Origin of the sequence: Candidatus Amarolinea aalborgensis (assembly GCF_900491745.1) — a bacterium.
In the GTDB taxonomy this organism is placed as follows: Bacteria; Chloroflexota; Anaerolineae; order SSC4; family Amarolineaceae; genus Amarolinea; species Amarolinea aalborgensis.
Genome location: NZ_UETR01000004.1, coordinates 115,343 through 172,242, shown reverse-complemented (window position 1 = coordinate 172,242; position 56,900 = coordinate 115,343). Strand labels below are relative to the sequence as shown.

The window sequence follows — 56,900 nt, the reverse complement described above, 5'->3', positions numbered from 1 at the left end:
AAGGCAAGCGGCGCGGCCAGAGTTGCACCAGCCGGCTGCACCGTGCGAGTGGTAGCTGGGCTGCCCGTATTCACCACCACCCCAGGAGGTGTCGCTGTGGATGTTTTACGGCCACCGATGGCCGCAACGCCAATCACCACCAACACGACGGCCGTCGCCGCAACGCCGATCAGCGCCCACCACGGCAAACCACGCTCCCGCCGTGTTGACGACACTACCGGTGCAGACAACGGTCGCGACACGTCGCCGGTGGGTGGAGCTGCTTGTAGACTCGATACCGGTGCGGCTCGATTGGGCAGATTCAGGGCCACCTCCAGTTCGTGGCATAGCGCCGCCACGCTCGCCGGCCGGTTCGTCGGCTGCGTCTCCAAACCGTGCACCAGAGCCCGTTCGAATGTCGGGCTCAAGCCGGGGTTGAACTCGCGCGGCGACCTCAGCGGCACGCCAGCCAATCCCCGCCGTACACTGTCTGGCGGAATCTCGCCCGTCAGCATGGCGTACAGCGTGGCTGTCAACGCATACACGTCCGAGCGTTGATCGGTATGACCCTGCCCATACTGCTCCCAGGGTGAGAAACCAGGCGTCACACCCAGCGCACCGCTGGCCGTGCTTTGCTGGATCGAGCCAACCTTGCTGAGACCGAAGTCAACCAGAAAAACGCGCCCGTCTGGTGTGATCTTGATGTTCTGCGGTTTGATGTCGCGGTGGATGATGGGTGGATTCTGGCTGTGCAGGTAGGTCAATGCATCACACACCTGCCGCAGCCAGGTCATGACCTCCGCCGGGGATTGGCGGCCACGAGAAGCCAGCAAGTCGGCCAGGTTTACTCCTTCGATGAAGGTCATCACGAGGTACTGCAAGCCCTCCTTCGTGATGAAATGATCGATCACCTTCGGTAGATTGCTGTGGTGCAGCCGGGCCAGAACCTGGGCCTCACGCACGAACTGGGCGCGTGCCTCCGGCGAGTTCAGGGAATTCTCCTTGAGTGCCACCCACATCGCCAGACGCTCATCTCGCGCACGGTAGACAGCCCCCATCCCACCCTGGCCGAGCAGGCTGTCCACACGGTAGCGATTCTCCAGGATCGTGCCAGGTTTCAGCGGCATCAAAGCATCTCCCACGATCGCGTGGAATGCGTTTCCCCGTTCTGAGAGTAGAATTCTTGACGGCGGCTCAGGAGCCACCACTGTAGAGCAGGTGTATTTGAACCTTCTTGCGCGGAGTTGAGGTTTCGATTCATGGAATCCCCCACAGTCGAAGCGTACCATCCCATGCGACCGATACCAAGAGGGATCCGTTGGGCGTAAACGCTAAGTCGGTGATTCCTTGCTCATGCCCGTTCACAACACGCAGAACACTGGCGTCAGCAGGCTGCCAAAGCCATATCCGACCATCCTGGACGCCAGCAGCCAAGATAGCACCGTCAGGCGAAAATGCCACGGCGTTGACCCGATCTCCGTGTCCTGCCAACGTTTGCGTCAAGATCCCTTCGTTTATGTCCCAAAGACGCACGGTTTGGTCGCTTGAGGCTGAAGCCAAAAATGTGCCCTCTGGCGAAAAAGCCACGTCATTCACCTGGCCTGTATGCCCTTCAAATGTGTGCCACAGACTACCATCGGGCGACCAGACATATGCCTTGCGGAAATCGCCGCCCGCAGCCAAGGCGCCTGACGCATTAAACGCCACTCCTCTGACACCGCCCCAATTCTCGACCAGAACGCGAAATGGAGTCCAGTCCTTAGTTTGCCAGAGAATGATTTCGCTCCGGCCGCGCCCTCCTCCATACTGTCCGGCCGATGCCAACAGGGAATAGTCAGGAGAAAATGCCAGGCTCATGACAATCGTTGTTTGCCTATTGAGTGTGCGCTTTAGTTGGCCGTCGTTTGTTCCCCAGAGTTGCATCGAAAGGTTCCACAAGCAGACCACCAGGGTTTGACCGTCGCGTGAATAGGCCAGGGCAGCGGTTCTGTCTGTGGTTGGAAGGGTGCGAATGATTTTGCCATCCGGCAACGACCAGATTCGGATGGCCGGGGCGTCCGTGTTGACCGATCCTGTGGCGAGCATGCGGCCGTCCGGCGAGATAGCGATGTGATCCAGATCCACAGAAGTCGGCCCCCGCAAAGTAACCAGGGGGGATATCTGGGCCACATTACTCGGACCCAACCGCGCAGGGCGTTTCGACGGCTGCGGTGTCACGGTAGGCAGCGCCAGCGTGGCTGTAGCAGATTGAGGTGTTGCCGTGGGGGCAGCCAACGTGGCAGTCATGGGTACGGGCGTCACCGTAGGTGGCACCGGCGTGGCAGCCGTGGGCGGGGATGTCGCGGTAGATGAGACCGGCGTGGTTAAGGACAGCGCCGCCGGGGTAGAGGGCGCTGGCAATACCGCCACAGCCTTATCTTCCCGGGTACGCAGGGCTGTGAACGCAACGATCAGCAGGACGGCTGCTACTGCGCCCACCGCGACCAACAGCCACCGGAAGTTCCGCTGACGTCGTATTGGCCCGTAAGCGGTGGATAAGACCGCAGCCTGGGGCGGCGAGAGCATTCGCCCGCACAGGTGGCAGAAACGGGCATCCATTCTTGTTTGCTCGGCCCCGCAGAAAGGACAAAAGAGACTCTGATCTGCCATCGCTTCTCCTTACAACGCCAGCCAGCGACTGTCGTCGTCCTCCAGCAGGTATACCCTGCCTTCCATCTCCAGCATCAATCCCTGTTGGAAATCCTGGAACAGGATGGGCAGTGCATATTCCGGTTCAGTGGCCCAGCCGATGCGCGCGCTGGTTCCGCCCAGCTTCGCAGGCCAGATGGCGCCGAAGCCGCGCACCGGGGTGTGGAGACCGGCAGGCGGCTGAAAACCTTCCGGCTCCGGTGCGCCTTCAATATAAATATCGCCGTAAACGGTCCAGTCGCCATCATCGTTCAGCACGTAGATCATATCATTGTTCTCGCGCCAGATCATACGGCCGCGCTCGAAGCGCTCGGTGGCCGCACTGCTCTGGGTAGCCTGGTTGAGCGGACACCCCAGCCGCGTTCGCTGCTGCTGCCATTGCGACCGGAACGCATCACCTGTCGCAATACGACACGCCTGCGCGGTCGGCGTTGCGGTCGTCCCCGGCTTCAAGGCGACACTAACGCCCAGGAGATTCAAGGCCGGATCTAGGTCGCCGACCGTCTCGGCGCTCAAGTCAACCACTTCAATGCTGACCAGCCGTCCGGCTTGCAGCCCAGACGGTATGGGAATCCGCAGCATGTCAATCACAGCCGTATTCTCATCGTCGCGGTTGGCCCCGCGCCAGGCCTCGGTCACGTTCGGGCTGCTCGTGCGACTGACAACCTCGCCGGACTGCTTCCACTCGCGCAGGTTCTGCCCGGCCACCAGATCCACCGCATGCACCTTGCCGTCGTCGAAGACCAAGCGCACCTTGCCGACGGTCCGACCAGCGAAACGGCTGTAGAGGTCGCCGCCGGTCAGAAGCAGGTAGACTGCCTCCGGCGCTTGCACTTTGACAGGCAGCGAGATACTCTTCGGGTTGTTGGGCAGCGGCGCAGCCTGGGTGGTGATGCTGCCGCCCTGGCCCAGACTGAAATGCACGCCGGAGAGAACGACATCGCCCAGCGGCGGCGCAACGTAACCGTCCGTGGTGCTGGCGTTGACAAACCCTTGCAGCGAGACAGGCAGGAACTGCCCTGCCAGCGACGCCGCTGTCGGGGTATCGCTCGGCCGTGAAGTTGCCGTGGGCATCGAGGTTGCGGTCGGCCGCAGCGTCACGGTAGGTAGAGGAGCGCGGGTCGCCGATGCAGTCGGCGTTGCGGTTGGCGCCAGGGAGACGATTCGGGTCAGGCCTGCGGTCGCGTCGCCAGGCACGGCTCGTACCGACGTAGGAGGAACGATCTCGGTCGCATCCGTCCGAATGCCCGCCAGGAAGTCATTTACCCGACTGCGCCCTGGCTCCCAGGCCAACAAGGCCAGCGCCGCGACTCCAGCAACGAGCAGCGGCATTAGCCACCATGCGCTCAGCCGCCGCGATTTCGTGGGTGCAACCACGACGGACGGGGGCTCACGCGTGGGCGCTGTCGGGATCGTCCGCCCGCAAATATGGCAAAAGCGCGCATTCGGTTTTAGCTGCTGCGCACCGCAGTGGGGACAGTAAGGTAATTGGTTAACCATGATGCCTCGGGCTTGACACGCGCCTCCAACAGCGCGATACTATGTTTAGGTAAAAAGCCGCCAGGCTTTCTCCCGCCCCGCGAAAAGTCGCCGAGTGTGGCGGCCTGCCCCCTTCTGAGCGAAGGATCGGGCTAGAGGGGCGGGTTATTGTCTGTCATCCTCGATACTCCCAAACTCTCCGGAGTTTCCCTTTCAGGTATTCGTAGGCCTCGGCGTCTGCCTTGGCGTCGCGCCGCAGGACCGCCCCGGCTATGAGATCGGCAACCTGGATCAACGGTTCGCTCCGGGAGCGCTTGACCAGGATGCGCTTGAAGCTGCGTGGTATGCTTCTGGCCGCCATGAACCGGCGTAGCTGCGTCCGCTGCGTGGCGGCTGAGCCGAATTCATCCAGAATCAAGGTAGCACCGTCGCGTTTTTCCTTGGGAATCAGCCGGATCAGCTCAGTCACGAAGTAAAGGTAGAAGTCCAGCCGACGCATGACCTTGAACGGATCAGACAGGGTGGTCTTATCTACCATGATGGCCCAGCTCTCGAAATCCGCATTGGACAGAGTTTCAAAGACGCGCCGGCGGAGCGGCGCCGACGACAGCGCGTGGAAGCTGAACTCGTACTCGGCAAGCAAGCCGGATCTCTGTCGCAGTTCGGCCAAGATCTGACGCAGTGCGTCAGGATCAGACGTTGCAACGACTGCCACGATGAAATAGCGAGAGGCGCCCTTGCCAAAGGCGAAGCTGACATCCCCCGCTTCATCACCGGCAAAGGTCAGAGTAAGCATGGCAGGGTCATCCTTGATGCCTCACGGTGAATCCTTAACAGCCTTGTCTACCGCCTCCATTACGGACGCCTGGTCTTCGCTCTTGGCGAACTTCACACCAACGTTGTACTCATTCAGAGTGGTAGCATACGCATCCCGCACTACCTGCGAGTCGGGCGGTACCGTGGCGATGATCCACCCTTTCGCATTGGCAGGGGTATCAGGGCTATCCACATACTCCTTCATTTGTTGCCCGTGTTTGCTCGCAGCCGCCCGCGCCTCGGTCGTGGTCCAATCCCGCATATAGCAGGTCTTATAGTCGATCAAAGCGTTTCCGACGGCGAGATCAATCTCGCCCTCAGCCAACGAGCTGTCAGGCTTCGTCACGCCAACACGGCGCTCAATGTAAGCAGCATCGCCGTACCTATCTTCCGCTGCGTATCCATAAGCCTCGTGTGCAAACGTGCCAAACTTGGCCGGTGTGTCTGTCTCTCCCTGCATTGCTTTCATTCCCACAGGGCTCAGCAGCTTCGCCCCGGCCGCCTCTTGTGCAGAATCCGCGACCTTCTGTACGTCTTGGGTGTCTGCTGTTTCCAATGTCATGTATGCTCCCAAACATAGTACCTACAAGATTGAGGAAGATTACGCCGGCATGACCGATCTCTCATCAGGCTACTACCCTCTCCACTTTGGATCATCAGCGCCGGGCCTGGCATTAACCTCTCTCCGGCCCGCCCGGCTGCCAACCTTCAGGCGTTCCCGCTGGACGGGTCTCCTTGTTAACTTCCAGGGTGTTGTGGTACAGCTTGACCTCTGGCTTTTCAGGACCTGTCTCCGCGCGGACGTCGGCGCCCAACTCTGTGGTGGCGACCGCGGGCTGGGAGTCAGCTGGGAGGCCAGGCTGCCCTGTCACATCTCCGCCCTGCATCGCCTTTATGCCCGCCAGGCTTAGCGGCTTGGTTGCGTCGGCCGCTTCCTGAATTGTGTCGTTTGCTTCTTGGACGTCTTGTACGTCCGCCATGTCGGATGGCATCGAACACCTCCGGTTAGTCTAGTTTGCGGCCTGCACCGCGGCGCCGGCAATCTTCTGCGCCTGGTCCGTCACGCCCTGGATGGCCTGGACAGCTTTCGCGCCGAGATAACGGCTCGGCGCGGGCTTCTCCGCGGCCGCATCTAGCACCGACCAGGTGTCTTTGACCGCAGCCGCCGCGAACCTGGCCGCGTCGAACGTTGCATCCATGGCTAGTTTTTCTATCGGCATGATTGTTCATCCACTCGCCGGTAACGTCTCAATTGCGCGCACGAATGACCGGCGCATGTGCTCGGTAAACGGAAAATCCACTTCGTGGGCCAGGTAGCAGTAGGCTGCTTCGCGCTGGCCCGACCGACCGGCCTGGGCTGCGGCTTCGCCGCAGACGGCCGCCACCCCTTGCCAGTTGTCCGGCCAATGTAGCGGTTCTGGCCGCTCGTCGAAAGCGGCGAGCGCGGCGTGAAACCGTTGCACCGTTTCTTTGCGCCGCGTCACCGGCTCGATCTGCTCTCGATGCTGGCACGGTTCCGCACAAAAACGGCAGCCGTCGAACGGCAGCAGCGCCCGCATTTGCTGGGCGTAGAAGCCTGCCATATGCTGGCGCACCTCGACGTCGGGCAGAAAGTCAGCAAAGCTCACGCTGTCCTTATACGGCGGCACGCTCATGAAGGTAGCTTTCTCAAACCCCGTCATGAAAGCTGCAGCCTGGCCAACGCGCAGTTTGCCCATGAACCGTTCCTGGGCTTCATCCATGATCATCGCCGCGGCCAACGCTTCGCGATCCTGACGCCCCGGCAGCATATGACCAATCTTGAGGTTGGTGTTACGCACCGCGTCGGGCGCCAGCTTCTCCGGGCTCTGCTCGGCGATCAACACACCTTGGCCATAGGCGCGCATCTCTACCAGGAAGTCGCTGATCATCCGCACAGCCTTGGCCCGCGTGTCGGCCGCAACCTCACTAACACCGGCCGACGCGACATTCTCCATGATGCGGTGCGCCTCTTCGATGAGCAGCAAATGCCGCAGCCCGGCTGCCTCCCCGGACCGCCGCGCTTGCATCTGGCGATACTCACGCAGCAGAATCAGCAGGAACATCATCGCCAGTCCTTTGGCGTCGTCGTTGAGCGAATCCAACTCCAACACGACGGGCTGGCCAAACAACAGATCGGGCGGGAGCGAGCGCCGGCAGTTGAACATGCGCCCCTTGCTGCCGCGCAGCAGACTGCCAATCCGCCCCTTGACTGCGGCCTGGATGTTGTCGTTCAGCTCACCCCGGTAACCGCGGTCTTTCACCGCCTGCGCCGCCGCGCGGTAGAACTCCGCCAGCGTAGGAAAAAGGCGCCGGTTCGGCCCTGAAGCCTCGAATTCAGGCCCAGTGTCAGTCAGCAACCAGCCTTTGGCTGTGTAGATTTCCTCCAGCGCCTCCTCGATAATTGACGGCAACACACCAAACTGGGGCATCGCCGCATTGATGGCGACGTTGAGCGCCTCCAGGTGCACCTCCAGCCGCACGCCGGGCAATAGCTCGAACGGGTTTAGTCGGAAGGGGGCAGTAGTCTCATCACCTAGCGTGAATACCAGTAAGTTCTCGAAGCCTGGTTGGCGTATCAATCCGCGGTACTCGGTCTTGGCCGGCTCGATGACCAGGAACGGGACATGACGCTCCTGTAGCTGGCGCAGGATGTAAAGGCAGGTGTTGGTCTTGCCGCTGCCCGGCAGACCCGCGATCAAGCCGTGGCGCGCCAGATCCTTAAGCCGAACAGTCACAGCGCCGCCGCGCTGGAAGCTGCCCAGGTGGACCTCGTCCGGATTCACCTGCAAGCCGCGACCGCCCGGCTCGAAATCGGGCATCGGCTCGCGCGCCTCGATGCCGGGTACCCCCCCGCGCACCGCGATCGGAAAGCGGAACAGGGCTGCCGCGCCGCGCGCGTCGGTCAGGTAGCGCAAACGCTGCAAAGCCGGGCTTTGCTTGGCCTGCGTGTGGCCCCACGACGTCAGGATCAAGTGGTTCAGGGTGCGCGCGGCGGACTGCGCCTCGGCCTCCGTACCCGGATAGACGACCTCGGCCGCGGAGATCAGCTCGTCGTCGGCCCGACTGGCCGCCGATCGAGCGGTGAACGCGGCCCCCAGTGTCTGGGCAATGCTCATCGCCGCAAAGCGGTCCGAGCTGGCGGCCTGGGCGACCATCACGAACGGTTGGTTCAGCCGGCGCGACTGGGCGGCATAGACGCGGGCGACGGCGGCGGCCTGTGGATCGGCCCAACGCCCGCTGTACTCGACGCTGTGTGCGCTGCGCTGCCAGTCGGCCGCAGTCTGCGCGGTCGCGGCTGCGGCCGCCAGCGTCCGGTACTCGGCATCGCTGAGGCGGGTCGGCTCCAGGTGCAGATTGATGACGCACGGCGCTCCCTGGCGCAGCAACGCCTCAAAGGGCTGGAGAAACGCGCCGGCCGGCTGCCAGTATGGGTAAACCACGTAGGCCTCGCCCTGCGCCCAGGAAAAGTTAACCACATCCTCCCGCTGCCGCACCTCCACGATGAAGGACGAGGCGAGCGGAGTTCGCAAGGCGGTCAGCTCAGGCAGGGTCGTCACCTCGCTTACCGGCAGGCCGAAGGTCTGCGCCAGCCGCGTCAGGTCGGCCGCCAGCTGTTCGGCGGCGGTCTGCGCGGCCTCGGGCCGCGCCAGGATGCGCGCCAAGAGTGCGATCTCTACGCCCGCACGCTCCGGCCGGTAGATGTAGCGCAAGCTAAAGGCCGCGCTCTGCCACTTCCAGAGATTGGCGATGAACTGCGCCTGGCGTTCGAACAGTTCCGCCAGCCGCTCGGCATCGCTCCCGCCGACCAACGTCTGATCGGCCAGAAAGTCGGGCAGATGGGGCAGACGCAGGCCGACGACGACTCGCTGCACGGGGATCGCGGCTCCGCTGGCGCCGGCGACCAGCCCATGGGCCGGCCATAGCGCGCGTTCCGGCGATTCGTGGGCCTGATCAGGGAAAGTTTGCAGCGCAACCATCGTCAGATCAACCGCCGGCGGAATCCATACTCGGCGGCCTGCGGCATCAGGCGCTGCTCGATGCCAACCGCGTCGAGCGCCTCGCGCACGGTCTGTTCCACCGACTTCTCCAAGGCCACGGTATCATCAATATCGAACTCGTTGGGGGGCACACGCAGCGCCGCTAGAATATCCTTGTCGGTGAGGTATTTGTAACCGCTGAAAAGCACCAGGATGCCCAGGGCCAACCAGTTCATAAGGTAGAACGGCCCCAAGCAGCAGGCGAGGAGCATCAAGCTGCCCAGGCTGTCGCCGAACCCGCCAAATAAGCTTGCACTAACCTGACCGGAAGCTTGGTTCAAGATGACAGGATACAGGACGGCAAACAGAGACATGGCGACCACGATCAGAATTCGCATCGTGCTGATCGGCCCTTTGAAATAGGTGACCTGCGAGACAAAAAGGTCCTTACCGAAGCGGGCGACGTAGAGCCCAGCAGTGGTGAGACCCCGGCGGATGAGGAAGTACGGCCGGGTGTCCACCAGCACCCCCTGGCGCACCAGCTTCACCGGCGCCACGCTGGCTTCGGGGATTTCGCGGCGTTCGAAGCGCGCGGCCACGATGTCATGCAACGCATCCGCCTGTGCACCTTGGTCGTTGATGAGCCAAGACACGTGGCGACCGCGCGTGCCGTAGCCGGCGAATGGCCCCCAAATGCTGACAGGGACGGTGGCTGGGCGATCACCCATGGGGTGATTTGGCGTTGCTAAAGGTCCGGTAGGTTGGGCGGTGCTCATGGCCGCAGGCGGCCGTGGGGGAGGTGCAACAACGTCATGCGAGTCATGCCAGTCGGTTAACGACGGCGCCGGTGTTGAAGGCGCCAGGGGTGCGACCAGTCGTTGCCCACATGTCATGCAAAAAGGCCCAGGACCGGGGTTTGTTTCACCACAATTTGCACACGTCATAAAGCCTCCTGTAACTGAGGATTCCTCTCAACGCATCGGCATTTCACTTCCACAGTTCATACAGAAACGAGTATTCGGCAGCGCGGGCGTCCCACAGGAAGGACAGAAGACTCTGTTCGAGTCACTGACAGCCACAGCAGACGTGCCCCGTCCATATACCGTGCGACGATAGAAGATATAGCCGGCTGCGCAGAGCAGGGCGAAGATGAGGGCAACCCAGACCAGCCACCCAGGAAAACTACTGGCCGGCGTCAGCACGGCAGTCATGGCGCCATAATGATTGCGCCAGATTACCGTACTGTGATCTATCAGGTTGCCATTTGTCTGCAAGATTTCACCTCCATGCAAGGTGACAGTAAAATCGGATAGGTCACCGGATTGGTTAGACATCTCGAAACGAAATGCCTTGCGCTTTTCAAAATCTACGGGCGCCACTTGGATGCCCGTAGAGTTGGCATGATCCTGACCGCTCCCCTTGAAATCAATGGTATAGACCAGTTCGTTGGCGTTCTTGGCGCGACCTTTGCGCCAAGATGCCTCTACACCGTCCGCACGCGTGTCGGCGACGAGTTGATCGAGCTGTTGCTCGATGACTGATGCCCCGCCGACCGCTGCTAGTCCCTGCGCCGAAACAGTGAGCGTGGTGGTCGCGTTGTAACGTCCGTCATTGAGAAGGGTGACGTCCACTTCGGCCTTTGCACATGCACTCAGCGCCAGGAGCAACGAGGTCAACAGCGCCAGGACTGTCAATTGGCGCCTGTAGAATGTCATTCTTTGCCTCATCGGTTACCTTCCTTAAACTCGTGTACCGCAATCAGGGCAAAAGACCGCTTCCAGCGGCAATTCCAGATGACAGGTTGGGCAAGGCTTCGTTATCGGCGGTTCAGCCTCGGCCGTCTGCCCAGTCTGGCCTGATTCAAGGGCCTCGGACGCTGGGCTGGCTTCTGGCGGGGCTTCAGTGTCAATACCAACGTCCAGAGATGCAGGAACGGAAAGGGTGCTGGACTGTCCGACCGTCGCTTTGACCACGCGCGTGCCACATTCTGCGCAGAAAGCAGCTTGCTCCGGCAGAGGTGCACCACAGCCAGCGCATCGTTTTGATGAGGCCGTTACAGCATGGCCGCAAGCCGCGCAAAAAGCTGCACCCGCTTTCATCTGCGCGCCGCAGGCCTGACAAACTACCGTGGCCGCGGCCGGTCGCACAACACGATTGCCACAGTGCGGACAGAACGCAGCCACTTCAGGAATTAGCTGCTTACAGGTTGGGCAGGGCAGCATGAGCTGCTGAGGATCGGTGAGTGGTAATCCTGGCGCCAATTGCTCTGCCCGAATCGCCGCGACGCGCCCCTCGTGTTGACGAATTTGAGCTTCCATGGCTTCGATCTTCAGGCAAATCGTGGTCAATTCAGGTTGTTCAAGATTACCGGCGCGATGAGCGGCCAGGGTTGCCGTTGCCAGCGCATCCAGGTGCACCCTGATGTCGCGCTGCAGTTGCGCAACCGCGGCCTGCTCACGACGAATGCGAATAAGTTTGTCCGCCTCCAGCGTAGCGCGATCCGCTTGCTGGCGCACAGATTTGATGAAACTCATAGCTCACATCTCCTGTTCATCATTGAAGGGTCAGTAGCTCATTCGGCATTCCCATTGATCAGCCGACTCGTGCTACACAGCATGGAGTAGATACACGAGCAAGGCGTTGTGAACGCCATGCCAACAGGGTATTTCGGACAGCATGTGCAAGGAGGTAGTGTCCTATGATAATACATTATCTACTTCCGCAGGTATGCGGTGCATCATATCCTGACCGCCCTTATGACTCCAATTCGACGCGAATTCCGCCAACCCAGCTGGCAGCTACGTTGTAGATGAGCGCGGCGATGACGGTGACGATGCTTTGAACAAAAGCGCCAACAACCACCAACAAGACGTAAAACACCAGCGTGGCGACCATGCCTCCGCCGAGAACGCTGAGGCCATCGCGGTCTCCAGCCAGGCTGCCAAGCAAGCTGCTGCCGAATAAGCCAGGCAACAGCACGAAGAGACAACCAAAGAATCCGAACAACAGGCAATAGATCACGAACGTGACCTTGAACACGGAGGCCGCAGAGACCTGACGGATAGTGGCGAGAGAGCCACGCGCGAGGCGTACGGGCAGCGGAGCCGCCGAGGGCTGCACGCCCACATACGCTGGCGTCTGCGTTACCGGCGCCGGCGGTGCTACAGGCGCCTGCACGGGTACGCTTGTCGGCAAACGATACCCACATGCCATGCAAAATGGCCCTGGACCTGGGGTTTGAGTGTTGCAGTTTGGACAGTTCATCATATACTCCTTTATGGCGTAGGTGAATTGCGGCCACATCCTGGAAGCAGATTGGCGCATCATGACAAACGGAAACAATGGGCAACATGTCACGTTGCCTATATTCTACATGATAAATACCCTCATATGTCTTCCATCTTTCTCTCAAAACTCTATCAACTTTGCATGATCCTCATAGATTGCGCGATTCATACAACCTGAATGCGCAGACCCGCGAGGGTGAATGCGCTGCTCCGCCAATCTGCAATCTGGAGCCATTCCTACTTGCCATGCGCCGTAGACCTGCTATAATTCATTCGCTGTTGACCACTGCGGTGGCGGCAAGCGGGGACGGATCGAAAACATCATATGTTACGATGTCGCTTGGATCGCACGACGACCGAGACGGCGAGGTGGACTGAGGCTGATTGAGCAACCTCTCGCGCGCCGGCGCGAGGGGTTTTTTTGTTTTGATACGCTGCGGGGGTGAAATACGATGATGGTACGCACGATGTTCAAGAGTAAGATTCATCGGGCCACGGTGACGGGCGCGAATGTTCAGTATATTGGCAGTATCACGATTGACGCCGAGCTGCTGGCTGCAGCCGATTTATATGAATACGAGAAGGTGCAGGTGGTGGACGTGGATAACGGTCAGCGCTTGGAGACCTATGTCATTGCCGGCGCGCCCGGCAGCGGCGAGGTCTGCTTGAACGGCGCCGCCGCGCGCCTGGTTTCTCCCGGCGACAAGGTGATCATCATGTCCTACGCGCAGGTGCAGGAGCCAATTCCCCAGCCCTGGACGCCGACAGTGGTCTTTGTAGATGCGAACAATCGCATCGTGCAGGTGACGGCCGAAGAGAAGGCTAATACGCGCTTCGCCGATTTTGTGCCAGAGTTGAGTCTGAACTGAACCATGCTGACCACAAGCGCAGCCGAATTCGACGAGACGCACCGCCCCGCGCTGGCGATCGCGGGCGCGGGCCGCGTCGGCAGCGCGCTGGCCCTGCTGCTCAGCCAACGCGGCTGGCCAATCCGCGGCGTCTGGAGCCGTTCGCCCGACTCGGCCGGCCGACTGGCGCAGCAGATCGGCGCGGCGGCTTGGAACGATCCGGCCTGCCTGGCGGAGGCGCAGTTGGTGCTGCTGACGGTGCCGGATGGCGCGATCGGCGATTGCGCGCAGGCGATTGCGCAGGCCGGCGGTTGGCGCGACGGGCAAGGCGTGGCGCATTGTTCGGGCGCGGTGGAAGTGGCTGCCCTGGCGCCGGCCCAGGCCGCGGGCGCGTGGATCGGCGGTTTCCATCCGCTGCAGGCGTTTGCCACGGTTGAAGCTGCGCGGGCGGTGCTGCCAGGCAGTTTTTTCGCCCTGGAAGGCGCAGGCCCGCTGCGCACCTGGCTGCCGGCGCTGGCGGAATCACTGAACGGAACCTGGCAGTGGCTCAAGCCAGGCGCGCGCCCGCTCTATCATGCGGGCGCAGTCTTTGCCAGCAACTATGTCGTGACGCTGTTCAGCGTGGGTGTGCGCCTGTTGACGCAGGCCGGCGGCTCGACTGAGCTCGCCGAAGTCCTGACCCCGGCGCAGGCCGCAGCCGCGCTCCTGCGCTTGACCGAGGGCGCCGTGCACAACCTGGCAGCCGTCGGTCTACCGGGCGCGCTGACCGGCCCCATCCGCCGCGGCGACGCCGCCACCATCACGCGCCACCTGGACGCGCTGACCGCGCAAGCCCCCGATCTGGCCGACTTATATCGCGCTCTGGCCTGCCAAACGCTGCCCCTGGCCCAGGCGCTCAACCTCGACCCACAGGCGCTGGACGCCGTGGCGCAGGCAGTGAAAAAGGAAACCTGACAAGGAGTTTGATATGCGCAAAACGATTCGCCATTTTCAGCAGATGAAGGACCGCGGCGAGCGGATCCCGATGGTGACGGCGTACGATTACACGAGCGCACGCCTGGCCGAGGCCGCAGGGCTGCCGATTCTCCTGGTCGGCGATTCGCTCGGCATGGTCATGCTCGGCTATGAATCCACCGTGCCGGTGACGCTAGAGGAGATGATCCATCACGCCAAAGCCGTGGTGCGCGGCACGCAGAACGCGCTGGTGGTGGTTGACATGCCGTTCATGACCTACCACGTCAACCCGGAGCAGGCCCTCGTCAACTGCGGCCGCGTGATGCAGCAAACAGGCGCGCAGGCCGTCAAGATCGAAGGCGGGGCGCGCATGGCCGAGACCGTGCGCCGCCTGACCGACAACGGCATTCCGGTGATGGGCCACATCGGCCTGACGCCGCAGTCGGTCAATCAGTTCGGCGGCTACCGGGTGCAGGGTCGCAGCCTGGAAACGGCGCGACAGCTGCTGGCCGACGCGCTTGCACTGGAAGAGGCGGGCGCGTTTGCCATTGTGCTCGAGCTGGTGCCGGCCGAACTGGCCGCGCTGGTCAGCAAGCGCGTCCATGTGCCCACGATTGGCATCGGCGCCGGCCCCGGCTGCGACGGCCAGGTGCAGGTGTGGCATGACATGCTGGGGTTGTTCGAAGATTTCGTGCCCAAGCACGCGCGTCGCTTTGGCGAGTTGGGGAAGGCCGCGCGTGAGGCGCTGAGCACGTATGCCGCTGAGGTGCAGGCCGGTAGTTTCCCCACGGAAGCGCACAGCGTCCACATGGAGGCAGCCACCTGGTCCGCGCTGATTACGGCCGCCGACGCCGCGCCCGCGGCCGCCGCTGACCCGGCTGACGCAGCCAGCGCTGACGCGATCGTCGCCGTCTATGGAGGCAATGGCAAGCGCAAATCATGATCCAGATCACCTCTATCGCTGACATGCACGCGGCGCGGCGCAGCCTGACCGGGTCGGTCGGCCTCGTGCCCACGATGGGCTATCTGCACGCCGGGCACATCGCTCTGGCGACGCGCGCCCGCGCCGAAAATGACCATGTCATCGCCACCATCTTTGTCAACCCAACCCAGTTTGGCCCCAATGAAGACCTGGCCGCCTATCCACGTGACCTACCGCGCGACCTGGCGCTGCTGGCGGAGGCCGGCTGCGACATCGTCTTCACGCCAACGCCCGAAGCTGTCTATCCGCCCGGCTTTCAGACCTACGTTACGGTGGAGGAGGTTGCGCTGCCGCTCGAAGGCGCGCGCCGGCCTGGGCATTTCCGCGGCGTCGCCACGGTGGTCGCCAAGCTGTTCAACCTGGCCCGCCCGACGCGCGCCTACTTTGGGCAGAAGGATGCGCAGCAGGCGCGCGTGATTCAAACGATGGCGCTCGATCTGAATTTCGACCTGGAGGTTGTGGTCTGCCCGACGGTGCGCGAGCCGGATGGCCTGGCCATGAGCAGTCGCAACGCCTATCTGACGCCGGAGCAGCGCCGCGCCGCGCCGGTGCTCCATCGGGCGCTGACCGCTGCGCAGCAGGCCTGGATGGACGGCACGCGCGACCCGGCGCAGCTGCGCCAGTGCATGCTCGACGTACTGGCGGCGGAGCCGTTGGCGGCGGTGGAGTACGTCAGCGCGGCCAACGCCCAGAGCCTGGCCGAACTGCATGAGCCGGCGCGTGAGGGCGTCCTGCTGTCCCTGGCGGTGCGCATCGGGCGCACACGGTTGATTGACAACCTGGTGTTGTGAACGCAGACGGGCAAACAGTGATCAGCGATTGAAATCGGGCCTAAGAGGCGTGCCGCCAGGCGCCCACCTGCCCTTCGACAAGCGTTCGACTGAGCTCACGCCGAAGGCTCAGGGCAAGCGTGGGCGCAGAACCGGTCGGCGTAGGCCGACATCGTGGCGGGACGCCCCTGCGCCCCGAATTCATTCGGCGGCAGCCAGTCGGCGTAGGCCGACATCGTGGCGGAACGCCCCTGCGCCCCGAATTCATTCGGCGGCAGCCGGTCGGCGACGGCCGACATCGTGGCGGGACGCCCCTGCGCCCCGAATTCATTCGGCGGCAGCCGGTCGGCGACGGCCGACATCGTGGCGGGACGCCCCTGCGCCCCGAATTCATTCGGCGGCAGCCGGTCGGCGCAGGCCGACATCGTGGCGGGACGCCCCTGCGCCCCGAATTCATTCGGCGGCAGCCGGTCGGCGTAGGCCGACATCGTGGCGGGACGCCCCTGCGCCCCGAATTCATTCGGCGGCAGCCGGTCGGCGCAGGCCGACATCGTGGCGGGACGCCCCTGCGCCCCGAATTCATTCGGCGGCAGCCGGTCGGCGACGGCCGACATCGTGGCGGAACGCCCCTGCGCCCCGAATTCATTCGGCGGCAGCGCTTGAACAGCAACGAGACGGAGAGGATCATGTTACTGGCCGTTGATATTGGCAATACGAACATTGTGTTGGGGCTGTACGAGGGCGAGACGCTCAAGACCCACTGGCGGTTGAATACGGTAAACGGCAAGACGGCCGACGAGTACGCGGTGACCGTGCTCAGCCTGATGGAGCGCGCCGGATTCGCCGTGCCGGGCAGCGTGACCGGCGCGATCATCGCCAGTGTGGTGCCTGCGGTCACGCAGCCGTTCGTTGAGTTGGGCGAAAACTACTTGCACAGCAAGGTGCTGGTGGTCGGCACAGGCGTGCGCACCGGGGTGCGCGTGCGCGTGGACAATCCGCGCGAGGTGGGCGCGGACCGAGTCGTCAACACGGCGGCCGCGCACAAGCTTTACGGCGGGCCAGCCTGCGTGGTAGATTTTGGCACGGCGACGACGTTCGACGCAGTCAGCGCGGAGGGCGACTACCTGGGCGGCGCGATTGCGCCGGGTCTGGCGATTGCGGCCGATGCGTTAGGTCAGCGCGCGGCGCAGCTCTTCCGCGTGGAGCTGACTGCGCCGCCCGATGTGATCGGCAAAAGCACGGTGCAGGCCATGCAGTCAGGGCTTTTCCTGGGCTATGTGGCCCTGGTGGAGGGGCTGGTCAATCGTTTCCGCGCCCGCCTGGGGCCAGACATGAAAGTCATCGCCACGGGCGGCCTGGGCGAGGTGATTGCCCGCCATACCGATGCGCTCGAAGTGGTGGACCCCTGGCTTACATTGGCGGGCTTGCGCTTGATCTGGGAATTGAACCAGGCAGCCTGAGCCAGGATTTTTTGGCTGCAGCGCAACCAGGGTTCTTCGATACAAACAAAAAGTCCACGTCGCCCCGCGGTGGGTGCGACGTGGACTTTTCTGATGAACAATTTACTGAAAAATCAGGCCGTTTGACGGGCCGCAGCAGCCTTGTTGTAGGCCAACATCAGGCGTGACTTGCGGCGGGCTGCATTGTTGCGATGGACAACGCCCTTCTGGGCCGCATGATCCAGGGCACTAACGGCCTTGCGCAGAGACTCCTGTGCGTCGGCTTCGCTGCTCCCAGCCAACTTTGCCCGTGCGCCCTTGAGATGGGTGCGCATGGACGTGATGACCAGACGGTTATGCTGATGTGCCCGCTCGTTGCGGCGAATGCGCTTAATCGCAGACTTATGGTTAGCCACGAACTCTCCTCCACAATCTTCTAGTTACCGTTTCATGATAGACGGCTAGTATAGCCGAACAGGCCGCTTCTGTCCAATTTAGGGGGCTTGAACGGTAAGCCCCCGCAGCGCATCGCGCATCGCATCCTCGATGTTGGGATAGGCAAGACCCGCTGAGGCCAGGCCAAAGATGGCGCCGGTGGCCGTGCGCAGGACATAATTGCTCTCGCGCCAGCCAAACAACTGCGTGAAGCCGTCCAGGGCAATCGGCGCCACGAAGATGAGATAGGTCTTGATCGTCAACCGCGGCAAGGTCATGCGGCGGTTGCGCAGGAGGCCAAACAGCCAGCCGCCGAGCAGCAACGAGCCGTAAATCGCCAGGTCGCGCTGACACAGGGCGATTTTGTAACCGTGCTGCACATCGCCGAGGTAGAGAGGGCGCTCAAAAATGCCCAGGCCAGGCAGAACGCCCGCCGCAGTCAGTTCAGACAGCGAGTAGACGTGCTGCGGGCCAAACAGAAAATAGGAGCGCTCCGGCAGTTCGTGGCACAACAGCCGATAAAGGCTGTAGATCATACGGCCCAGGCGCTCATGGCCGCTGTGCATGAGGATGGGCGCGCTGATGGGAATGGCCAGGTAGAGAATCAGGAATACGCTGAACAGCAGCAGCCAATGACGCGCAACCCAGGCGACTAACCTATTCACGGTCTGGGTGAAGCGGTCCGGCGGCGCGGGCACACGATCAGCCAATGGGCCAGGTGTTGACATCTCGCAGGACCTCCATCAATTCGTCCATATCAATCGGCGCAAAGAACGCACGCGTCGGTGTGGCGACGACTGGAATCAAGTAACGAAAACGCTGCCACAGCGCCGGATCTGTGGTGATGTCCACCTCCAGCACGTGTAGGCCCAGTTCATCTGCCAACGGGCGCAACACGTGCAGCAGTTGCTCGCACAGATGGCAGCCGTCTTTGGAATACAGAGTGATTGTGTGCATCACGCCAGCTATAAGATGGGCGCCAGGTTCTTCTCGATCAAAGAAGGGGTGAGGACGCCTAACCAGCGCGCGCTGATCTTGCCTTCACGGTCAATGAAGAACGAGCTGGGCATCACGCGCACCTGGTACGCGCGCGCGGCGAGGCCATCATCCATGACAATGGGCAGGGCCATGCCCAACTCCTCGGCAAACGGTTTGATCTTGTCCGCGCTCTCTTCCAGGTTCACGGCAATGACGATGAAACCGGCATCCTTGTGCTTCTCATACGCCGCCACAATGTCAGGCATTTCCAGGCGACAGGGGCCACACCAGGTGGCCCAAAAATTGATGAGAATGGGGTGTCCGCGCAGGTCGCTCAGGCGCACCTCGGCGCCATCCGCGTAGCGCAGGGCAAAATCAGGCGCCGGGGATTTAGCCGTCGGCTGCGCCCCGTCGTTATTGATGTTGGCGGGCATGGCGGCCGTCGCCAGCTCATCAGCCGGCTTGGCCGGCAGGCGCAGGGTCGCCCCGGCGCTCGACGCGGGCGTGGATGCAGATGGCGCGCCGACTTCGGCGAGCTCAGTCGAACCGCAGGCAGCCAGCGTCAGCAAGAGAAGGCCGCTCACCAGGAAACGCAGCCGATGTTGTCTGCTGGGTATCCGTGTGATCACGCCGCGCAAAACGCTTTGTTGCTTAGCCATTGCGGGTTGAAAACTCCGTCAACCAGGGGAGAAGTTCCTGCAAGCGTGCGCCCAGCACGCCAAGTTGATGAGTGAACAACAGGAAGCCGACATAGATCAAGAAAAGGCCGCTGATGAACGAGATGACGCCAAGATAGGGTCGAGCGCGACGCAGAACGCCGGTCATAGACTCCAGCAGGAGACCCGTCAGCAGGAAGGGAATGCCGAGACCCAGGGAATAGGCTGTCAGCACGACGGTGCCGCGGCCGACCGATTCGGCCGAGGAGGCCGCAAGCAAGATCGTGCCCAAGATCGGTCCGACGCACGGCGTCCAGCCAGCGGCAAAAAAGATGCCGACCAGAAAGGAGGAGAAGAAGCCCAAGGTCGGATTGGCCTGTACATGAACGCGCTTTTCGGTGTAAAGCAGGGAGTTGAACCACTTCAGAGCCGGCAGGGCCACCTGGCCCACGACGCTGTCACGCCACGTCGGTCGCGCCTGGATGGCGCGTTCGATCGCGGTGAAGAGGCCCATCATGTGCAGACCAAACAGAATGACGATGACGCCGCCGATCTTCTGAATGGTATACACTTCCTGGTTGAGCAGCTGCCCTACGGCGCTGGCCGTGGCGCCCAGGAGCACGAAAATACTGGTAAACCCAAGCACGAAGAAGACCGCGTGCAAGAAGGTCACGTAGTTATTGCGCTGCGTCGTGCCCGCGGTGGTGACCGCGGTGCCGCCGAGGTATCCGATATACGCTGGCACCAGGGGCAGCACGCAAGGCGACACAAATGAGATGAAGCCGGCTACAAAAGCCGGTATGACCCCGATATCCATGCCAGGCTCACTTCTCAGGTTCTTCGTTGAGTGCGCTGATCTCCTGATTCAGGGCTTGGTAGCGCCGGATCAGGCTCACAATGACGCCCACAACGATAGCCAGGGCGAAGGCATACCCTGCAACTAAGTATTGCATATCTTTTTCCTAACTGCAAATGGTCATGATTGCGCGGTGCGCTGTTCACGCAGCACAGCCACACGATCACGCATCTGCTCCAGGCGCACGCGATGAATCATGAGCGTGATGAAGAGCAGGGTGTACACCGCCATGCCCAGCATCATGACCAGGCGAATGCTGGGGCCCATAGCAAAACCGCCCTGGGCCGCAGCGTTTTCACCTCCAATCACCACCGGGTGAATCGTCCGCCACCAGCGGATGGAGAAATAGGTGAGCGGTACGCCGATGAAGGCAAAAATGCCGTACACCGAGGCAAAGCGCGCGCGCTGTTCAGGATTCTCCACGGCGCCGCGCAGCATCAGGTAGGCGATGTACAGGAGCCAGACGATAGCCGATGTGGTCAGCCGCGGATCCCAGGTCCAGTAGGTATTCCACGTTGGCTTGGCCCAGATCGAACCGGTGATGAGGGTGCCGGTGGCAAAGGCAATGCCCAGCTCCACACCCGACACGCCGATCGTGTCCCAAATTTTGCGCCGCGTAACCAGGTAAAGGATGCCAGCGATGAAGGTCGCCAGGAAAGCCAGGCCGGCGGCCGCGTTGTTGCCCATATGAATGTAGAAGATGCGCTGCGCGTCCTGTTCAGCGCCCTGCAAGTTGGCAGCCGGCGGCGCCCAAATAAGGGCCATATACAAAAAACCTAGCAGGGCCGCGCCGGTAATGGTATTGAGAATGGTGAGGGGAAGATTACGCTGTGCTGTCATCTGTTTTCTCCTCTCGGTCTTTATTCTTCGACGACGAAATCAAAGGTCATGAACGACGCCGCGATGTACATGATGTCAAACACGACAAGCAGCTGCACCCAGTTGCTCAGATCGGCCAGCGCGTCGCCATCCAGCAGGCCGCCCGTGGCGCGGACTCCAGCGATGAGCACCGGCACCATTACCGGTAAGAGCAGGATGGGCAGAAGCACTTCACGCGCCCGCGTGTTCACCGACAACGCGGCAAAAATAGTGCCGACGGCCGCAAAGCCGATCGTGCCCAGCAGAACGATGAGCAGGACCGCGGGCGTCAACAGGGGAACCGTGAAGAGCACCATGCACAGGGGAACAAGAAAGGCCTCCACCACGAGCATGAATACCAGGTTGGCGAGCATCTTGCCAAAATAGATCGCGCTGCGATCCACCGGGGTCAGCAACAGTCCTTCCAGACTACCTTTATCCTTTTCCAGGACAAAAGACCGATTCAACCCCAGGACGCCGGAGAAGCTGATTGCCACCCACAGGACGCCGGGCACGACCTGCCTGGCATTGTCCACACGTAGATCGAACGCAAACTGGAAAATGATCACCGACAGCAAAGCGAAGACGAACATCGCGCTGAAGATGTCCTTGGTGCGCAGTTCTGCGACGACATCTTTCCAAAAGACGGCAGCTACTTTTCTTAAATAGCGCATCGTCGTTCAGTCTGGTTGCGATTAGTCACGCAACCTCCGTATGAGTGCGATAAATCTGCTGAAAATCGGCCACAGTCAGGGCCTTCGATGGTCCATCATAACGAATCTTGCCGCCGTTCAGAATCAGCGCACGGCCTGCCCAGGACAGTCCGCGCTCCAGGTGGTGCGTGGTGAGCAGGATGGTGCGCCCGGCGTCGCCCACATCTTCCAGCACCTGGCGCAGCATATCGGCCGCGGCTTGGTCCAGTCCTGTGTCCGGCTCATCTAGCAGCAAGATCGGTGGGTTGTGCAGAATCGCGCGCGCGATCGCCAGGCGCTGCACCATGCCGCGCGAGAAGGTGCGCACCGGTTCGAGCCGTCGCAGCCACAGGCCGACGCGGCGCAAGACATCTTCCGCGCGTGCGCCCAGGTTGGGCACATCGTACATAGCGCCGTAGAAAGCCAGGTTCTCCCAGGCCGTCAGATTATCGTAGAGCAGCGGCGCGTGGCTGACAACGCCCAGGTAGCGCCGAATATCGTCGCCAGCCTTGCGCACATCCACGCCGCCCAGAAGGACCTGGCCGGTGGTAGCTTTGCTCAAGGTTGAGATGATGCGGACGAGCGTCGTCTTGCCCGCGCCATTCGGCCCGAACAAAGCCACCCGTTCGCCTTCCGCCAGGGTCAAGTCAATGCCCCGCAGAACCTGGTGCGGCCCAAACGCCTTGCGCACCTGGCGGACTTCGATCATGGGCGCGGCGTCGCTCATGCCGCGCCTGCCTCAGCCGCGTCTTGCAAATCGGCCAGGGCTTGCGCTACGGCCAACAGATCGGTCTTCAAGTGGCCGCGTCGGCTGCGGTAGTCGGCTTCGTTGACCTTGCCGGCCGCATAACTGTCGTCCAATTGGGCAATCGCCAGAATCAAGCCCTGGCGCCGACGCTGTAAGGCGTCGGGATCGGCCACGGCGAGCGCGGCGACCTCCTCAGGCTCATCGTCGTCGGCCTCGGCTTCCGCCGCCTGCCGGCGCTGCCGCACCGCGTAGAGGAGCACGCCGAGCAGCCCCAGCGCAGCCAGTCCCGCCACGCCAACGGCGAGCCAGGGCGAATTAGCCTGCACGGCCGCGGCCGTTTGCGGCGCGCGATTGAAGGGCAAATTGGTCATGGCCAGCTCAATCGTCTTGCCCGCCGGCACATCGCTGGCCGTGAAATTGAAATACGTGGCTTGATCCACCTGGCGCGGCGCGCCTTCCTGCAAATCAGGGCTTGTTACTTTGGCCCCGACGTCGGCCACCAGCACGTTCAGGCTGCGCAGCGCCACGGCCACGGGATGCTTGATATCGAGCGTCAAGGAGGAAAAGGGCATGACGTAGCGCAGCAGAGTCTGGCGCACGCCTTGCCCAGGGGGCAGCGGCAAGGTGTCCACGGCGCCGGTCGCCGTAGGCTGATAACGCCGGCCCAGGTCGCCATCATCGAAGGTCAAGTTCTGAAAACCGTTCGGGAGGTCGAATGGCAAAACGCTCCTGACCGTAGAGGTTGTCGCAGCCGATGGCGCGCCCACATAGACACGGTCGCTGTTGTTGCTCCAGATGTACAGCTCCGCAACCAGCATCTGCGACTGATCAAACTCGAAAAACCAATGCGCCCGCTCGATCGCTATGCTGCTGGCGTCGGTGGTTGGCTCGTAGACCGAGATAGGTCCGGTCCGTGACACCTGTTGCTGGGTCAAGGTGATCACGCCCGTGCTGTAGGGCACGTCCTTGAAAGACAAATTGGCAACGTACAGCCAGCTGGGGTCGGTGTCCAGCTTGTCAAAGCGATACAGCCCGGTGACAGAGGTTGTGGTGCTGATTTCGGTGATCAGGTTGAAGTCATCGAAAATGCTCAGGGTGACGGTCAGGCCGCCGGTGGGATCGCCCTGCGGTGTATCGTTGGTCACGACGCCAGAAATGAGACCGACGCCAGGTGTGTAGGCGTGGGCCGTCAGCGGCGGCAAGGTCCAGGTGCGCACAAACTCCAGCGCGGCCCAGCGGTCATCATCCTTCAGACTGGCGACGCTGCTGTGCGCTGGGTTCTTCAAGACTTCAAACCAGGCGCGCTGACTCTGGCTGGCCGTCGCCGCCAGGTCGGTCAGGTCGGGCAGCGCGCCGTCGGCCGCGGGGCCGTCGCCCTTACCCGTGTCGCCATGGCAGCTGGCGCAGTTTGCTTTGTAGACCGTTTCACCCTGCTGCAGCTCAGCCGCATCATGGTGCAGTGACCAGGTAAAAGCCAGCACATTCCAGATGTCCTGATCGCTGGTGCTCTGCCCGAAAGGCGGCATCAGGCGCTCGATGCGGCCATTCTTGACGACGGCGAAGAGATCAGCAGGCGCTTTTTCCCACATGACGGCAGCGTCCGCGAATTGGGTCGGTGGAAATTGCAGCTGCGCGGCGCGCGGGCCATTGCCCATGCCCGCGTCGCCGTGGCATGGGGCGCACTTTGCGGTGTAGATGGCAAGGCCTGCGCGGGCGTCCGCAATCACGGGGGGCGGCTGCTGAGTCTGCGGCATGGCAGAGGCGGGAGAGGAAAGCAAGAGAATCAGCGCCACGGTCAGAGGCGCGGCAAAGATCAATAAAGAGAGGGCTGCGGACGACGCGCGTGAGCGGTGGGGACAGCCTTGCGCTGCGTCTGTCGCCCTGGACTGGACGATGTTTCGATTCAACGTGTCACCACCGTCCGCTAACTGATCTTCTTGACTTCTTGCGGGGCTTCTTCATAGCGCGACGGACACTTGAGAAGCAGCGTGTCGGCTTCGAGCACGCCATCGGCGCGCAAACGGCCTTCCACAATCGCAATGGAGCCTTCACGCGTCATGTTGTCGGGCTGCACGCCGTGGAAATGAACGGCCAGCTTCTCGCCGGTGCCCTTCTGATCCAAAATCGTGAAGTTCAGGTTGAAGTCGGAGGCGCTCCAACTGACCGTATTGGTTTCGACCAAGCCGCTCACGCGCAGCTTACGGTCAATCAGCGCCGACTGCTGCGCTTTGACCTCGCTGACTTCTTTGTAGTAAGCGCCATCGCTGCCAATCATCGAAACGATAAGATAAAGGATCACGGCCGCGATGAGAGCGCCGCCGATGATGAACTTCATTTGTTTGTTCGCTGTGCGGGCGCCAGTCTGAATGCGTGGAATGGCGGCTGATTCGGCCATGGAAGATACCTCTTTCCGGTTAGTTTGTTACTGCGGGCCTATTATATCATTTGACCGTGAGACTGTCAACGACAAAAATCACTGGTTCGCGATGTATCATGGTGAACTGCATCAACCTTTGGTTTGCGGTATAATAAGGTCACGAGACAAATAGGAAATGATGATCATGGCAAACGATGTCTGAAATGAAACCCCGGCGACTCCTGTTCGGCAGGGCGCTGATGATGGCCGGCGCGTTGCTGTTGTCGCTCGTGATCGGCCTATGGCTGCAAGCCCGGCTCGACGCCCAGGAGCAGGCGCAGATGCGCATCTTGACCATCTCCAGCCCGGCGCCGTTGGCGCTGCCGCCGCTGACGGCATCCCCGGCCATGTCGGCGACCGCGGCATCGCCGAGGTTTGCCCCGCCCGTGCGCCTGCAGATTCCGCGGCTGGGCGTAGATCGCGCCGTGGTTCAACTGAACTACAAAGCCGATGCCAACGGCAACCTGGCATGGGACACGGACAGCCTGTTTGCCACGGCCAGCCGGCCCGACCTGGTCGGTCATCTCATCGGCTCGGCTAATCCCGGGGCTGGCGGCAACGTGGTGTTAAGCGGACACAACTATAACCGTGGGCGCGCCAACTGGCGCGGCGTTTTCGTGAACCTGGCCCGCCTGCAAATCGGCGACCCCATCACCGTCACCGTGGCTGGCGGGCAACAGTATGTCTACCACGTGCAGCAGGTGACTTCGGCGCCCTGGCGCAGCCAGAGCGATGCCGAATGGCAGCAGCACCAGGTGTTCCTGGGGTCAACCGACCATGAACAGCTCACCCTGGTGACCTGCGGCGGCGCCAACCTCTGGCCGTTCCCGGCTCGGGTGTATGTGGTGGCGGAGTAAGATTATTCATCGTTGCCCATCGGGAGGTGAAGGATGACTGAGGCGTTTTCGGGTATCTTAACGGCGTTTGGATTGTCTACGTCCGCCGGGTTGAATGCGTATGTGCCGCTGTTGATCGTGGCGCTGCTGGCGCGCTTCACCAATCTGATCACGCTCAGCGCACCCTGGGACACGCTGGAGAATCCGTGGATCATTGGGCTGCTGGTGGTGCTGCTGGCGATCGAAGTGCTGGCGGACAAGATCGTGGGTATTGATCACATCAATGATGCGATTCAAACCTTTGTGCGACCCGCGGCCGGCGCCATTCTGTTTGCGGCCAGCAGTCACGCCGTCAGCGAGGTTCACCCCGTACTGGCGCTGGCCTGCGGGTTGATCCTGGCCTTCGGCGTCCATGCGGTCAAGGCCACAGCGCGGCCGGTGGTGAGCGCCACCACTGCCGGGCTGGGCAATCCCATCGTCAGCACGGCCGAAGATGTGATCGCGGCCACCGTCTCGCTCACCGCCATCATTGTGCCCGTGGTCATGATCTTCATCGTGCTGATCATTGCCTGGCTCGTCTGGCGCCTTCTCAGCCGCCGCAACCCGTCCGCGCCCTAAGCGAAACCAACACCAAGACCCGCTGATCGCGGCACAGATTCACAATGCGCCATGTTCACGACCATGCTGCGATTTCAGCCCTAGACCGTGCGAGACGGGTTGGTTTGCCTCCAGTACGATTACGCCGCAAGGCGTTCTTCAACTCGTCTGCGTAAGACCACTAATTCATCACGATTGAATTCTTCCAATGCAGAAAGAAACAGAGAGAAAGGAATCTGGAGTCGCACCATTGGTTCTGATCTGAGTAAATTTTGACGCAACAACTCTGCTAATTGGAAAGCATCATTCCAAACATCCTCGGCGCTCATCATCGGTGCTTCCGGCTCATGTACTGTTTTTTGTTCCATCATTGCCTCGAACTTTGTCGTGCCATGTCGAAAACCTGTTGGATGAACGTCGCTCCATAATGGGTGCCCTTCTGACGACATTGCTCCAATCGTCTTCTCAACTCTTCTGCTGTAATCAAGCCAGCTTGCACAGCCAATAGTAGCACCCCAGGAAAACCCGAAAGTCTGATACCTAGCTGTTTCGCTACGGCGCGGGCAGCGAGTTCATCTAGCAGCAGAACGCCCGCCTGATATTCAGCGCGTAGAGCGAGTGTAATTGCTTGCGCTTCGCCCAAATGGTTTTCGACGACCGGATCGTTATTGGCAGGATGTTGGGCGACTTGTTCCGCAATGGTGTATGCACGTTGTTCTTCGTCTGCCGTCAGCGGAATAATCACCAAAGGCGAGGTCGCTGCTTGAACTTCAGTTTCCCAACCATGACGCATCAATTCAGCGAGACACACACTTGAAAGGTGAATCTCCGCAAAGATCTGGACAAACAGAGAGACTGTTCGATTGAAAAGCGGAGATTAGCGGCCCAGTATTGCACACAGCATAAGTGCCTGCCGCTGTCCTTAGTGATTGCTCCATATTTTGCTCATAACGGGTTGACATAGTGCACAAACCATGCTTCCAGAAGTTCAACACGGTGCGCCTGTCTCGATTTTACCACAAAAGACACAATTGCTCTACTTTGAGGATCTTACGACCCTACGGAATGCTGAATTTGACGAACTTCGTGGTCACTGACGCGGTTCGCACTAAGGTTCAGGAAACCGACGCTCGCAGGACAAACACTCACTCCACAGCCGCGGCGTACAAACAGAGATCCCACGCTGCTTCAAATCCGATTTTGATCGCTCCTTCAAAGCCCACCATAGCCAATTGCCGGGCTTCGCCCAACGCCCGCGGCCACGCGTCCGCCAGGGCGCTCGTGGAAAACAGTCCACCGGCCTGCTGCGCGGCAATCAAACCCTTGCTCAAGGGCTTCCACGCGGCCAGGATGACCTCTTGGGGCAATGCCGGCGCTGTGAGCACCAGGCCGACGCCGGCCAACGTCAGCTCGGCGGCCAGCTCGCGCAGCATGGCCGCATCATCGTAACTCGCGTCGCTGCGCCGATCACGGTTTTCATCCGACGGCGCCTGCAAGATGGCGACGCGCATGTCAGGAAAGCGGCTCAGCAATTCACTGAGGTCCACAAGGCGACGGCGCGGCGGCCCCTTGACCTGCGCGTAAGCCGCCTCGCCCGCCTGAATCTGCCAGCGCACACCCGTGGATGTCCGCAGCGGCCGCGCAATCACGTGGACCACGCTGGCTTGGGCTGCAAATTCATCCTGACTCTCCTCCGTCAGCGAGACGGTCTCCACAGCGATGCCGGCCTGGTGCGCGGCCGCCCACGCGCTTTGCGCCAGGGCCTGCTGCTCAAGCGAGTCGAACAAAACCAGGACGCGCAGCGGCGTCTCGGTCTCTGATCTCCGATCTCTGATCTTTGATCGGAAGACCGGCGATCGGAGGCCAGAGATTCGGGTGGGATTGGGGCGACGGGCGCGTCGCTCAGGGCGAGTCCGCTGCGCACGGCGCTGTCGAAGAAGCTGCGGGGCGATTGGTTGCCGGTCGGGAAGGCGCAGGCCGCAGCCAGCGGCGCGGTCCAGGCCGGCGGCAGGGCCAGCCACAGCAGCGCCTCATCGCTGATATCGCCCAGGCGCCGGGCGCGGATGGCGTCGAGCGAGGCGGGCGCAGCGCTCATTGGCCGCCGCCGAATGGTTTCGGGGCGTAGGGGGGTTCCACTGATCTGCGGTCGCGTCCAGTCTGAGCCGCTGCGTTTCGCCTAGATTCGTCCGAGCAGTAAGTCATCCTGCACCTCTTCCAAGATTTGCTGCGCACGCGCGTCTTCGATGGCCTGCAGAAATGAATCGTTGTTGAAAAGGCGTGAGGGTGCGCCGCCGACGGCGCTGCGGAGCCGTTCGAAGAAGGCTTTGATCGCGTCGGGGTCAGCCTGGCGGTTGACCACCAAGGGCAGGCGGTCAGGGTCGGGGTAGGGGCTGCGCCAGAAAAGAAATTGACTGTAGGCCAGACGGGCTTCGATGTCGGTGAACGACTTCAGTTCCTGACGCTGCACAAAAACTCGCCCTAGAAAACTGCGCAGTGCGCCGTCCGTCGCCTCGTTGGCGATGCCGGCTTTGGAGAAGGTCAGCACGACCGGCAGCGGTTCGGGGTCTTCGGCCAGGCCCAGGCCCCGGTTGTTGATGACGGTGTTGAGCAGTTCGCGCACGACCGGCTCATCGTAACGATGCAGATCGTCGAGCAGCAGCAGGACGCGGCGCTGAGGACTGTTGCCGGCGAGCCGCGCGGCCACGGCCAGCGCCGCCAGATCAAGACGTAAGGCTGTGGCGACCAGAGCCGGCGCATTGTAGGCCGGCGTGCTGAGCAGATTGAACTGGTCCTGGATGCGGCTGTTGGGTGTCCAGGCACAGAAATTCCTGCCCGTCGTGCAGCAGTTCCCAGGGCAGGGTGTGTAGCTCAGCCGCAGCGGCGGGCAAACTCAGGCGCACATCGAGCGGTGCGCCGGCTGCCAGCAGGCGCACCGTCTGCCAAACGGCGTCGCCGAGCAGAGCCGCAAACAGGGCGCGCCCCAGCGTTTGCTCATCGGTCGGGGCGGCGAGAGACAGGGCCACCCGGTCTACCAGGGTTTGCCAGGGGGTGGAGGCGACGGCCTGCACGAGGGCGGCGTGCGGCTCCGCGGCGGCTATGGCCTGAGCCTCGAACGCGGGCGGCAGCGGAAAAACGCCCAGACGCGGCAGCTCACGCGGCGCCAGGTTGACTGCGCCGGGCGCGTCGGGCAGGTCATAGGTCACGCGCCAGGTCGTGGCCGTGGGTGTGAGTTCAATGTGAAGGCGCGCATGACAACCCTCGGATTCCTGAACTTGTGCGGGTGATATTCTACCATAGAATGGTCGGCATGGTTCAGAATACCACGTGGATAGATTTACGTTAGGCGACATTGAGGCAGGCCGAGCAGAGTCAGGGGGTCTGACGGCAGCTCGATGCCGACGAGTTGAGCGGGGGAGTGCCCGGCACGCTTACCGCGTGCGAAGGTACGAGTATTGTGCGAAAGGTCGTAAATCCGCTAACGGCTGGTGACCTTTTGTGCGTTGAAATGCGGTCGCAGGCCATTATCGCATTCGGCGGTATTGCTACCACGCCACCGGAGGCCGAGAAGAGTTTGCGGCCATCCTCCCAGCTGCCCTAAACAGGTCATCGCCCAAGAGGCGTGCGGTGGCTCAAAGGCAGTCTGCCAATGGCATTGAGTTGTTGACGGTCGAGCAGAGCGCGGCGGCGACATTGTTCTTCCGACCTGCCAGATGCGACAGAGGCCAGCGACGGCTCTTGTCCCCAGTGCGCCTGGACAGCCGGCAAGGCAGCAAGCGGGGGAGGTAGGCGAACAAGCAAGGTCTGCGCCTCTAATGTCGTCCCTGGCGCGGAGCAAGCCTGGCCTCCCAGGTCGTGGAATTTGTTTTACCCAACACCTTCATGCGTTCCAACACCAGGGGCCACGAGAAGCGCACCGCTGCCAGATCGATCATGCCAAACAGGCTATCCACGACCCGCTTGCGCAGTGATATCGGTCATGAGCTCTATGGCCCGTTGGCTTGTTGGTCAGTTTTTCCCAGCCCATCAGCGCTGCGTCAGCGTTTGGTGGTGTGAGTCTGATGGAACGATCGCTCTCTTGCGGACAAACAGTTCATGCAGAACTCCATAAGCCCGACGCCCAGGCCGGCACGATGCGCCAGACATCACGCAAGACGCCACCAACTAACTGCTCTGGTTCGTCGGCGAGGCTTGCCCCAGCCCGCAAGCCAGCGCCACCATCCTGCTTCGTTTCGTCCTGTCGTCGGTGTAATTCTACAACACAGGCCCACTGCCTCAATTGTCTCTGCATATCCCGTTTGGTCAACGCATAGATGTACAACGACTCACTCACCACCAGCAAATCTGGCACCGCCCTGGCAGTAGATCCCATCCGCGGCCAATCCTTCACACCGGTTGCCAACTCGCATTACTTCGCTGCTCGCTGACCCAACCTACGCAATGTGGCATTGACGAACCCAAACCTGGTGTCAACTTCAGGTATGAGATACGTGCTCAGGCATGGGAGCCAGGGAGCAATGAATACCTGGCTTTCCAGCTGTTAGAGATCGACTTGGGCGCAGTCCTGAAACTGCAATCCAGTGCCGGTGTCACCAATTTGAGCGTTGTTCTCGGTGATCTTAAAAGCCAAGAAGAACATGCCCCCGGTGTCGCAGACGATCAAGGAGCTGCCTGACTTGCGGAATTCCTGGGTAAATGTAGACTTTGGGCACACCGGCAAAATAGGAAGGTTCATTGGCGCGACAGGAGGACGGCGGCAGCGACGCTATCTTTGACCAGTTACGTCAGACGGTTGCGACGGCGACGCATCTACCGGGATCATCGGAAGCGGCCGAACCGGATCTACGAGATGGCAGATGCAGCGCTGGGGCATTGCCGTATTTTCAGTGCAGTCGCCATCGTTTCTGGCCCATCAGCAGGAAATGCAACGGCGGCAGGGTCAGAACAATGCGCAGAGTTTGTTTGGCATCGATCAGTGCCGAGTGATCCGCAGGCTGCAATTCACGATCCGATTGCACCTGGAGCAGCTGGCAACGCCTTCTGGCAGGTGTTCGAGCAGTCAGGAAGGGCGACACCCGTAAGCCTATCAGGTTACTTCTGGTCGTTGGTTATGCGCCCAGACGGCACGCAATACTTTCACTCGCATTCACTGCCTGCAATGCACGACACGCGCCGTCAACGGGAGCACGCACTACTCCCACTCGCTGGCTGCGCTGCTGGATCGTGGCACCGGGGAGAAACTGCGATTGCGCTAACCTGAATTCGTGCAACCGCAAGATGTGGGTGCGAGAAACAAGACCGGTGATTGCGGCGGTTGAGCGTTGTTGAAACGTAACGCCTAATCACTTGCTGCCGGGTTCAATGATTTCGTTGGCGACGATCTCTACCAAACTGTTCTGTGAGCTGGTCATCGAGCAGGGCCAGCACTTCATTTTCACCTGCAAACCCGACTCACACCAAGCTTTGTGGTATCAAGAAGTCGCCTTGCTCAAGATTGGCGGTGTCACTGAAGTCCAGCAGCGGCGCTGGAAACGGTCAGTATCCTAATCTGCGTTATCGCCACGCCACACCGGGTGCCTCTACGCCGACACCAAGCCGCCTTTTACGTCAACTGGGTGCGGGAAGTGACGATAACTGATGAAGCCACAGGTGAACTCAGGTTCATAACGCCTGGGCAACTGATCATGCCTGACGGAGTCTATGCTGTACGACTTTGTGATCGCAGCGCACCCGCTGGAAGAGCGAGAATGAGAACAACAACGTGCTCAAGAACTTACCAATTGGAGCACACCTCGGCCACGGCCAGCACCTGGCGCTGGCGTTTGTCATGCCCAACCTGCTGGCGTTCCGTTTCACCGCCCTCGATCTGTGCGGGACGAGTAGTACCGCCGTGCGCACAGGAACTCGCCGCTCCGCCAGACCTTCTTTCTTACGATATGCAAGCTCTGACCTGCCACCTTCATTTCCGCCAGCTGGCGCTTCATCAGTTTACGTTTACCGGTCTCGACACCGATGCGCCCTCATCAGCGCTGACGCGAAGCCGCTAGAGGCCGCACCGCTTTCCTTCTGCTCAGTTTCATAGGCGGTCGCATCGCGCCTACATCGGGATAAATACATCGCACCTGCCTCATGCTTTTCCATGGTGGTTCTGCATCAACCAGACCCTGGTTTCGGGGTGGTGGTTTGAAGAGTGAGCGAAATAGCGTGACTTCGTGTAAGATAGAGTTTACCAAACAACCTATCATACTGGAGGTCACAGGTGATTTGCCCAGAATCATTGCTGCGACGACATGCGCGTCAAGTAATCTGCCCCAGTTATCAGTAAGTCAGGCCCGAAGTGCTGGCGGTGGAGTTTTGGGATCGGGTGACGGGCAGTTGCGGGCGTTGGCGACGTGGTGGCAACCTTTCTCGGTCTGCTGGAGCGGACACAGTGAAAGTACCACAAGTGGAGCAAATGGCTGTATGAATGGTGCCTTACGCCAAAGACAAGGCGGGAAGCAGCGGCAAGATCCATCCTCAGCACCTGCCAGTTGTTAAGCAGGTGATCATCCGTTTGCGGCAATGCAGTTGGCCTGGACCCTGGATGCCACGAGCCTGGGGATCGATTTGTGGTTCTGGCCGAGCGGTCTTACCGTGCAAGTGGGATTCCTGTGGCCTGGACGGTCTTGCTGGCTGATGCAAAGGCGCATGGCGTAAGGAATGGCGAGTTCGCTGCGCTTGTTGCGTCTTGCCGTGCCCCCAGAGGCCTATGATTGTTCCATGGATCGGGGCTTCAGCGCGGGCTGGTTCCATCGTCGGATTGTACGACTGCACTGGCATCCTCCTGCGCATCAACAATGGCCTGGAAGTTTCATTCTGCCTGTGCGCACTGGTACTCGGGTCTAAAGACTTGATTGGTAAATTAACAGCGGTGGCTGGTAGTTGCCGGGTCCTGCCACGCCTGGAAATGTACTGCCGTTTACCCAGGAGCGAAGCCAAATGATGACCCCACGAGCCCCTCACCGATCTCTCACTCGACCCAGTCGTCCGTTACCCATGGCCTGGCGCCCTGGTGCGGCGCCTGGTGCACCAGCGCGGCGGCTGGCAATGGCAGTTGTCTTACAGGCCCATCCTGAGCGTGCTGCACGCCTCTGGCCTCGCCCTGGCGGGTCGCCACCCTTGGATGGTCAGTTGCACCCTATTTCGAATGCCTGACCCGACGACCCAGACCCTGCCCGACCCCAGGCCTTGCTTGACCACAAACCTGTGCGTCGTATCCGCCTCCACCGCTTGGTCGCCTCTCTGGCTCTTGGTCGAGGCCATCGCACGCCGCTGCACTTCCACCTGCCACGACAACTTTACTGAAATCGTGGCTGCCCACTTTCACCGACACAGTTTCGTACTGGCACCTCTGTCCGAGGTGCCGCCATGAAAACCTACCCGGAAAGACCAGCCCCTGGCCCTGTGGCCGCCGTAATGTTACCGCTCTGCCTCCCAAGTACATCCCACTACCACCCAAACCGAGTCACCACTTTGGAATTTCTGCCTGACTGACATGCGTTTGTCTTGCCTAAAATGGGAGTTACCCACCCAGAGAAGGCGAGAGGGTCAGTCGCCGACCAGACCACCCTCGTCTTTCGTTATCTTGGCCCGATAGGGTGTCCAGCTGGATGGGCCACTCTGAACCAGTGTCACCGGCGGCCTGGCCTGGCTGAATAAAGCATGTATCACCTCGTGCGCCGCCAGGAAGTGGCGGTCACGTGCGGCGATAGCTGGCCCCGGGATGATCATGATCCACGAGGCGATCGAGGGCGCTGAGGCGATCAAAGGGTCTTGGTGTCCAGGCTATTTTACCGGAAAGTGCGATTGCTGGTTATCAGGATCATTCGTTCGTACCGTTCGAGGATGACGTCAAACATGTCCCTCCGGCGCTGGGGGGACGCATGGGCTTGAGGCCGAAATCGTCGATAATCAAGAGCGCAGCCGCAGATAGGTCTGCAGACGCCGGTCGTAGGTTCCATCAGCGGCCGGCGTTGAGATGAGCGAGCATCTTGTGGCGCTGACGAACAGAACGTCGTATTGCGGCGACACGCTTCGCGCCCCAACGTTTGGAGCCAGATGATCTCTTTACCTACCCGGTCGGCCCATGATCAGGGTGTTGCGGTGTCGCTGGATGTAGTACAGGTGGCGAGGCCAAGCACCTGCTGACGGTTGATCGTCGGGCTGGAAGCCAAAGCCGCTCCAGCGTCCTGTCGCTATGGAATGGCGCGGCGCAGCCGCAACTGGTTCGCTTCAGGTCCGCTGCTCCACTTCGTCCTGAAATGAGCCGGTTCAGGAATCTGACGGTGAGAGCTTGTCCGATGGCTCGCTGGTTGCAGTTCCAGCGTCAAGCGATGCCTGACAAACTGCAACCGCTTGAGATGGGTATTGAGTTGGTGCGTTAGTTCCATGATACCGTCTCCCAGGCCGGGCAAGTATTTCTGGCCGAGCGACCGAAGAAGCCGCGGCGTCAGTTCAACAAACTCAATGGGGAGGTGCCAAGTCCAGGCGCTTTTCCAGATCTGGCGGATGGTGCGAGTCGTGCACTCGAAGTGCAGCGCCCGCATACAGGCCTGTTCCAGCCGGGTGCGCCGAACTCTCGGCCGCGCAGATGCGCCACACCATGCGCAAGCGGTCGGCGGACGCTCGGCCAGGCAGCCGAGGTGGATGCTGATCTCGTCGGCGCTTTTTTGGTGGCTTCCACGGGTGTTGAGCAGACCGGCGGCCTTGCAGAGTCATGATGGTCCGGGTTCGTGAGCCGTCTGCCTGGCTTTACCGGTTGATGCGCCACGAGGTGTATTCGCTGAAGATCTGCACGGACCAGGTGACCGCCAATGCACCCAGACCTGTTGGCCGACCAAGCGAAACGGCGCTGAATAGTAGGCTTCTTCGAATACGACGTAGCAGTCGCAGTGCACCAGACTTGCTCTAAAACCGCCAGATCGTAGCGGGTGGCAGGTAGAGGTTGCAACCATCTTCGATCCCCGAAACGGTCCGTCGGTCGGCTTTCTGTCGTGCCAGCGAATCCGTTGACTGGTTATCTTCGACCCAGGCCAGCGCCTTGACATTGGCCCGGTCAGATCGGTAAGGTTTGACTGGCGAGGAAGTTGCGCTTCACGTAGCGAACGCCGCTTCCACTTCGGTTCTTGCGTTGGGCGTCCGGGGCCGATGGTAACTTCGAAACTCATAGTGTTCGCGGTTCCCGGTAGCTGCGCTGCACGACGATCTTTCCAAAGAAGCTGCACACCCGGCCTTGAGATTGTCCAACACGACTCATGGGCGCTGTCAAAGTAGGTAAACGCATTGATGTAGCTTCAGCCAAAACCGACGGTCTGGTCGAAGACCAGTTCGCGTACTGCGTCGGCCCAAGAGCGTCATGACGAACACCCAGTTTGCGCACTTCGCTTTGCGGGTCGCGATCGTCCCAGCATAGCCAAAGTCGACTCCACTTTGCCCGGCTTTCGTTTCTGATGCGGATCGTCACGTCAAGGCTCGGTTCCATATTGGCGCAATGAAGCGCCAGACGCTCGAACAGGGTGCCACGATATTGCGGCACCTTGCAGCCGTTGGAAGTCACTTGGATTTTAAACCCGTGTTCGCGCATTCCCGAATGACTTCCGAAAGGGGAACAATGGTCGAAGCCACTGTAGAGGTTCCGGGTATGGTTAGATTGTAAAAGAGCGTGTATCTCGTCTGTCGGGGAAGATTGCCAACAATCCCGCCTTTATCGGCCCATCGGCGATATTTCTGACCGTATGCCGGCCAACCGATAGCGCCTGGCCAGGCATGACGCGCTTTCGCCAGCGCAGCTGACGCAAGATTTCGCACATCTAACACGTCTGTTCTCTTCCACTTATCGTCATTCCTTTCTGCCCCGGCAATAGCTGCTTGCAAACAGAAGGAATTATCACCGTCTCAGAAGGAGAAACCGTTCGATTCGCCTTAGTGGCGCCGCATCACGCGAATGACCGGCGTCATTGGCCGTTAATCGGTGGCCCGCATATGCCTTGCGAACGCATAGTCCGTATCTCCAGTGAACACATGGTCTTCTATGCTCAGTAATCACTGGGCGCTCTATGCCCGCAACAGGCGGCACTTACCACGCGAATGACACTCGGCCTACAGCCCAGAATCTGCTCCAAACACGCCTGAATCCCACGTTCAGATACTGCGCTGCCCGCCAGCACCAACACACTGCGCTGCACGTGCTCTGGCGTGACGATCACCTCACGCACCCTAGCCACCGGCCCATGCGCTTTCGGCTTCAGAATCTCCGCCAACGCCGCACGTGCTTGTCGTTCTATGCGATGGATACTCTGGCGACTCAAACTATACTTGGCCGCCAGTTCCTGCCGTTTCCCATCGCGCCGCCCTTGCGATGCCAGACATTGCAGCGCAATTTGCGCACGTTCTTCTCCCGTGATATTGTCACGCCTGCAGCTCATGGTTCACCCCTTGTGCCCTATCCTGGTTTTTCCACCCGATAGTTTCGCACAATCGTGCCCCATGAGCTAGTTTGTTCTTGTTAATGTAAAGCTAATTTGAACCATGCCGAATGGTCAAATCTTCATCTTGCCCCCCGCCGTAGGGGTGCGCAGTCAGTAGGTCCGGCCTCCTGGCCGGACAACGTCGTCACAGAAAAGCGAACGCTGCGGCAGACAGCGTCGTCACGCCGGAGGCGTGACCTACCTGGGGAGCCAGCCTGCGCAAGGCGATGCCCGTCGCAGGGCTGCGGCAAGAGGACGACCTCAGAGGCGCACGACGCGCTCACAAGCCAACGCGGCGATGTCCACGCACCCCTGCGAGGGTTGGCAGCCGAAAAACCGCCCAACCTTGCGCAGGCCTGCCGCGTAAGGAGCCTGTGTCGGCGAGGACGATGTCGGCTTGCCCGCCGTAGGGGTGCGCAGTCAGTAGGTCCGGCCTCCTGGCCGGACAACGTCGTCACAGAAAAGCGAACGCTGCGGCAGACAGCGTCGTCACGCCGGAGGCGTGACCTACCTGGGGAGCCAGTCTGCGCAAGGGGATGCCCGTCGCAGGGCTGCGGCGGGGTGGCGCTCTGAGAGGCGCGCAACGCGGTCACAAGCCAACGCGGCGATGTCCACGCCCCCCCTGCGAGGGTTGGCAGCCGAAAAACCGCCCAACCTTGCGCAGGCCTGCCGAGTAAGGAGCCTGTGTCGGCGAGGACGATGTCGGCTTGCCCGCCGTAGGGGTGCGCAGCCAGTAGGTCCGGCCTCCTGGCCGGACAACGTCGTCACAGAAAAGCAAACGCTGCGGCAGACAGCGTCGTAACGCCGGATGTCGATGCGCGTAGGGTTATACCTATGAATGTTCTTTAAAATTTACCCCATTACTTTTTCGGGAGTAGTTGCGAACGGTACATTTCTGTTCTTCTGTCCTATGATAAGGACAGGAGGCGGAATATGAAAGGAATCACGACTGGGGAGCAACGCCAGGAATTCTACGAACGGCACCAGCGCGGGGAAACCTACCGAGAGATTGCCGTGTGTTACGGCGTTTCCGTAGAATGTATTCGCTACTGGTGTCGTCGCCAACGAGATGGTAAGGACTACACGAGTGATTACCACCAGGAGCGGAGCGGACTCCTGAGCTCTTTTGATCCCCTGGTACGCTATTGCATTCTACGTCTACGTTTGAAGCATCCTCGCTGGGGGCCAAGCCGTATTCTGTTGCATCTGCAAAAACGTTCTTCCTTGAAAGGGAAGGCGTTACCGAATCCGGGGCAGATTGGGCGCTACCTACACCAATGGGCCCGATTTCGACGCCGGCCACGACACCAAACCAGAGCATACGGACGGCTGGATCAGCCGACGGTTGTTCATCAGCGCTGGCAAGTCGACTTCAAGATGGGCATACGTCTTGCCGATGGTTCGCAGGTCAACCTGCATACAGTCCGGGATGTCGTCGGCGCCGCATGCGTAACCGCTCGTGTGACGCCTGCTGGCAAGGCGGGATGTAAGCCACCCGGTGTGACGGTGCGCCAACTGCAGGATACGCTACGTGCAGGTATGGCCTATTGGCATACAATGCCCGATGAAGTTCAGACCGATAATGAAGCGGTCTTTGTCGGCGATACCGGAGATTACTTTCCGGGTCTGTTCACGTTGTGGCTCATCGGTTTGGGTATCAGGCACCTCACCATCACACCGGGTAAGCCGACGCACAATGCGGAAGTCGAACGTTGCCATGGCATCGTCGTAGACTATGCCGTTACTGGCGATCCGAGCGATGCCTTGGCTTCATTGCAGCAAACCCTTGATCAGGCCGTATACGAACTGGCTTTTGAATTGCCATCTCGTGCCAAAAACTGTGCAGGCCAACCGCCCGTCGTCGCTTATCCAGACCTCCTGCGTCCTCGACGCCCTTTCTCACTAGAGCAGGAATTGGCTCTCTTTGACCTGAAAAAAGTCGACGCTTACCTGGCCTCTTTTCTCTACCAGCGCTTGGCAAACAAAACGGGCCAGATTTGCCTCGGTGGCCATCACCGATACTATTCCGTCGGTCGCGCCTACGCTCATCAGTCCATCTTGGTCTGCTTTGATCCCCTCGACCGTCATTTCGTCTTTTTCCAGGCCGCTCCCCCGTACGCTGAAATTGGACGCCGTCCCGCACGAGGCCTTGATCCCGCTCGTATCATCGCCCTCCACGAATCGCCACTCCCTACCCCCCAGCAACTACCTTTGCCTTTTCCCCCAACCACTTTAATATGAGGTAAATTTGAAAGAGCATCCATGGGGTATCTTCTCAATAATCCGGGGTAACCAGTTATGTTGGTTCCCAGGAAGCGCCGAGTGACAGTTCGATGGCGCGCTGCGTGATGAGGTCGGCGAGATCAGGCATCTGGCAGGCGCCAGACACGCGATCATGGATGTAGCGATAGATGCTGACGCCCAGCTTCTTGGCTGTGGCCGTCAGAGTCATAAAGGTATCCCAAGCGTTGGCGCCATCGTGCGTACGCGGGCCAAAGCTGACATCACGTTTGCGCACGCGCTGGCGGGCACCCAGTTCGGCCGGGTTGTTGTGCAGCGGGATTTCGGGATGGTCGAGGACCAGCAAGAGGTTGGTCTTCTTGAACTTGGTCTTTTCAATGCGCTCATCCAAGGCTCGGTAGCCAGTCACCGTGGCGAACAAGGTATCGAACTTGGTCTCGAGTCGCGCTTTCTCGTCTGTGCTGGGCTGCTGACGGTAGGTCAGCAGTTCGTCGTAGTATTTCCAGAACTGCTTGGTAAACTCGGTCAAGAGGTTGCGGAACGGCGGACTGCTCGGGTCAAGTTTCTTGTAGTGGCGGCCTTCGTGAATCCAACACAGCGCCAGTTGCTCAGTCACCCAGTTGAATTGGGGAGCGTCATCGCACAGCAGGAGTTTGACGACCGGGAACTCCAATTGGGCATGGTAGGAGGCAACGGTCGCCGCTTCCAAGATGTGCGACCGCTGCTGCGGCCCCAGGGCCGGCAGACGTTCGTCCAACAGAGCTTTGAACTCGGCTTCACTCAAGTCCTGGTCTTGCGGCAGACCTTGTACGATGCGTACGGTGCGCTGCGCCAAGCCGAACACGTACAGAAAACTGATGGCTTCGGCATTGACCCGGAAGGTACGGACGTGCAGATTACGCAGTACGTCCACAATGGTCAGCCGGTCTTTGTGGGCCGTCGTGAAGTACGCCGTATACAGCGGATTACATACCACATGACAATGCTCATTCTGGCCATTGACCCGCGTTGCCGTATCGTCCAGGTGTTGCCACGGGCTGCTGCGCAGTCCCGCTTCGTAGATGGCAGCCTTCTCGGCGTGCAGGTCCGGCCAGTCTTTGATCAGCCAGTTCGACAACTCACCCGCCGACAGTTGGATACCAACATTGGCGAAGAACTCCAGGATCTTCGGCTCGGCCACGTTGCAGGCGAAATACTGCACCAACGCCAGCGCTTTGATCCCCGGCCCAAACTGTCCTGTGTAGCCCGGCGGCAGTGCCGCCAGATACACCCGGCGCTCGCTCGGTGAGTAGTACTTCTCTTTGTGGTACAGCACGTTGTCGGTGTGGATGACCACATCCTGCACAACGCTGTCTTCGTAACCCTTGAACTCCGCATCGGCAGGCAGTTGCGTCTTATCAACCGTCAGCACTTCTTCGCGATCAATCGTGATCTTGGCCAGCTTGCTGCCCTTCTGCCATGCCTGTGGCTTGCGCCGCTCGGCCTCTGACGAGTGGTTCTTATCTGCCCCAGGCGTCTTGCCACGCCGATTGGGCTTGATATCCGGCTTGCCTTGTTCACCCTTCAGGTGGTTGTTCTCGTCGCGCAGTCGCTGCACCTCGGCTTGCAACTGGCGCACCGTCGCCTGCAGATCCTCAACCAAGTTCAGCAACCCAACGATGGCACGCTTGGCCTGCGCTACATCCTCGAGCTGATCCAGATCAAGCTGTTCGAACAACATAATCCCTCACCACCTGCACGGGTCAGACTATTCAGCTTCACGGCACCCGGCACAACGACTCGCAGTATAGCACGACTGACAGCCGCTTGTCTATGATCATTGTCCTTGACACCGGGCTCAGTTCACTCCCCCCGGTTTATTGAGAAGATACTCCATGGGTATAACCCTACGCGCATCGACAGGAGGCGTGACCTACCTGGGGAGCCAGTCTGCGCAAGGGGATGCCCGTCGCAGGGCTGCGGCAAGAGGGCGACCTCAGAGGCGCACGACGCGCTCACAAGCCAACGCGGCGATGTCCACGCCCCCCTGCGAGGGTTGGCGCTTGGCGGGACCTACGAACGTATGTTGCCCAGGGATGCCGCCAAACCAAGGACGATCCACGCGACGAAGCCGCCCTGTGTGCCCCAGACGCCAACGTCCAGCAGACCGTCCAGGACGAGGGCCAGCAGACTGAGCAGGGCGGCGCCGGCGGTGAGCCGCGCCAGCAATGCGGGGTTGTGACGCCACGCTGACCACGCGCTGGCGGCAGCCGTGAGCAATAAAGCCAGGTACGCGATCAGCCCAGCAATGCCCAGGTCAACGCCAACTTGCAAAAAGAGGTTGTGCGCGTGCGGGGCAACAAACCCCAGGTCGCCCATCCAAAAATCGGCATAGAGCTGCGGGCCAAGCGCGCCAAAGCTGCCCGGGCCAATGCCGGTCAGGCCGAAATCTTGCAGCATCGCCAGGCCCTGCGCCCAGACCATCTGGCGATCGAGCCAATCCGCGGCCAGGGCACGGCGGGCCAACCAGAGCAAGAGACCGGCAGCCGCAGCGATCAGCAGGATCAGCAGCCAGCGCTGCCACGGCCGCCGGGCCGCGCGCCAGGCAACCGGCATGGCCATGCCGGCCAGCGCCAGCCACGCGGCCCGCGATTGGGTCAGGAACAGGATGACGAGGGTCAACCCCATCACGGCCAGGGCCAACCCGCGCGGCCGTGTCTGCCGGCGACCATCGAGGAAGAGCGCACCGGGGATTGGCAGCAGCAAGACAAGCGCGGCGGCGGCAACGTTGGGATGCAGGGTGTCAACTAACAGGGTGGGCAAGCGGTGGTAAATCGCGTTCAACGGCAAGAACTTGGCTATCGGCCAACGTGTGCCAACCAGCGCGGCCGCGGCCAGGCCGACCAGGATCAGGGTGAAGATCCACAAGGTTGGCCGCAGGCGGGATGCATCGCCAGCGAACCAGAGCACGGCGTGAAACGCCAGCAGTCCCAACGCCAGGCGCGCCATGAACCCTGACGCCATCGCACGTTCGTCGCTGATCAGCCAGCCGCCGCCAGCCGTCAGCATCACCAGGAGCAGCGGCCAGCGCAGCGGATGACGCCAGAGTAGCATCAGACTCCCTCGCTGGCCCCCGTCACACCCGTCCCAGACATGGCTGCCTGGGCCTGTAGGAGCACGAATGCCAGGGCCAAGATCTCGCCGGCGACGATCGCCAGCGCCACGTTTAGCAGCGTATGCGGCGTGGCATGATCTGAAGGCGGCAGCGCCGTCGAAGCCAGGCGCACTTCCGTGCTCGTGGTTTCACTGGCGATCGACACCTCGGCTGCGCGCCGCGCCAAGGCGGTGAAGCTTTCCCAAGCCACGTCGCGCGCATCGGTCAGCCGCCGCTGCGTGTCGGTTTGGGTTTCCAAATCGCTCTGCAGCACATTGATTTGGGCCTGCATGGCCTGCACGCCGGTCATCAAATCTTGACCGGCCACCTCCCGGCTCAGCAGATCGGAGGCATGCAGCACCTGGGTTTGCAAGCTCTCCGCTTCAGTTTGCCAGGCGCGGCGGAGATCAGCCAGGCTGGCAGCCAGAATTTCGAGGTTGGATAGGCGTTGGGCGGGCGATGCGGCGTCGCGCAGCTGCTCGATGGGAATCTGCAGCTGCACCGGGATGATGGCGCCGGTGGTGAAGGCGCTCACCTGCACCAGCAGACTGCTCAAGGCCGCGGCGCTGGCGCTCCCTGCCTGATCCACGCGCGCCTGGTCTTGTAAGGCTTTGATGTTGGCTAACAGCAGGTCGAGCTTGTTCAGGTTGTCCAGGCGACTTTGCAGGCGCGTCTCCAACGCCTTCACCTGCTGGCGTTGCAACGTATCGAGCACGCTCTTCTTTTGGTCAATCTGGCGCTGCAGTTCATCAACAGGACTGCTTTGCAGGAAGACAATCAGGGCTTGCTCGGCCTCCAGGTAGGTTTTCTGCGCGGCTGCAGCCTGCGCGGCGGCCGCGGTAGGCGGCTGCATGACCTGGCTGTAGAGTGCGTTGATGCGCTGCTCTGCCACCTGCGCCCAGAGGTTGGCCAGGCGCGCGGCCTGCGCCGGGGTGTCGCCGCGCGCCGTCAAGTTGAGCACATTGGCGCGTGCGCCTGGCTGCAGTCGCTCTTTCAGGTCAGTCACGGACTGCACGTTGGCAGGCAGATCGCCGCTGGCTTCTTGCCAGAGCTGCCCGATCACATCGTCGCTCAGCACCAGCCCAAGCAGCGTCTCGCGGCGGCCACGATCATCCGACGAGGAGGTGCGCACCAGGTCCTCATCGGATACGGTCTGCACACGCGGATCGAGTGAAATGCTTGGTTTGACAAGCGTCATGATCAGACTGGACGTCGCGTCCCAGCGCATGGGCAGGACAAAGAGGCTGAGGAGAGCAGCCGCCACGGCCGCCGCCGCCGGCCCAATCAGCAAGAGGCGCCAGGAACGACGCAAGGTGCGAACAAAGTCAGGAAAAGGCACAGACCATCACCCCAAGATCAAAAAATGGCGGCGCTCAGGAGATCGCACGCGGCTGGCGCTCAGGCAAGGGGTCAAAATGCTTGAGGCCGGTCTTTTGCAGCATCAGGTTCCAAATGAACAGGGGATTGAAGAGAAGATAGCGGCGCCACAGCCGTCGCGGCTCCTGCAAGAGACGCCAACACCACTCCAAGCCGCTGCGCTGCATCCACAGCGGGGCCTGGCGCAGGCGACCGGACAACAAGTTGAAGGCCGCGCCCACGGCCACAAGAACTGGCGCGTTGAGCTGGTCGCGGTGTTCGGAAAGCCAGCGGTCCTGCTTGGGCGTGCCCAGGGCGACCCAAACCACGTCAGGCTGGGTCGCGTTGATGAGAGCGATTTCTTCCAGCTCCCGCTCTGGCGTAGGCGGCGTGAACGGGGGCGAGAAGGTGCCAACCACGCGCAAACCAGGGTTGTCGCGGCTAAGCCGCGCCGCCAGGGCTTCGGGCACGCCGGGCGCGCCGCCGTAGAAGAAGTGGCTGTAGCCCCGCTGCGCCGAGCGTTGGGCAAAGGCCTGCATGAGATCCGGCCCGTAGACCCGATTGACGTGCCGATAGCCGGCCCAGCGGCCCAACCAGACGAGCGGCATGCCGTCAGGCGTCGCCAGATCGGCGTGATTCACCATCGTGCGCAAACGGTGGTCATTTTGACACTCCATGACGGTGTGCACGGTGCAAACGCAAACATACGCACGCTGTCTGGTGCGAATCCAATGCTCCATCAACGCAAGCGCGTTTTCCATGTCAATCATGCTGATGCCAACGCTCAGCACATTCAGGCGTTCAATGGAATCCATGATGCCTATGGTAAACCATAACCCGAAAAACGAAAAACGGCTGAGGCGCGCTGTGCAAGTCCGCCTTGCGGTCAACCAACGCCGTGCACAACTTCGGCCATCGCGCGCTCAGTTTTGGCGGCCAGCGCTTCCCAGGTGAAATGCGCCTGCACTTTGGCGAAGCCAGCCTGGCCCAAACGTGCGGCCAGCGCAGGCTGCGCCAGCAGCAAATTCAGAAAATCGGCGATTTGCGCCGGGTCTTGGGCGGCCACAAAGCCATCGCTCCCGTCCGTGATGACTTCCCTGACCGCGGGGGCAGGGCCGCCAATGACCGGCTTACGCAAAGCCCAGGCTTCGGTGAAGACGCCGCCAAAGCTCTCCTGCGATGAAGGGACACACAGCACGGTGCAGTCGGCCAGCGCGTCCGTCTTCGCCTGCAAGCTCACGGCGCCGATTTCGACGATCCGCGGATCATGGATGCGCCGAAAGAGCCGCTCGGAAAACGCTGTGCGCGGCCCCACAAAGGCAAACCAGGCTTCGGGATGCTGTCGCCAAACCAGCGGCGCGGCCGCCAGGGTGGCCTCCAGCCCCTTGTAACGGTATTTCTGCGCCAGGAACAAGACCAGCGGCCCCGGCGCGGCGGGTGAAGGCGCATATCGTCGGGCAAAGGCGCCGGCGACCGGCGCTTCAGCCAACACAGGCGCATTGCCAGTGACAAAAATGCGCGCCGGACGGACGCCCAGCTGAATCAGGGTTTCTCGTTCGCTGGCCGTCAGCGCCATGATCGCATCGGCCTGACGGTATAGCTCAAGGTATTGGCGATAATTCCAGCCTACCCACCGCGGGTGGTGATAAGGGACAAAAATGAAGGGCGCCTGGCGGCGCCTCGCCAGCGCCAGCGAGGCCATGCTGAGAGGTTCACGGCCAATGCGCGCGTGGTAGACAAGATCGCAATCCGGCGCCAGGGCTTCCAGCTTGGGAAGCAGCTGTGCGCTCATGGCCGCAATGGCCTGCCTCTTGGCGGCGTAATAGGCAAACACCCAGGGGAGCAGGCGCCGCCTCTCACGCTGCGACCAGGTCAACTGCTGCACAAGGATGCCATCCACCGTGTACGCACGAGCCGTCCTCGGCGCGTTCACGGTGGTGCCGAGCAGCCAATCGGTGCGGTTTTGATCCCAAAACGCGGCGACGCGCACGGAATGGCGCTGGGCGAGGCGGCGCATCAGTTCGTGGGTGTGACTCTGCGCGCCGCCGATGGCGGGCGGATAAGAGGTGATGGTGCAAAGAATGTTCCAGGGAGCCATGTTCAGACGGCAGCGGGCTGACGTACGGTCAACCGCCAAACCTCGGTATCTTGTCCGCCCAAGCGGTACTTGTACACCTCGTTGCCTTGCAAGAAGTCAAAAACCCGAAAGCCGGCCTGAATGGCGTATTCAATGCAGCGCGCCTGCAAAACGACGCCTGTACTCAAATCCTTGAAGTTAAGCGGGTCATAGCCGGAATTGTACAAGAGCCATTGTTCCTGCCAGCGGAAGCTGAAGAGCGCCGCGGCCGGTTGCCCGTTTACCTCGAGCAAAGCCAGGGCCAACCAGCCTTTGGCCGCCATCACCTGCGCCAGGTCTCGAAAGAAGGCTTTCATTGGTTCGGTCATGAAATCATCTTTGTCCGCGCTGCTCAATTGGTGCAGGGTAATGAAATCCTCGACATCGCGATCCAGGTCGGCTGGCGAGGCGCTGAACCACCAGCGGACATTGGGCGCCTGCTCGATTTTGCGCAGCTTGCGCCGCACCTCGTGACGCTGATGCTTGTCGAGCAGGTTGAGGTACGATTCCCAATCGGCAGGCAGCTGAATGATCGGGCAGACATCCTCCTTGCGCGCATCCGTTGGCCAACGGGCGGCCAGGCGCGCGCGGAGTTCTGTCAACGTCGGAGATGCGAGCGGCACATTGACAAGTTCGAACAGGTCCCAGGCCGGCGCGCCAGGGCTGTCCAACCACTCAACCAGGCTGAGATAGACCGGGGCGGCGTTCTCAGGCGCAACGATGACGTCGAGATAATCGCACACCTCTATGCCGCCAACCAGCAACAGCCGACGTTCACCAGCGCTTGTCACATCCACAAAAAGAGGAGCCAGGCCCACCAGGCGGCCAGTCTCCTCATCGCGCCAGCTCAAGAGATATAATTCATCTGTGCCCCAGTGGCGCCACCAGGTGGTCTGCCATTCCCAACTGAGAAAAATCGTGTTGGTCTGGCTGGTCTGCAGGAGCTCGTTCCACTCGCTGCGCAGCGCGTCGAATCCGCTGGCATTCCGATCAATGGTCAACTTCACAACATCGGTCCTCATCGTTTCATGGTGGCAAGGGCTTACGCGCCCAAGCGCTCAGGAGGTCTGCAACCCTCATCTAGCCACGCGAAACGGCGCATCGGGGGCAACAACGCTGGTCGCGAAGCGGCTGGCAGCCTGTCATGGCGTTAGCGCTTTGCCGTGAGCTTGGGACGTTAGTTTGCCCAATTGGTCACGACGACCTCATGGCCCTGGGTGGCGCCGGCGAGCACGATCAGACAGGTAGGAAGCCACGAAGACCAGCACGGCAACGATCACCAGCAAGGCAAGCAGCAGCAGCAGGTATTTGGCGGCAACGCTCATGACGAGATCGAACAGCCCCACGGCCGGTTTGGTCACGTCACGCATGGTCTGGTCCATGTCCTCTGGCAAGAACGAGGTGGCCGCCGACGGCGTGCTCGTCGCCGTGGCGGTGCTCGTCGCTGTGGGTGGCGGCGGCAGAAGCGGCGTGTCGGTTGGCACGGGCGTCGCGGTGGGCGGCACGGGGGTCGGCAGGCACACGTTGAGCTTCACGTCGTCCAGATACATATAGCGCCGTTTGCCGTTGCCATTATTGTAGACATTGAAATAGATCACGACGTGCGAGCCGGCCTGCAGCTTGAGATCAGCCTTGCGTTCTTTCCAGTTATCAGTGACTTCACGATTGCGCGACCATAGATCACGAATGATTTGGTGACGCAAAGGATGATCCGATGGCGTCATCAAGAGCACTTCCTGGTAATCTCCCTGGTCGTTTGGGTCATCGGACCTGGCCCAGTAAAACCAGGATAGCTCGACCGATACCGCGTTGATCGGAATCGTTACGTCCTGGCGAACGGAAGAAAAGGAAACGGCGTCCGTCTCATTCGTGCCCAGGCGCACCGACCAGCTGCCCTCGTGCTTCGGATCGGTGACGCGCTTGGGCGCCAGCGCCTCGTGAAAGAAGTACCACGCAGGGTCGCCGAGCTGCAGTTCATCCTCGAAGCCAGAGTTTTCCAGCCAGTTCGTGCAGCCGGCTGGCAGCGGCGTGTTCGTCGGCGGCGGCGTCGGCGTTGGAGGCACCGGTGTGAAGGTGCCTGTGGGTGGAATCGGTGTGGCTGTCGGCGTGAAGGTCGGCGGGCCAGGCGGCGTCCACGTGGGCGTCGCCGTCCAAATGACGGGCGCAGGCGTCGGCGTGTTCGTCACCACGATCGGCGTCCAGGTGGGAGTCCATGTCGGCGGACCGGTGGGCGTAGGGGTGTTCGTCACCACCACCGGCGTCCAGGTTGGGGTTGCCGTCACCACATTCGGTGTGGGCGTACTGGTGGCCGGCGTCATGGGCGCCAGTCCGAAGTTGACCGACTGATTGCCCGCATTGACGGTGATCGCCACGCTGGCCGGCGAGGTGGACGCGTAGCCAGGCGGCGGTGTGATGCTGACCGTGTAATTGCCAGCCGCTTGCGCGCCAAACGTATAAACCCCGCTCGGATCTGTCAGCACCGAACCGCCTGGAGCCAGACTGACCGGCAGGCTGGCGAAGCCAAGTTCGCCCACATCGTAGAGGCCATTCAGATTGGCGTCGAGGTAGACGCGGCCATCAACCACGCCGCCGGGGCCTGGGGTTGGCGTGTCGGCCACGCACACCATCAACGACACGTTGTCGAGATACATCCCCGCGTAACTGCCGACGCCATCGTTGCGGACATTGGCAAACAGGCGCAAATTCTGGCCTTTATACGCCAGCACATCGCGCGTCAGGTTGATCCACGCGCGGTCATTGCGCTGATCGCGCCAGAGCACGACCACGGTACTGCTGGTGCCCGCGTCCTGCAAAATGAGTTCCTGGTAATCATTTTCACCGCTGGAGGCCAGGAAGGGCCACACAGACCAACTGAGCGTGGCGCTGGTGGCATTGACGGGAATGGTAATCTGCTGCTGGATCCCGGAGAAGCCGAAGGTGTTGGGGCCGCTGATGATGCCCAGGCGCATACTGTGCGTCGGGCTGACCGCTTGCGCGGTGTCATAGTCAGCGAGCGGTGGGCCGCCCGTAATCTGCCAGCCGCCCGTGCTTTCCATGTTGCCGTTGGCCAGCAGATCAAAGCAGCTGGCCGCGGCCGCCGGCGCTGGCGCCCCCAGGAGAGCAGGGACGAACAGCAAGCCGATCAGTGTGACAAGAAAAAACAACCTGCCTCGTGTCATGTGCATTGTGCTCTCTCAATCACTGCGTGCCACATCAAATCCCCGAGCAACATGCCCGCAGTATACCACAAGTTTTGTTTGTACACAATGCCGCTGACCGGTGATTCGTTGCTACCCATTTTGCGCGCTTTATGGCATAATGGTCGCATGTCAGACGAGATCAGCAACAAAGGATCGTGGCATGCCTGAAAAGAATCTTCGTGCGAGCGCAGAGGCCATTGTCATCCTCGATTTTGGCTCCCAGTACAGCCAATTGATTGCCCGCCGGGTGCGCGAAGCGCACGTCTACTGCGAATTGCTGCCCTGGGACGCGCCGTTGACCGACATCAAGCGCCTCAAACCGAAGGGTTTCATCCTTTCGGGCGGCCCGGCCAGCGTCTACGAGGCGGGCGCGCCGCGTCTGCCTGACTATGTCCTGGCCAGCAAGCTGCCGGTGCTCGGCATTTGTTACGGCATGCAGCTGCTGACGCAGGCGCTGGGCGGAGCGGTGGCGGCGGCTCACATGCGCGAATATGGCCCGGCCGAGATTCGCACTGGCGAGATGAACGGACCTCTGTTGGCCGGCTTGCCGGAGCGTCAGACAGTCTGGATGTCGCATGGAGACCGAATCGAAGCCATGCCCCCGGGCTTCAAGGCCATTGCGGTCAGCGACAACTCGCCTTTTGCTGCGATGGGCGATGTTTCCCGTGGCCTCTATGGCCTGCAGTTCCACCCGGAAGTGTCGCACACACGGTACGGCACGGCTATCCTGCGCAATTTCCTGGTGGACGTGTGCGGCTGTCATGGCGCCTGGACGCCGATCAACTTCATCGAAGAGAGCCTGGCGACGATTCGCGCCGAAGTCGGCGGCGGTCATGTGCTGTGCGGGCTAAGCGGAGGCGTAGATTCGGCGGTGGTGGCGGCGCTGCTGCATCAGGCTATCGGCGATCAACTCACGTGTGTGTTCGTAGATCACGGCCTGCTGCGCCGCGGAGAAGCAGAGCAGGTGATGGAAACCTTTCAGCGCGAGATGCGAGTGCGGCTGATTGCGGTCAACGCCAGCGAGGAATTCCTGGGCGATCTGGATGGCGTCAGCGACCCGGAACAAAAGCGGCGCTTGATTGGTGCGCGGTTTGTGCGCGTATTCGAACAAGAGGCGGCGCGCCTGGGCGCGGCCTGGGGAGAGGCGCGCTTCCTGGCGCAGGGCACCCTGTACCCTGACCGCATCGAAAGCGCGGGCGCAGGGCGCAGCGCAGCCGCCATCAAGACGCATCACAACGTGGGCGGTTTGCCGGCCGACATGCAGTTCAAGCTGATCGAGCCGCTGCGCTGGCTGTTCAAAGATGAAGTACGAGCCGTGGGCATTGCGCTGGGCTTGCCTGAAGAGATTGTCTGGCGGCACCCGTTTCCTGGGCCAGGCCTGGCGATCCGCATCCTGGGGCCGGTCACGTGGGAGCGCCTGGAAATCTTGCGCCATGCCGACGCCATCTTCCTGGAAGAACTGCGCGCAGCTGGCCTCTATCGCCCCACCGCACAGGCTTTCGCCGTGCTGCTGCCGGTGCGTTCCGTGGGCGTCATGGGCGACGGCCGCACCTACGAAAACGTCGTCGCGCTGCGCGCGGTCAACAGCGAAGATTACATGACCGCCGACTGGTCGCGGCTGCCCTACGACCTGCTGGCGCAAATCAGCAGTCGCATCGTCAACGAAGTGCGCGGCGTCAACCGCGTGGTTTACGACGTCACGTCGAAACCACCCGGTACAATCGAGTGGGAATGATCTGAGCCTGTCCTATTCTGGCTGCGAGGACAATAGTGACGAAAAAGAGTGAAATACCTTTTGGTGCTCAGTTCAGCCCAAATCAGGTGAATCTGCCCCGGTTACTCGGCATCGTGACCAGTGCGGCTGGCAATCGCAACCAAATCACCGAAGCCATCCGTGACGAGTTCTTCGCGTCACACGCCGAGAATCAGCAATGGAAGCTGGCCGATAATACAGTGTTGGCTTTACGCGCCTATCAATTGCTTGACGACGAAGGGGCACGTCCAACCCCGCTCGCGCTGGAGCTGTATGGCTTGGTAGACCATCCGCAAGCGATGTATGAACGATTTGCGAGGCATCTCCTCACGGATTTGAGAGGCACGGCGGTCGTTGAAACCCTGACAGCGATGCAAGCAGCGGGAGAGGAAATCAGTCTGCATACACTGGGTAAGGGCCTTGAGCAGCGTGGAGTGCATGTTCCACGCGGCGCCGTTCATCTCAGCAGTCTACGCTTGTGGTTGGCCAAAGCTGGGATTTTCGATGAAAAGGTTAGCAGCGGACCGCGACTCTATGACGTCAATCACGGACGATTGAAGCAAGTTCTGGGGGTCGGTTTGGATGTGATTGACCAATTGACTCAGCTCAACGGCGCCCAACGCGCTTTTCTACGAGCATTGGGTCGCATTGTTGAGCCAGATCCGTTGGTTGCCAATCGGGTGGCCGACCTCGCCAGCCTCCTATATGCGACCGAGTATAACCACAAAGAACTTCCCAAGTCTGTTCTGTTTCCGCTGCGCGATTTGGGCTACATTGAGACAACCAAGTCAACTGAAGGTCACGGCGCGAAGCCTTACGAGGTATCCAGAACATCCAAGTTTCGGGCCGAAATCTCTGAGCCTATTCTCGCCGCCGCGGCCGAGCAGGCAGGCCTGGCCCCAAAGGAATTGTTCGATAAGCCATTGACCCAGATTCTCACCGAGCTACAATCTGAAGATAAACACATCAAGGGTAAAGCCCTGGAGTTACTGGCGATTTACCTGGCGCGACTCGTTGATCTTGATTTCCGGGGTTGGAGGATTCGTAGTACCGACACCGGCGGCGCAGAAGTAGATGCCATTGTGGAAGGAGCGCGCTTGATCTTTAGCCGTTGGCAAATCCAGGCCAAGAACACGACCCAAGTGCGTCTGGACGACGTGGCAAAAGAGGTTGGTCTGTCACTGACGTTTATCTACTCGAACGTCGTTATGATTGTTACCACGGGGGAATTCACAAAAGACGCCCGTAGCTATGCAAATCATGTCATGAAGACCTGTAACCTGAACGTCATCTTGCTCAACGGCGCCGACCTTGAACGTATCAGCCAAGACCCTACTAGCATCGTTGCCGTTCTCAATGACAAAGCCGAACGAGCGATGAAGATCAAGACGCGCACCGATTATTTTGCCGCGCAGTAATGGAATTATGAAAAACAATCCGCATTTTCGGGAAGAGCCCCTATATGTGACTGAGTTCGGCGCCGCCTATCTGGGAGACTCAATGAGCTACCTGCGTCAGATTGAATCAGACTCTGTGGATTTGATCATGACCTCACCTCCGTTTGCCCTGAAGCGTAAGAAGGAATACGGCAACGTCAGTGACGAGACGTATGTGGCATGGTTCATGGACTTCGCGCGTGAGTTCAAACGTGTGCTGAAAGACCAGGGGAGCCTGGTGATTGACATTGGCGGCACGTGGGTGAACGGACAGGCGACGCGTTCCTTGTACCATTTTGAGCTCGTAATCGCCCTGTGCAAAACGCTCGACTTCCACTTGGCGCAGGAGTTCTATTGGTATAATCCGTCGAAGTTGCCTTCTCCCGCTGAATGGGTGACGGTGCGGCGGACGCGGGTCAAAGACGCGATTGATCCGGTGTGGTGGTTGTCCAAAACACCGGAGCCAAAAGCCAGCAACTGGCGCGTGCTGAAACCGTACAGCGATTCCATGCGCAAGCTGCTTGACAATGGCTACAAGGCCAAGCTGCGCCCATCAGGGCATGAAATTTCAGAGAATTTCTCGCGCGACAACCAGGGCGCCATTCCGCCCAACTTGCTGATCCTGGCCAATACCGACTCCAACAGCACGTATCTGCGCCAATGCCGTGAACACGGCATCAAGCCGCATCCGGCGCGTTTTCCGCACGGCTTACCGGAGTTCTTCATCAAGTTTCTGACCGAACCCGGCGACCTGGTGATTGATCCTTTTGCGGGCAGCAACATCACCGGCGAAGTGGCCGAGCGCCTGCAGAGACGGTGGTTGGCGTTCGAGCTCGCCCCCCATTACCTGGAAGGCTCGAAGTACCGCTTTCCAAGCCTGCGTGCAGAGGCATCCTTGTTTGACAAGGATTTTGGCGCGTCTACCGCTGTGGAAGATGGCCCTGAGCACTTCACCGCCAACCCCGCGACCAGCATGTCCCAGCTGGCATTGCTAGAGGAACCGGCCTCTTTCGATACAGAAGGTCCTTAAGGTTCAGTGCGATGAAGCGGAGAATGAGGCAAATCATCGTTTTGCTCTTGCTGGTCGCCGCGGCGGGGTTTGTGGCGCCGCAGGCCTATTGGTACGCGGACGCGCAGGGGCCGGTGCCGCCCGGGGTGCGCCTGGCCGGGTTGGATCTCGGCGCCAGCGACGCGGCGACGATTGACGCGTCGCTGCAGTACGCGTTCAGCCAGCCGGTCGCGGTCTATTACGACCAGAAGCGCCTGATCTTGCAGCCGCGTGAGATTGGTCTGCGCGTCAAGACCGCGGACATGCTGGCCGCGGCCGACGCGCAGGCGCGTGGGCTGGGGCGTTGGCGGGGATTCGTCTACCATCTGATGGGACGGGTCACGCCGCCGATTACGGTCACGCTGCAGTATGAACTGGACAGCGGCGCGCTCGCAACCTGGCTGAATGGGGTGGCCGCGCAGTATGACCGCCCCCCGGAGCCAGCGCACGCGCTGCCGCTGGTCAGCGGCAGGATTCCAACCGACACCCTGCCCTTTGTGCCCGGTAAGCCGGGCCTCAAGCTGGCCGCGCAGGAGTCGGTGCCGGGCATCATGGCCGCATTGAGTTCACCCGACAAGCGTGAGACGCACCTGGTCCTGGTGGAAACGTCCGCCCCGCCGCCGGGCATTGGCGCGCTGCAAGAACTGCTCCGCGCCCGCGCGGAGCAGTGGCCGGGCATCGCCACCATCTTCGTGCGCGATATCGGCCGCGGCCAGGAGGTCAACGTGAACTCCGATGTGGCCTTCGCCGGCATGAGCACGATGAAGATCGCGATTCTGATCGAGGTCTTTCGCAAGCTGGACCGGCCGCCCAACATCGAGGAGACCAAACTGCTGACCCAAACCCTGGGCCTCAGCGGCAATTTCAGCGCCAATCTACTCCTGCGCATCGTGGGCGATGGCAGCGCGCAGCGTGGAGTCGAGGTGCTGACCGCGTCCATGCGCAAACTGGGCCTGGCCAACACCTTCATGGCGACGCCCTACGACGTCGAAGCGCAGAGTTTCCGCATCACCACGCCAGCCAACCGCCGCACCGATCTGACGACCAATCCCGATATTCACATGCAAACCACGGCTAAGGAGATGGGCCTGCTGGCCGAAATGATCGTGCAGTGTTCCGAAGGGGGGGGCACGCTGCTGGCCGCCTACGCCCCGGACATCACGCAAGAAGAGTGCCAGAAGATGCTTGAGATCATGAAGCTGAACAAGCTGGCGGCGTTGATTCCGGGAGGCTTACCGCCGGGCACGCGCGTGGTGCATAAGCACGGCTACATCAACGACAGTCACGCGGACGTGGCGATTGTGTGGGGGCCAACGGGGCCATACGTGCTGAGCATTTACATCTTCATGCCGCGCTGGGTGTTGTGGGAACTCAGCGATGGCTTCATGGGCGAAGTGAGCCGCGCCACCTGGGATTACTTCACCTGGGCTGCCCGCGGGCAGCCTTGACCCTGGCCGCGTTACGATCACACCATCCCGGGCGTCCAATGCGATACACGGGGCGCGATCTGCGGCATGTTGCAAGCCCCAACGACCTGTGGCGGAAATGCGCTGACAGGCGAGCAGGCGGGAGTGCAAGAAACAATGGCATTGGATTTCGTAACGATTATGGTCCTGGGCGGCGGCGTCATCCTGGGGATGACCACCCTGCTGTGGCTGATCAGCCTGTGGCGGCGCGATGCCAGCATCATTGATATTTTCTGGGGCGCCGGCTTCGTCATCGTGTACTGGACCTATTTTGTCTTGACGCCCGACGGCGCGGGGCCTCGCCAGTGGCTGCTTGGCATCCTGGTGACGACGTGGGGCCTGCGTCTATCATTGCACATCCTGCTGCGCAATTGGGGTCAGGGCGAAGATTTCCGTTATCGCGCGTGGCGTGACGAAGCCGGCGCCGCCTGGTGGTGGCGCAGCCTGTTCAAGGTCTTCTGGCTGCAAGGCGCGCTGCTCTGGATCATCTCCGCGCCGCTGCTGGCCGCGCAGATCGGCGCCGCACCCGCGGGTCTCATCTGGCTCGACTGGCTGGCCGTGCTGTTGTGGGCCATCGGCTTCATCTTCGAGGCCGGCGGCGACTGGCAGCTGCGTCGCTTCAAGGCCGCGTCGGGCCAGCGCGGTCAACTGCTGACCAGCGGCTTCTGGCGCTACACGCGGCATCCAAACTACTTTGGCGATGCGCTGCAGTGGTGGGCCTTTTACCTGGTCGCCCTCGCCGCCGGTGGGTGGGCCGTCATCTTCAGCCCGGTGCTCATGACTTTTTTGCTCGTTCGGGTCTCAGGCGTTGCCATGTTGGAACGCAGCCTGCGGCCGGCCAAGCCAGGCTATGCCGCCTACATGGCTCGCACCAACGCCTTTATTCCCTGGTTCCCCCGCCAGCCGCGTTAATTTTCCAAGAGAAATAGGAAGAGGAAGAGAAGAGAAATGAACAAAGATACTCTGCGTCAACTCGTCAACGTGATTACCCTCATCATCGCCCTGACCGTCAACGGTCTGGCCAACGCCCTGCCCCTCAACGGCAAGATGACCGGTGCGATTTCGGACAGCTTTGCGGTCTACTTCGTGCCGGCCGGCTACGTCTTTGCCATCTGGGGCGTCATCTACATCGGCCTGCTCGCCTTTGGCATCTACCAGGCACTGCCTAGCCAGCGCGAGAATCCACGCCTGCGCAGCCTGGGCTACTGGTTTGCGTTGAGCTGCGTGGCCAACAGCGTCTGGATTTTCTTCTGGCACTATCTGTTGTTCCCACTGACCTTGATCGCCATGCTGACCCTGCTCGTCTCACTGATCGTCATCTACCAGCGGCTGCGCATCGGGCAGGCGCCGGTCAGCGCCGTGGAACGCTGGACCGTCAACGCGCCGTTCAGCGTCTACCTGGGCTGGATCACGGTCGCGACGATTGCCAACGTGACCGATCTGCTGGAATACTGGAAGTGGAACGGCTTTGGCCTGAGCGGACCGGCGTGGGCCGTCATCCTGCTGGCCGTTGCCGTGGCGGTGGCCTATCTGATGGCGCAGATGCGACGAGATGTCGCGTATCTGCTTGTGCTCGTGTGGGCCTTCATCGGCATCGCGGTCAAGCAGGCCGGCACGCCTCTCGTCAGCGTCAGCGCCTGGGTCGCCACCGCGCTGGTCGTCGGCTGCATTGCGCTGGCCTTGCTGGCGCGTCGCCAGGGAGCGGGTCTGCGCACGGCGTAGGCGGGCGGTTATGTCGAGCCTGTAAGGTGGACATAGATTCAACCTCCGACCGGATAAGGCAGTCAAATCAGTTTTGGGGAAAACGTGCCATGAGCCTGTCGAAGGGTGCGCGCTGTGCCCCTTCGACAGGCTCGGCGAGCGGCTGTCGAATTGTTTCTGCCGCCATTTGTGGCTATACTGCATATAGTTTTGTATCTTGCCAGTGAAATTTTGGTACAGCGAGAAAAGCATTCTCACACAAAGCCACCTAGACACGAAGGAACCGGTCGGCATCTTGGCGCCGTTATGGCTTCGTGTGAGTCATCTGGTTCCGGATTGTCCCGGTTAGGGAGGTTGCGATGCACCAACAGTTCACGGTATTGATCGAGCGTGACCTGGAAAGCGGCTGGCTGGTCGGTTCTGTAGCCGAATTGCCCGGCTGTTACACCCAGGCTCCCGATTTGGCCAGCTTGGAAAGGAACATGCGTGAGGCTATTCAGGTTTTTCTTGCCACGGTTGGCGAGGAAGAACAAGGATGTTACCAAGACATGGGGTTGACGGTTGAGTGCCATTCCCAATCCAGCTGCCATGCTGATCCCCAGCGGTGAAAGGACGCTGCCCAGGGCAAAGACAACT

Annotated in this window: 53 protein-coding genes (2 of these 53 running past the window's edge); 14 read left to right on the top strand and 39 right to left on the bottom strand. The window is 61.0% G+C overall.

The genetic code is table 11. The annotated features are described in order from the left end of the window. From ACPQ6D_RS07265 to ACPQ6D_RS07210, 12 genes are all read right to left on the bottom strand, one after another. Window positions 1-1,106: the 5' portion of a protein kinase domain-containing protein gene (locus tag ACPQ6D_RS07265; RefSeq protein ID WP_423223641.1), read on the bottom strand. The gene continues 958 nt to the left of window position 1, outside the view; the window shows 1,106 of its 2,064 coding nt (coding positions 1-1,106); its start codon is at window positions 1,104-1,106; its stop codon lies beyond the left edge, outside the window. Between the two features lie 130 nt (window positions 1,107-1,236). Next, window positions 1,237-2,064 carry a WD40 repeat domain-containing protein gene (locus tag ACPQ6D_RS07260; protein ID WP_423223640.1) on the bottom strand — a complete coding sequence of 276 codons (828 nt, stop codon included), beginning with the start codon at window positions 2,062-2,064 and terminating at the stop codon, window positions 1,237-1,239. 573 nt (window positions 2,065-2,637) lie between these two features. After that, a complete protein-coding gene (locus tag ACPQ6D_RS07255; protein WP_423223639.1) occupies window positions 2,638-3,999 on the bottom strand; it encodes a hypothetical protein in 1,362 nt (453 codons plus the stop codon). 322 nt (window positions 4,000-4,321) lie between these two features. After that, window positions 4,322-4,942 carry a DUF3800 domain-containing protein gene (locus tag ACPQ6D_RS07250; protein ID WP_423223638.1) on the bottom strand — a complete coding sequence of 207 codons (621 nt, stop codon included), beginning with the start codon at window positions 4,940-4,942 and terminating at the stop codon, window positions 4,322-4,324. Window positions 4,943-4,963: 21 nt separating this feature from the next. Then, the gene (locus ACPQ6D_RS07245; RefSeq protein ID WP_423223637.1) at window positions 4,964-5,524 is read right to left on the bottom strand and encodes a hypothetical protein; all 561 of its coding nucleotides are present in this window, start codon (window positions 5,522-5,524) and stop codon (window positions 4,964-4,966) included. Window positions 5,525-5,636: 112 nt separating this feature from the next. After that, window positions 5,637-5,954 carry a hypothetical protein gene (locus ACPQ6D_RS07240; protein WP_423223636.1) on the bottom strand — a complete coding sequence of 106 codons (318 nt, stop codon included), beginning with the start codon at window positions 5,952-5,954 and terminating at the stop codon, window positions 5,637-5,639. Between the two features lie 18 nt (window positions 5,955-5,972). Further along, entirely contained in the window at window positions 5,973-6,182 is a 210-nt protein-coding gene (locus ACPQ6D_RS07235) for a hypothetical protein (RefSeq protein WP_423223635.1), read from the bottom strand. Between the two features lie 6 nt (window positions 6,183-6,188). Further along, window positions 6,189-8,960: a helicase HerA domain-containing protein gene (locus ACPQ6D_RS07230; protein ID WP_423223634.1), complete on the bottom strand. Its 2,772-nt coding sequence runs from the start codon at window positions 8,958-8,960 to the stop codon at window positions 6,189-6,191. 2 nt (window positions 8,961-8,962) lie between these two features. Beyond that, entirely contained in the window at window positions 8,963-9,688 is a 726-nt protein-coding gene (locus ACPQ6D_RS07225) for a hypothetical protein (RefSeq protein WP_423223633.1), read from the bottom strand. Between the two features lie 243 nt (window positions 9,689-9,931). Next, window positions 9,932-10,675 carry a zinc ribbon domain-containing protein gene (locus tag ACPQ6D_RS07220; protein ID WP_423223632.1) on the bottom strand — a complete coding sequence of 248 codons (744 nt, stop codon included), beginning with the start codon at window positions 10,673-10,675 and terminating at the stop codon, window positions 9,932-9,934. Window positions 10,676-10,699: 24 nt separating this feature from the next. Then, window positions 10,700-11,494, bottom strand: coding sequence for a zinc ribbon domain-containing protein (locus ACPQ6D_RS07215; protein WP_423223631.1), 795 nt, complete (start codon window positions 11,492-11,494; stop codon window positions 10,700-10,702). A gap of 220 nt (window positions 11,495-11,714) precedes the next feature. After that, window positions 11,715-12,155 carry a DUF3566 domain-containing protein gene (locus ACPQ6D_RS07210; RefSeq protein WP_423223630.1) on the bottom strand — a complete coding sequence of 147 codons (441 nt, stop codon included), beginning with the start codon at window positions 12,153-12,155 and terminating at the stop codon, window positions 11,715-11,717. Between the two features lie 547 nt (window positions 12,156-12,702). Here ACPQ6D_RS07210 and panD point away from each other — a divergent pair. Genes panD through panC form a run of 4 tightly spaced genes read left to right on the top strand, consistent with a single transcriptional unit; the run spans window position 12,703 to window position 15,822 of the window. Then, window positions 12,703-13,116: an aspartate 1-decarboxylase gene (gene panD, locus ACPQ6D_RS07205; protein WP_423223821.1), complete on the top strand. Its 414-nt coding sequence runs from the start codon at window positions 12,703-12,705 to the stop codon at window positions 13,114-13,116. Between the two features lie 3 nt (window positions 13,117-13,119). After that, window positions 13,120-14,049 carry a Rossmann-like and DUF2520 domain-containing protein gene (locus ACPQ6D_RS07200; RefSeq protein WP_423223629.1) on the top strand — a complete coding sequence of 310 codons (930 nt, stop codon included), beginning with the start codon at window positions 13,120-13,122 and terminating at the stop codon, window positions 14,047-14,049. Window positions 14,050-14,062: 13 nt separating this feature from the next. Then, window positions 14,063-14,992: a 3-methyl-2-oxobutanoate hydroxymethyltransferase gene (gene panB / locus ACPQ6D_RS07195; RefSeq protein WP_423223628.1), complete on the top strand. Its 930-nt coding sequence runs from the start codon at window positions 14,063-14,065 to the stop codon at window positions 14,990-14,992. After that, window positions 14,989-15,822, top strand: a complete 834-nt coding sequence (gene panC, locus ACPQ6D_RS07190) for a pantoate--beta-alanine ligase (protein WP_423223627.1) — start codon at window positions 14,989-14,991, stop codon at window positions 15,820-15,822. The genes panB and panC overlap by 4 nt, the downstream gene beginning before the upstream one ends. Window positions 15,823-15,917: 95 nt before the next feature. On the opposite strand, the gene ACPQ6D_RS07185 is transcribed toward panC, so the two are convergent. After that, window positions 15,918-16,415 carry a hypothetical protein gene (locus ACPQ6D_RS07185; protein ID WP_423223626.1) on the bottom strand — a complete coding sequence of 166 codons (498 nt, stop codon included), beginning with the start codon at window positions 16,413-16,415 and terminating at the stop codon, window positions 15,918-15,920. Window positions 16,416-16,487: 72 nt separating this feature from the next. On the opposite strand from ACPQ6D_RS07185, the gene ACPQ6D_RS07180 reads away from it, so the two are divergent. After that, on the top strand, window positions 16,488-17,261 hold the full coding sequence (locus tag ACPQ6D_RS07180) for a type III pantothenate kinase (protein WP_423223625.1): 774 nt from the start codon (window positions 16,488-16,490) through the stop codon (window positions 17,259-17,261). A gap of 113 nt (window positions 17,262-17,374) precedes the next feature. Here the strand turns inward: ACPQ6D_RS07180 and rpsT are convergent, their stop codons facing one another. The 11 genes from rpsT to ACPQ6D_RS07125 form a co-directional block, all read right to left on the bottom strand. Next, entirely contained in the window at window positions 17,375-17,656 is a 282-nt protein-coding gene (rpsT, locus tag ACPQ6D_RS07175; RefSeq protein WP_423223624.1) for a 30S ribosomal protein S20, read from the bottom strand. Window positions 17,657-17,734: 78 nt separating this feature from the next. Further along, complete coding sequence (locus tag ACPQ6D_RS07170; RefSeq protein ID WP_423223623.1) at window positions 17,735-18,403, bottom strand: DUF2085 domain-containing protein; 669 nt, start codon at window positions 18,401-18,403, stop codon at window positions 17,735-17,737. Then, window positions 18,378-18,632: a glutaredoxin family protein gene (locus ACPQ6D_RS07165; protein ID WP_423223622.1), complete on the bottom strand. Its 255-nt coding sequence runs from the start codon at window positions 18,630-18,632 to the stop codon at window positions 18,378-18,380. The genes ACPQ6D_RS07170 and ACPQ6D_RS07165 overlap by 26 nt, the downstream gene beginning before the upstream one ends. 8 nt (window positions 18,633-18,640) lie before the next feature. Further along, window positions 18,641-19,312 carry a TlpA family protein disulfide reductase gene (locus ACPQ6D_RS07160; RefSeq protein WP_423223621.1) on the bottom strand — a complete coding sequence of 224 codons (672 nt, stop codon included), beginning with the start codon at window positions 19,310-19,312 and terminating at the stop codon, window positions 18,641-18,643. After that, complete coding sequence (locus ACPQ6D_RS07155) at window positions 19,305-20,126, bottom strand: cytochrome c biogenesis CcdA family protein (protein ID WP_423223620.1); 822 nt, start codon at window positions 20,124-20,126, stop codon at window positions 19,305-19,307. The genes ACPQ6D_RS07160 and ACPQ6D_RS07155 overlap by 8 nt, the downstream gene beginning before the upstream one ends. A gap of 7 nt (window positions 20,127-20,133) precedes the next feature. Then, window positions 20,134-20,262 (bottom strand): hypothetical protein, encoded by a 129-nt coding sequence (locus ACPQ6D_RS07150; protein ID WP_423223619.1) that lies wholly within the window; start codon window positions 20,260-20,262, stop codon window positions 20,134-20,136. Window positions 20,263-20,285: 23 nt separating this feature from the next. After that, on the bottom strand, window positions 20,286-21,005 hold the full coding sequence (locus ACPQ6D_RS07145; RefSeq protein ID WP_423223618.1) for a cytochrome c biogenesis protein: 720 nt from the start codon (window positions 21,003-21,005) through the stop codon (window positions 20,286-20,288). A 20-nt stretch (window positions 21,006-21,025) separates the two neighbouring features. Beyond that, the gene (locus tag ACPQ6D_RS07140; RefSeq protein ID WP_423223617.1) at window positions 21,026-21,697 is read right to left on the bottom strand and encodes a heme exporter protein CcmB; all 672 of its coding nucleotides are present in this window, start codon (window positions 21,695-21,697) and stop codon (window positions 21,026-21,028) included. A gap of 25 nt (window positions 21,698-21,722) precedes the next feature. Next, window positions 21,723-22,442: an ABC transporter ATP-binding protein gene (locus tag ACPQ6D_RS07135; RefSeq protein ID WP_423223616.1), complete on the bottom strand. Its 720-nt coding sequence runs from the start codon at window positions 22,440-22,442 to the stop codon at window positions 21,723-21,725. Next, the gene (locus tag ACPQ6D_RS07130; protein WP_423223615.1) at window positions 22,439-24,370 is read right to left on the bottom strand and encodes a c-type cytochrome; all 1,932 of its coding nucleotides are present in this window, start codon (window positions 24,368-24,370) and stop codon (window positions 22,439-22,441) included. Before ACPQ6D_RS07130 ends, ACPQ6D_RS07135 begins: the two co-directional genes overlap by 4 nt. Before the next feature lie 17 nt (window positions 24,371-24,387). Then, window positions 24,388-24,858, bottom strand: coding sequence for a cytochrome c maturation protein CcmE (locus tag ACPQ6D_RS07125; protein ID WP_423223614.1), 471 nt, complete (start codon window positions 24,856-24,858; stop codon window positions 24,388-24,390). A 176-nt stretch (window positions 24,859-25,034) separates the two neighbouring features. On the opposite strand from ACPQ6D_RS07125, the gene ACPQ6D_RS07120 reads away from it, so the two are divergent. Then, window positions 25,035-25,736, top strand: coding sequence for a class F sortase (locus ACPQ6D_RS07120; RefSeq protein WP_423223613.1), 702 nt, complete (start codon window positions 25,035-25,037; stop codon window positions 25,734-25,736). Between the two features lie 33 nt (window positions 25,737-25,769). Further along, a complete protein-coding gene (locus tag ACPQ6D_RS07115) occupies window positions 25,770-26,333 on the top strand; it encodes a DUF4126 domain-containing protein (protein ID WP_423223612.1) in 564 nt (187 codons plus the stop codon). A 119-nt stretch (window positions 26,334-26,452) separates the two neighbouring features. Here the strand turns inward: ACPQ6D_RS07115 and ACPQ6D_RS07110 are convergent, their stop codons facing one another. From ACPQ6D_RS07110 to ACPQ6D_RS07080, 7 genes are all read right to left on the bottom strand, one after another. Next, on the bottom strand, window positions 26,453-26,683 hold the full coding sequence (locus ACPQ6D_RS07110) for a hypothetical protein (protein ID WP_423223611.1): 231 nt from the start codon (window positions 26,681-26,683) through the stop codon (window positions 26,453-26,455). Beyond that, window positions 26,680-27,057: a PIN domain-containing protein gene (locus tag ACPQ6D_RS07105; protein WP_479723004.1), complete on the bottom strand. Its 378-nt coding sequence runs from the start codon at window positions 27,055-27,057 to the stop codon at window positions 26,680-26,682. Before ACPQ6D_RS07105 ends, ACPQ6D_RS07110 begins: the two co-directional genes overlap by 4 nt. Before the next feature lie 400 nt (window positions 27,058-27,457). Beyond that, complete coding sequence (locus tag ACPQ6D_RS07100) at window positions 27,458-28,333, bottom strand: hypothetical protein (protein WP_423223609.1); 876 nt, start codon at window positions 28,331-28,333, stop codon at window positions 27,458-27,460. A gap of 155 nt (window positions 28,334-28,488) precedes the next feature. Beyond that, on the bottom strand, window positions 28,489-29,016 hold the full coding sequence (locus tag ACPQ6D_RS07095) for a hypothetical protein (protein WP_423223608.1): 528 nt from the start codon (window positions 29,014-29,016) through the stop codon (window positions 28,489-28,491). A gap of 16 nt (window positions 29,017-29,032) precedes the next feature. Then, window positions 29,033-29,515, bottom strand: coding sequence for a hypothetical protein (locus ACPQ6D_RS07090; RefSeq protein WP_423223607.1), 483 nt, complete (start codon window positions 29,513-29,515; stop codon window positions 29,033-29,035). A gap of 5,028 nt (window positions 29,516-34,543) precedes the next feature. Beyond that, window positions 34,544-34,894 (bottom strand): hypothetical protein, encoded by a 351-nt coding sequence (locus ACPQ6D_RS07085; RefSeq protein ID WP_423223606.1) that lies wholly within the window; start codon window positions 34,892-34,894, stop codon window positions 34,544-34,546. 617 nt (window positions 34,895-35,511) lie between these two features. Next, complete coding sequence (locus ACPQ6D_RS07080) at window positions 35,512-35,931, bottom strand: hypothetical protein (RefSeq protein ID WP_423223605.1); 420 nt, start codon at window positions 35,929-35,931, stop codon at window positions 35,512-35,514. Window positions 35,932-37,747: 1,816 nt separating this feature from the next. Here ACPQ6D_RS07080 and ACPQ6D_RS07075 point away from each other — a divergent pair. Then, a complete protein-coding gene (locus tag ACPQ6D_RS07075) occupies window positions 37,748-39,055 on the top strand; it encodes a hypothetical protein (RefSeq protein WP_423223604.1) in 1,308 nt (435 codons plus the stop codon). 55 nt (window positions 39,056-39,110) lie between these two features. On the opposite strand, the gene ACPQ6D_RS07070 is transcribed toward ACPQ6D_RS07075, so the two are convergent. From ACPQ6D_RS07070 to ACPQ6D_RS07040, 7 genes are all read right to left on the bottom strand, one after another. Next, window positions 39,111-40,775, bottom strand: a complete 1,665-nt coding sequence (locus ACPQ6D_RS07070) for an IS66 family transposase (protein WP_423223169.1) — start codon at window positions 40,773-40,775, stop codon at window positions 39,111-39,113. 332 nt (window positions 40,776-41,107) lie between these two features. Next, window positions 41,108-42,148 carry an O-antigen ligase family protein gene (locus tag ACPQ6D_RS07065; protein ID WP_423223603.1) on the bottom strand — a complete coding sequence of 347 codons (1,041 nt, stop codon included), beginning with the start codon at window positions 42,146-42,148 and terminating at the stop codon, window positions 41,108-41,110. Then, on the bottom strand, window positions 42,148-43,527 hold the full coding sequence (locus ACPQ6D_RS07060) for a GumC domain-containing protein (protein ID WP_423223602.1): 1,380 nt from the start codon (window positions 43,525-43,527) through the stop codon (window positions 42,148-42,150). Before ACPQ6D_RS07060 ends, ACPQ6D_RS07065 begins: the two co-directional genes overlap by 1 nt. A 34-nt stretch (window positions 43,528-43,561) precedes the next feature. Continuing rightward, a complete protein-coding gene (locus ACPQ6D_RS07055) occupies window positions 43,562-44,359 on the bottom strand; it encodes a WecB/TagA/CpsF family glycosyltransferase (RefSeq protein ID WP_423223601.1) in 798 nt (265 codons plus the stop codon). A 71-nt stretch (window positions 44,360-44,430) separates the two neighbouring features. After that, the gene (locus tag ACPQ6D_RS07050) at window positions 44,431-45,642 is read right to left on the bottom strand and encodes a glycosyltransferase family 4 protein (protein WP_423223600.1); all 1,212 of its coding nucleotides are present in this window, start codon (window positions 45,640-45,642) and stop codon (window positions 44,431-44,433) included. A 2-nt stretch (window positions 45,643-45,644) separates the two neighbouring features. Beyond that, window positions 45,645-46,667, bottom strand: coding sequence for a GNAT family N-acetyltransferase (locus ACPQ6D_RS07045; protein WP_423223599.1), 1,023 nt, complete (start codon window positions 46,665-46,667; stop codon window positions 45,645-45,647). A gap of 198 nt (window positions 46,668-46,865) precedes the next feature. Further along, window positions 46,866-48,839: an SdrD B-like domain-containing protein gene (locus ACPQ6D_RS07040; protein WP_423223598.1), complete on the bottom strand. Its 1,974-nt coding sequence runs from the start codon at window positions 48,837-48,839 to the stop codon at window positions 46,866-46,868. A gap of 181 nt (window positions 48,840-49,020) precedes the next feature. On the opposite strand from ACPQ6D_RS07040, the gene guaA reads away from it, so the two are divergent. The 6 genes from guaA to ACPQ6D_RS07010 all read left to right on the top strand — a co-directional run bounded on the left by guaA (window position 49,021) and on the right by ACPQ6D_RS07010 (window position 56,285). Next, the gene (gene guaA, locus ACPQ6D_RS07035; RefSeq protein ID WP_423223597.1) at window positions 49,021-50,595 is read left to right on the top strand and encodes a glutamine-hydrolyzing GMP synthase; all 1,575 of its coding nucleotides are present in this window, start codon (window positions 49,021-49,023) and stop codon (window positions 50,593-50,595) included. Between the two features lie 35 nt (window positions 50,596-50,630). Beyond that, complete coding sequence (locus ACPQ6D_RS07030) at window positions 50,631-52,031, top strand: restriction endonuclease (RefSeq protein WP_423223596.1); 1,401 nt, start codon at window positions 50,631-50,633, stop codon at window positions 52,029-52,031. Between the two features lie 7 nt (window positions 52,032-52,038). Continuing rightward, window positions 52,039-53,079, top strand: a complete 1,041-nt coding sequence (locus tag ACPQ6D_RS07025) for a DNA-methyltransferase (protein ID WP_423223595.1) — start codon at window positions 52,039-52,041, stop codon at window positions 53,077-53,079. Window positions 53,080-53,102: 23 nt separating this feature from the next. After that, complete coding sequence (locus ACPQ6D_RS07020) at window positions 53,103-54,545, top strand: serine hydrolase (RefSeq protein ID WP_423223594.1); 1,443 nt, start codon at window positions 53,103-53,105, stop codon at window positions 54,543-54,545. A 135-nt stretch (window positions 54,546-54,680) separates the two neighbouring features. Then, entirely contained in the window at window positions 54,681-55,475 is a 795-nt protein-coding gene (locus ACPQ6D_RS07015; protein ID WP_423223593.1) for a DUF1295 domain-containing protein, read from the top strand. Window positions 55,476-55,511: 36 nt separating this feature from the next. Further along, window positions 55,512-56,285, top strand: coding sequence for a tryptophan-rich sensory protein (locus tag ACPQ6D_RS07010; RefSeq protein ID WP_423223592.1), 774 nt, complete (start codon window positions 55,512-55,514; stop codon window positions 56,283-56,285). Between the two features lie 233 nt (window positions 56,286-56,518). On the opposite strand, the gene ACPQ6D_RS07005 is transcribed toward ACPQ6D_RS07010, so the two are convergent. Further along, window positions 56,519-56,900, bottom strand: partial view of a hypothetical protein gene (locus ACPQ6D_RS07005; protein ID WP_423223591.1) — the 3' portion only. The gene runs 134 nt beyond the window's last position; 382 of the gene's 516 nt are visible here — the last part of the coding sequence; its start codon lies off the right edge, out of view; its stop codon occupies window positions 56,519-56,521.

What these genes read in the sequence shown, in the direction of transcription:
- ACPQ6D_RS07260 (WP_423223640.1), bottom strand. Translation starts at nt 2,064, where the DNA reads ATGCTCGCCACAGGATCGGTCAACACGGACGCCCCGGCCATCCGAATC.
- ACPQ6D_RS07255 (WP_423223639.1), bottom strand. Translation starts at nt 3,999, where the DNA reads ATGCCGCTGCTCGTTGCTGGAGTCGCGGCGCTGGCCTTGTTGGCCTGG.
- ACPQ6D_RS07250 (WP_423223638.1), bottom strand. Translation starts at nt 4,942, where the DNA reads ATGCTTACTCTGACCTTTGCCGGTGATGAAGCGGGGGATGTCAGCTTC.
- ACPQ6D_RS07245 (WP_423223637.1), bottom strand. Translation starts at nt 5,524, where the DNA reads ATGACATTGGAAACAGCAGACACCCAAGACGTACAGAAGGTCGCGGAT.
- ACPQ6D_RS07240 (WP_423223636.1), bottom strand. Translation starts at nt 5,954, where the DNA reads ATGCCATCCGACATGGCGGACGTACAAGACGTCCAAGAAGCAAACGAC.
- ACPQ6D_RS07235 (WP_423223635.1), bottom strand. Translation starts at nt 6,182, where the DNA reads ATGCCGATAGAAAAACTAGCCATGGATGCAACGTTCGACGCGGCCAGG.
- ACPQ6D_RS07230 (WP_423223634.1), bottom strand. Translation starts at nt 8,960, where the DNA reads ATGGTTGCGCTGCAAACTTTCCCTGATCAGGCCCACGAATCGCCGGAA.
- ACPQ6D_RS07225 (WP_423223633.1), bottom strand. Translation starts at nt 9,688, where the DNA reads ATGGGTGATCGCCCAGCCACCGTCCCTGTCAGCATTTGGGGGCCATTC.
- ACPQ6D_RS07220 (WP_423223632.1), bottom strand. Translation starts at nt 10,675, where the DNA reads ATGACATTCTACAGGCGCCAATTGACAGTCCTGGCGCTGTTGACCTCG.
- ACPQ6D_RS07215 (WP_423223631.1), bottom strand. Translation starts at nt 11,494, where the DNA reads ATGAGTTTCATCAAATCTGTGCGCCAGCAAGCGGATCGCGCTACGCTG.
- panD (WP_423223821.1), top strand. Translation starts at nt 12,703, where the DNA reads ATGGTACGCACGATGTTCAAGAGTAAGATTCATCGGGCCACGGTGACG.
- ACPQ6D_RS07200 (WP_423223629.1), top strand. Translation starts at nt 13,120, where the DNA reads ATGCTGACCACAAGCGCAGCCGAATTCGACGAGACGCACCGCCCCGCG.
- panB (WP_423223628.1), top strand. Translation starts at nt 14,063, where the DNA reads ATGCGCAAAACGATTCGCCATTTTCAGCAGATGAAGGACCGCGGCGAG.
- panC (WP_423223627.1), top strand. Translation starts at nt 14,989, where the DNA reads ATGATCCAGATCACCTCTATCGCTGACATGCACGCGGCGCGGCGCAGC.
- ACPQ6D_RS07185 (WP_423223626.1), bottom strand. Translation starts at nt 16,415, where the DNA reads ATGTCGGCCGTCGCCGACCGGCTGCCGCCGAATGAATTCGGGGCGCAG.
- ACPQ6D_RS07180 (WP_423223625.1), top strand. Translation starts at nt 16,488, where the DNA reads ATGTTACTGGCCGTTGATATTGGCAATACGAACATTGTGTTGGGGCTG.
- ACPQ6D_RS07170 (WP_423223623.1), bottom strand. Translation starts at nt 18,403, where the DNA reads ATGTCAACACCTGGCCCATTGGCTGATCGTGTGCCCGCGCCGCCGGAC.
- ACPQ6D_RS07165 (WP_423223622.1), bottom strand. Translation starts at nt 18,632, where the DNA reads ATGCACACAATCACTCTGTATTCCAAAGACGGCTGCCATCTGTGCGAG.
- ACPQ6D_RS07160 (WP_423223621.1), bottom strand. Translation starts at nt 19,312, where the DNA reads ATGGCTAAGCAACAAAGCGTTTTGCGCGGCGTGATCACACGGATACCC.
- ACPQ6D_RS07155 (WP_423223620.1), bottom strand. Translation starts at nt 20,126, where the DNA reads ATGGATATCGGGGTCATACCGGCTTTTGTAGCCGGCTTCATCTCATTT.
- ACPQ6D_RS07150 (WP_423223619.1), bottom strand. Translation starts at nt 20,262, where the DNA reads ATGCAATACTTAGTTGCAGGGTATGCCTTCGCCCTGGCTATCGTTGTG.
- ACPQ6D_RS07145 (WP_423223618.1), bottom strand. Translation starts at nt 21,005, where the DNA reads ATGACAGCACAGCGTAATCTTCCCCTCACCATTCTCAATACCATTACC.
- ACPQ6D_RS07140 (WP_423223617.1), bottom strand. Translation starts at nt 21,697, where the DNA reads ATGCGCTATTTAAGAAAAGTAGCTGCCGTCTTTTGGAAAGATGTCGTC.
- ACPQ6D_RS07135 (WP_423223616.1), bottom strand. Translation starts at nt 22,442, where the DNA reads ATGAGCGACGCCGCGCCCATGATCGAAGTCCGCCAGGTGCGCAAGGCG.
- ACPQ6D_RS07125 (WP_423223614.1), bottom strand. Translation starts at nt 24,858, where the DNA reads ATGGCCGAATCAGCCGCCATTCCACGCATTCAGACTGGCGCCCGCACA.
- ACPQ6D_RS07120 (WP_423223613.1), top strand. Translation starts at nt 25,035, where the DNA reads ATGTCTGAAATGAAACCCCGGCGACTCCTGTTCGGCAGGGCGCTGATG.
- ACPQ6D_RS07115 (WP_423223612.1), top strand. Translation starts at nt 25,770, where the DNA reads ATGACTGAGGCGTTTTCGGGTATCTTAACGGCGTTTGGATTGTCTACG.
- ACPQ6D_RS07110 (WP_423223611.1), bottom strand. Translation starts at nt 26,683, where the DNA reads ATGATGGAACAAAAAACAGTACATGAGCCGGAAGCACCGATGATGAGC.
- ACPQ6D_RS07085 (WP_423223606.1), bottom strand. Translation starts at nt 34,894, where the DNA reads ATGCGGGCGCTGCACTTCGAGTGCACGACTCGCACCATCCGCCAGATC.
- ACPQ6D_RS07080 (WP_423223605.1), bottom strand. Translation starts at nt 35,931, where the DNA reads ATGCGCGAACACGGGTTTAAAATCCAAGTGACTTCCAACGGCTGCAAG.
- ACPQ6D_RS07075 (WP_423223604.1), top strand. Translation starts at nt 37,748, where the DNA reads ATGAAAGGAATCACGACTGGGGAGCAACGCCAGGAATTCTACGAACGG.
- ACPQ6D_RS07070 (WP_423223169.1), bottom strand. Translation starts at nt 40,775, where the DNA reads ATGTTGTTCGAACAGCTTGATCTGGATCAGCTCGAGGATGTAGCGCAG.
- ACPQ6D_RS07065 (WP_423223603.1), bottom strand. Translation starts at nt 42,148, where the DNA reads ATGCTACTCTGGCGTCATCCGCTGCGCTGGCCGCTGCTCCTGGTGATG.
- ACPQ6D_RS07055 (WP_423223601.1), bottom strand. Translation starts at nt 44,359, where the DNA reads ATGGATTCCATTGAACGCCTGAATGTGCTGAGCGTTGGCATCAGCATG.
- ACPQ6D_RS07050 (WP_423223600.1), bottom strand. Translation starts at nt 45,642, where the DNA reads ATGGCTCCCTGGAACATTCTTTGCACCATCACCTCTTATCCGCCCGCC.
- ACPQ6D_RS07040 (WP_423223598.1), bottom strand. Translation starts at nt 48,839, where the DNA reads ATGACACGAGGCAGGTTGTTTTTTCTTGTCACACTGATCGGCTTGCTG.
- guaA (WP_423223597.1), top strand. Translation starts at nt 49,021, where the DNA reads ATGCCTGAAAAGAATCTTCGTGCGAGCGCAGAGGCCATTGTCATCCTC.
- ACPQ6D_RS07025 (WP_423223595.1), top strand. Translation starts at nt 52,039, where the DNA reads ATGAAAAACAATCCGCATTTTCGGGAAGAGCCCCTATATGTGACTGAG.
- ACPQ6D_RS07020 (WP_423223594.1), top strand. Translation starts at nt 53,103, where the DNA reads ATGAGGCAAATCATCGTTTTGCTCTTGCTGGTCGCCGCGGCGGGGTTT.
- ACPQ6D_RS07015 (WP_423223593.1), top strand. Translation starts at nt 54,681, where the DNA reads ATGGCATTGGATTTCGTAACGATTATGGTCCTGGGCGGCGGCGTCATC.
- ACPQ6D_RS07010 (WP_423223592.1), top strand. Translation starts at nt 55,512, where the DNA reads ATGAACAAAGATACTCTGCGTCAACTCGTCAACGTGATTACCCTCATC.